Annotated in this window: 51 protein-coding genes and 1 pseudogene (1 of these 52 running past the window's edge); 32 read left to right on the forward strand and 20 right to left on the reverse strand. The window is 70.5% G+C overall.

Going from position 1 to position 57,236, the window contains the following annotated elements:
* The 5 genes and pseudogenes from VJT49_RS33145 to VJT49_RS33165 form a co-directional block, all read left to right on the forward strand.
* Positions 1 to 254: pseudogene (locus tag VJT49_RS33145) on the forward strand (type I glyceraldehyde-3-phosphate dehydrogenase); the annotation flags it as partial.
* A gap of 10 nt (positions 255 to 264) precedes the next feature.
* Positions 265 to 1,464, forward strand: a complete 1,200-nt coding sequence (locus VJT49_RS33150) for a phosphoglycerate kinase (protein ID WP_324168933.1) — start codon at positions 265 to 267, stop codon at positions 1,462 to 1,464.
* On the forward strand, positions 1,464 to 2,252 hold the full coding sequence (gene tpiA, locus VJT49_RS33155) for a triose-phosphate isomerase (RefSeq protein WP_324168934.1): 789 nt from the start codon (positions 1,464 to 1,466) through the stop codon (positions 2,250 to 2,252). The genes VJT49_RS33150 and tpiA overlap by 1 nt, the downstream gene beginning before the upstream one ends.
* A gap of 131 nt (positions 2,253 to 2,383) precedes the next feature.
* Positions 2,384 to 2,614 (forward strand): preprotein translocase subunit SecG, encoded by a 231-nt coding sequence (gene secG, locus VJT49_RS33160; RefSeq protein WP_033292761.1) that lies wholly within the window; start codon positions 2,384 to 2,386, stop codon positions 2,612 to 2,614.
* Between the two features lie 105 nt (positions 2,615 to 2,719).
* Positions 2,720 to 3,061 carry an RNA polymerase-binding protein RbpA gene (locus tag VJT49_RS33165; protein ID WP_324168935.1) on the forward strand — a complete coding sequence of 114 codons (342 nt, stop codon included), beginning with the start codon at positions 2,720 to 2,722 and terminating at the stop codon, positions 3,059 to 3,061.
* An 84-nt stretch (positions 3,062 to 3,145) separates the two neighbouring features.
* Here VJT49_RS33165 and VJT49_RS33170 read toward each other — a convergent pair whose 3' ends face one another.
* The 7 genes from VJT49_RS33170 to tkt all read right to left on the reverse strand — a co-directional run bounded on the left by VJT49_RS33170 (position 3,146) and on the right by tkt (position 13,039).
* Positions 3,146 to 4,345 (reverse strand): sensor histidine kinase, encoded by a 1,200-nt coding sequence (locus VJT49_RS33170; RefSeq protein ID WP_324168936.1) that lies wholly within the window; start codon positions 4,343 to 4,345, stop codon positions 3,146 to 3,148.
* Positions 4,346 to 4,577: 232 nt separating this feature from the next.
* On the reverse strand, positions 4,578 to 5,360 hold the full coding sequence (gene pgl / locus VJT49_RS33175) for a 6-phosphogluconolactonase (protein ID WP_324168937.1): 783 nt from the start codon (positions 5,358 to 5,360) through the stop codon (positions 4,578 to 4,580).
* 40 nt (positions 5,361 to 5,400) lie between these two features.
* Entirely contained in the window at positions 5,401 to 6,399 is a 999-nt protein-coding gene (gene opcA, locus VJT49_RS33180) for a glucose-6-phosphate dehydrogenase assembly protein OpcA (protein ID WP_324168938.1), read from the reverse strand.
* A 43-nt stretch (positions 6,400 to 6,442) separates the two neighbouring features.
* Complete coding sequence (gene zwf, locus VJT49_RS33185; RefSeq protein ID WP_324168939.1) at positions 6,443 to 7,972, reverse strand: glucose-6-phosphate dehydrogenase; 1,530 nt, start codon at positions 7,970 to 7,972, stop codon at positions 6,443 to 6,445.
* A 163-nt stretch (positions 7,973 to 8,135) separates the two neighbouring features.
* Positions 8,136 to 9,809, reverse strand: a complete 1,674-nt coding sequence (locus VJT49_RS33190; protein ID WP_324168940.1) for a glucose-6-phosphate isomerase — start codon at positions 9,807 to 9,809, stop codon at positions 8,136 to 8,138.
* Positions 9,810 to 9,813: 4 nt separating this feature from the next.
* Positions 9,814 to 10,923 carry a transaldolase gene (tal, locus tag VJT49_RS33195; protein ID WP_324168941.1) on the reverse strand — a complete coding sequence of 370 codons (1,110 nt, stop codon included), beginning with the start codon at positions 10,921 to 10,923 and terminating at the stop codon, positions 9,814 to 9,816.
* Positions 10,924 to 10,939: 16 nt separating this feature from the next.
* Positions 10,940 to 13,039: a transketolase gene (tkt, locus tag VJT49_RS33200; protein WP_324168942.1), complete on the reverse strand. Its 2,100-nt coding sequence runs from the start codon at positions 13,037 to 13,039 to the stop codon at positions 10,940 to 10,942.
* A gap of 282 nt (positions 13,040 to 13,321) precedes the next feature.
* Between tkt and VJT49_RS33205 the strand changes: the two genes are divergently transcribed.
* The 5 genes from VJT49_RS33205 to VJT49_RS33225 all read left to right on the forward strand — a co-directional run bounded on the left by VJT49_RS33205 (position 13,322) and on the right by VJT49_RS33225 (position 19,442).
* Positions 13,322 to 14,284 carry a heme o synthase gene (locus VJT49_RS33205; RefSeq protein WP_324168943.1) on the forward strand — a complete coding sequence of 321 codons (963 nt, stop codon included), beginning with the start codon at positions 13,322 to 13,324 and terminating at the stop codon, positions 14,282 to 14,284.
* 54 nt (positions 14,285 to 14,338) lie between these two features.
* A complete protein-coding gene (locus VJT49_RS33210; protein WP_324168944.1) occupies positions 14,339 to 16,687 on the forward strand; it encodes a HelD family protein in 2,349 nt (782 codons plus the stop codon).
* Positions 16,688 to 16,824: 137 nt separating this feature from the next.
* Positions 16,825 to 17,394 carry an FKBP-type peptidyl-prolyl cis-trans isomerase gene (locus VJT49_RS33215; RefSeq protein WP_324168945.1) on the forward strand — a complete coding sequence of 190 codons (570 nt, stop codon included), beginning with the start codon at positions 16,825 to 16,827 and terminating at the stop codon, positions 17,392 to 17,394.
* 3 nt (positions 17,395 to 17,397) lie between these two features.
* A complete protein-coding gene (locus VJT49_RS33220; RefSeq protein WP_324168946.1) occupies positions 17,398 to 18,153 on the forward strand; it encodes an SDR family oxidoreductase in 756 nt (251 codons plus the stop codon).
* 20 nt (positions 18,154 to 18,173) lie between these two features.
* A complete protein-coding gene (locus VJT49_RS33225; protein ID WP_324168947.1) occupies positions 18,174 to 19,442 on the forward strand; it encodes a wax ester/triacylglycerol synthase domain-containing protein in 1,269 nt (422 codons plus the stop codon).
* On the opposite strand, the gene VJT49_RS33230 is transcribed toward VJT49_RS33225, so the two are convergent.
* The gene (locus VJT49_RS33230; protein ID WP_324168948.1) at positions 19,439 to 20,602 is read right to left on the reverse strand and encodes a helix-turn-helix domain-containing protein; all 1,164 of its coding nucleotides are present in this window, start codon (positions 20,600 to 20,602) and stop codon (positions 19,439 to 19,441) included. The genes VJT49_RS33225 and VJT49_RS33230 overlap by 4 nt on opposite strands.
* Positions 20,603 to 20,857: 255 nt before the next feature.
* Between VJT49_RS33230 and hpnC the strand changes: the two genes are divergently transcribed.
* The 7 genes from hpnC to hpnH are packed head-to-tail and all read left to right on the forward strand — an operon-like array spanning position 20,858 to position 29,257.
* The gene (hpnC, locus tag VJT49_RS33235) at positions 20,858 to 21,685 is read left to right on the forward strand and encodes a squalene synthase HpnC (protein ID WP_324168949.1); all 828 of its coding nucleotides are present in this window, start codon (positions 20,858 to 20,860) and stop codon (positions 21,683 to 21,685) included.
* Complete coding sequence (gene hpnD, locus VJT49_RS33240; RefSeq protein WP_324168997.1) at positions 21,682 to 22,539, forward strand: presqualene diphosphate synthase HpnD; 858 nt, start codon at positions 21,682 to 21,684, stop codon at positions 22,537 to 22,539. Before hpnC ends, hpnD begins: the two co-directional genes overlap by 4 nt.
* Complete coding sequence (gene hpnE / locus VJT49_RS33245; RefSeq protein ID WP_324168950.1) at positions 22,536 to 23,879, forward strand: hydroxysqualene dehydroxylase HpnE; 1,344 nt, start codon at positions 22,536 to 22,538, stop codon at positions 23,877 to 23,879. The genes hpnD and hpnE overlap by 4 nt, the downstream gene beginning before the upstream one ends.
* Positions 23,876 to 24,886 carry a polyprenyl synthetase family protein gene (locus VJT49_RS33250; protein ID WP_324168951.1) on the forward strand — a complete coding sequence of 337 codons (1,011 nt, stop codon included), beginning with the start codon at positions 23,876 to 23,878 and terminating at the stop codon, positions 24,884 to 24,886. The genes hpnE and VJT49_RS33250 overlap by 4 nt, the downstream gene beginning before the upstream one ends.
* Positions 24,886 to 26,784, forward strand: coding sequence for a squalene--hopene cyclase (gene shc / locus VJT49_RS33255; protein ID WP_324168952.1), 1,899 nt, complete (start codon positions 24,886 to 24,888; stop codon positions 26,782 to 26,784). The genes VJT49_RS33250 and shc overlap by 1 nt, the downstream gene beginning before the upstream one ends.
* Positions 26,781 to 28,250: a 4-hydroxy-3-methylbut-2-enyl diphosphate reductase gene (ispH, locus tag VJT49_RS33260; protein ID WP_324168953.1), complete on the forward strand. Its 1,470-nt coding sequence runs from the start codon at positions 26,781 to 26,783 to the stop codon at positions 28,248 to 28,250. Before shc ends, ispH begins: the two co-directional genes overlap by 4 nt.
* Before the next feature lie 2 nt (positions 28,251 to 28,252).
* Positions 28,253 to 29,257: an adenosyl-hopene transferase HpnH gene (gene hpnH / locus VJT49_RS33265; protein ID WP_324168954.1), complete on the forward strand. Its 1,005-nt coding sequence runs from the start codon at positions 28,253 to 28,255 to the stop codon at positions 29,255 to 29,257.
* A 44-nt stretch (positions 29,258 to 29,301) separates the two neighbouring features.
* Here the strand turns inward: hpnH and VJT49_RS33270 are convergent, their stop codons facing one another.
* Positions 29,302 to 30,273: a quinone oxidoreductase gene (locus VJT49_RS33270; RefSeq protein ID WP_324168955.1), complete on the reverse strand. Its 972-nt coding sequence runs from the start codon at positions 30,271 to 30,273 to the stop codon at positions 29,302 to 29,304.
* A gap of 29 nt (positions 30,274 to 30,302) precedes the next feature.
* Positions 30,303 to 30,581: a MerR family DNA-binding transcriptional regulator gene (locus VJT49_RS33275; RefSeq protein WP_324168956.1), complete on the reverse strand. Its 279-nt coding sequence runs from the start codon at positions 30,579 to 30,581 to the stop codon at positions 30,303 to 30,305.
* A 41-nt stretch (positions 30,582 to 30,622) separates the two neighbouring features.
* On the opposite strand from VJT49_RS33275, the gene VJT49_RS33280 reads away from it, so the two are divergent.
* Positions 30,623 to 30,934, forward strand: a complete 312-nt coding sequence (locus VJT49_RS33280) for a hypothetical protein (RefSeq protein WP_324168957.1) — start codon at positions 30,623 to 30,625, stop codon at positions 30,932 to 30,934.
* A gap of 116 nt (positions 30,935 to 31,050) precedes the next feature.
* Here the strand turns inward: VJT49_RS33280 and VJT49_RS33285 are convergent, their stop codons facing one another.
* From VJT49_RS33285 to mptB, 5 genes are all read right to left on the reverse strand, one after another.
* Positions 31,051 to 31,983: an acyl-CoA desaturase gene (locus VJT49_RS33285; protein ID WP_324168958.1), complete on the reverse strand. Its 933-nt coding sequence runs from the start codon at positions 31,981 to 31,983 to the stop codon at positions 31,051 to 31,053.
* A 106-nt stretch (positions 31,984 to 32,089) separates the two neighbouring features.
* Complete coding sequence (locus VJT49_RS33290; protein ID WP_324168959.1) at positions 32,090 to 33,064, reverse strand: COX15/CtaA family protein; 975 nt, start codon at positions 33,062 to 33,064, stop codon at positions 32,090 to 32,092.
* A 30-nt stretch (positions 33,065 to 33,094) separates the two neighbouring features.
* A complete protein-coding gene (locus VJT49_RS33295; protein ID WP_324168998.1) occupies positions 33,095 to 33,820 on the reverse strand; it encodes an ABC transporter permease in 726 nt (241 codons plus the stop codon).
* A gap of 56 nt (positions 33,821 to 33,876) precedes the next feature.
* Positions 33,877 to 34,803, reverse strand: a complete 927-nt coding sequence (locus tag VJT49_RS33300) for an ABC transporter ATP-binding protein (RefSeq protein ID WP_324168960.1) — start codon at positions 34,801 to 34,803, stop codon at positions 33,877 to 33,879.
* Positions 34,804 to 34,814: 11 nt separating this feature from the next.
* The gene (mptB, locus tag VJT49_RS33305) at positions 34,815 to 36,410 is read right to left on the reverse strand and encodes a polyprenol phosphomannose-dependent alpha 1,6 mannosyltransferase MptB (RefSeq protein ID WP_414636139.1); all 1,596 of its coding nucleotides are present in this window, start codon (positions 36,408 to 36,410) and stop codon (positions 34,815 to 34,817) included.
* Positions 36,411 to 36,547: 137 nt separating this feature from the next.
* On the opposite strand from mptB, the gene VJT49_RS33310 reads away from it, so the two are divergent.
* From VJT49_RS33310 to VJT49_RS33360, 11 genes are all read left to right on the forward strand, one after another.
* The gene (locus VJT49_RS33310; RefSeq protein WP_324168961.1) at positions 36,548 to 37,279 is read left to right on the forward strand and encodes a helix-turn-helix transcriptional regulator; all 732 of its coding nucleotides are present in this window, start codon (positions 36,548 to 36,550) and stop codon (positions 37,277 to 37,279) included.
* Complete coding sequence (sufB, locus tag VJT49_RS33315; protein ID WP_324168962.1) at positions 37,276 to 38,760, forward strand: Fe-S cluster assembly protein SufB; 1,485 nt, start codon at positions 37,276 to 37,278, stop codon at positions 38,758 to 38,760. The genes VJT49_RS33310 and sufB overlap by 4 nt, the downstream gene beginning before the upstream one ends.
* Position 38,761: 1 nt before the next feature.
* Positions 38,762 to 39,925: a Fe-S cluster assembly protein SufD gene (gene sufD, locus VJT49_RS33320; RefSeq protein ID WP_324168963.1), complete on the forward strand. Its 1,164-nt coding sequence runs from the start codon at positions 38,762 to 38,764 to the stop codon at positions 39,923 to 39,925.
* Positions 39,926 to 39,951: 26 nt separating this feature from the next.
* Complete coding sequence (gene sufC / locus VJT49_RS33325; protein WP_324168964.1) at positions 39,952 to 40,731, forward strand: Fe-S cluster assembly ATPase SufC; 780 nt, start codon at positions 39,952 to 39,954, stop codon at positions 40,729 to 40,731.
* A gap of 160 nt (positions 40,732 to 40,891) precedes the next feature.
* On the forward strand, positions 40,892 to 42,136 hold the full coding sequence (locus tag VJT49_RS33330; protein ID WP_324168965.1) for a cysteine desulfurase: 1,245 nt from the start codon (positions 40,892 to 40,894) through the stop codon (positions 42,134 to 42,136).
* Positions 42,136 to 42,585: a Fe-S cluster assembly sulfur transfer protein SufU gene (sufU, locus tag VJT49_RS33335; RefSeq protein ID WP_324168966.1), complete on the forward strand. Its 450-nt coding sequence runs from the start codon at positions 42,136 to 42,138 to the stop codon at positions 42,583 to 42,585. The genes VJT49_RS33330 and sufU overlap by 1 nt, the downstream gene beginning before the upstream one ends.
* Positions 42,582 to 42,971 carry a metal-sulfur cluster assembly factor gene (locus VJT49_RS33340; protein WP_324168967.1) on the forward strand — a complete coding sequence of 130 codons (390 nt, stop codon included), beginning with the start codon at positions 42,582 to 42,584 and terminating at the stop codon, positions 42,969 to 42,971. The genes sufU and VJT49_RS33340 overlap by 4 nt, the downstream gene beginning before the upstream one ends.
* Positions 42,972 to 43,465: 494 nt before the next feature.
* Positions 43,466 to 45,022 carry a dGTP triphosphohydrolase gene (locus VJT49_RS33345; RefSeq protein ID WP_324168968.1) on the forward strand — a complete coding sequence of 519 codons (1,557 nt, stop codon included), beginning with the start codon at positions 43,466 to 43,468 and terminating at the stop codon, positions 45,020 to 45,022.
* The gene (locus VJT49_RS33350; protein WP_324168969.1) at positions 45,019 to 45,735 is read left to right on the forward strand and encodes an acVLRF1 family peptidyl-tRNA hydrolase; all 717 of its coding nucleotides are present in this window, start codon (positions 45,019 to 45,021) and stop codon (positions 45,733 to 45,735) included. The genes VJT49_RS33345 and VJT49_RS33350 overlap by 4 nt, the downstream gene beginning before the upstream one ends.
* A gap of 120 nt (positions 45,736 to 45,855) precedes the next feature.
* A complete protein-coding gene (locus VJT49_RS33355) occupies positions 45,856 to 47,484 on the forward strand; it encodes an ABC-F family ATP-binding cassette domain-containing protein (protein WP_324168970.1) in 1,629 nt (542 codons plus the stop codon).
* A gap of 263 nt (positions 47,485 to 47,747) precedes the next feature.
* The gene (locus VJT49_RS33360) at positions 47,748 to 47,957 is read left to right on the forward strand and encodes a helix-turn-helix domain-containing protein (protein ID WP_005437638.1); all 210 of its coding nucleotides are present in this window, start codon (positions 47,748 to 47,750) and stop codon (positions 47,955 to 47,957) included.
* Here VJT49_RS33360 and VJT49_RS33365 read toward each other — a convergent pair.
* Positions 47,935 to 49,197, reverse strand: a complete 1,263-nt coding sequence (locus tag VJT49_RS33365) for a glycosyltransferase 87 family protein (protein ID WP_324168971.1) — start codon at positions 49,195 to 49,197, stop codon at positions 47,935 to 47,937. The two genes, VJT49_RS33360 and VJT49_RS33365, sit on opposite strands and share 23 nt — an antisense overlap.
* Positions 49,198 to 49,389: 192 nt before the next feature.
* On the opposite strand from VJT49_RS33365, the gene VJT49_RS33370 reads away from it, so the two are divergent.
* The 3 genes from VJT49_RS33370 to VJT49_RS33380 all read left to right on the forward strand — a co-directional run bounded on the left by VJT49_RS33370 (position 49,390) and on the right by VJT49_RS33380 (position 53,268).
* Positions 49,390 to 51,255 (forward strand): ABC transporter ATP-binding protein, encoded by a 1,866-nt coding sequence (locus tag VJT49_RS33370; RefSeq protein WP_324168972.1) that lies wholly within the window; start codon positions 49,390 to 49,392, stop codon positions 51,253 to 51,255.
* 49 nt (positions 51,256 to 51,304) lie between these two features.
* A complete protein-coding gene (locus VJT49_RS33375) occupies positions 51,305 to 51,982 on the forward strand; it encodes an alpha/beta hydrolase (protein WP_324168973.1) in 678 nt (225 codons plus the stop codon).
* 89 nt (positions 51,983 to 52,071) lie between these two features.
* Positions 52,072 to 53,268, forward strand: coding sequence for an LCP family protein (locus VJT49_RS33380; RefSeq protein ID WP_324168974.1), 1,197 nt, complete (start codon positions 52,072 to 52,074; stop codon positions 53,266 to 53,268).
* On the opposite strand, the gene VJT49_RS35560 is transcribed toward VJT49_RS33380, so the two are convergent.
* The 4 genes from VJT49_RS35560 to VJT49_RS33400 form a co-directional block, all read right to left on the reverse strand.
* Positions 53,265 to 53,816, reverse strand: a complete 552-nt coding sequence (locus tag VJT49_RS35560; RefSeq protein WP_414636140.1) for a hypothetical protein — start codon at positions 53,814 to 53,816, stop codon at positions 53,265 to 53,267. The two genes, VJT49_RS33380 and VJT49_RS35560, sit on opposite strands and share 4 nt — an antisense overlap.
* Before the next feature lie 481 nt (positions 53,817 to 54,297).
* Positions 54,298 to 54,750: a peroxiredoxin gene (locus VJT49_RS33390; RefSeq protein WP_324168975.1), complete on the reverse strand. Its 453-nt coding sequence runs from the start codon at positions 54,748 to 54,750 to the stop codon at positions 54,298 to 54,300.
* 10 nt (positions 54,751 to 54,760) lie between these two features.
* Positions 54,761 to 56,605 (reverse strand): diguanylate cyclase domain-containing protein, encoded by a 1,845-nt coding sequence (locus tag VJT49_RS33395; RefSeq protein WP_324168976.1) that lies wholly within the window; start codon positions 56,603 to 56,605, stop codon positions 54,761 to 54,763.
* Between the two features lie 124 nt (positions 56,606 to 56,729).
* On the reverse strand, positions 56,730 to 57,236 hold the 3' end of the coding sequence (locus tag VJT49_RS33400; protein ID WP_324169000.1) for a cytochrome P450. Its footprint extends 975 nt past the window's final position; only the last 507 of its 1,482 coding nucleotides appear in the window; its start codon lies beyond the right edge, outside the window — the gene reads right to left on this strand; the stop codon is at positions 56,730 to 56,732.

The raw sequence follows: 57,236 nt of genomic DNA on the forward strand, positions 1-57,236 counted from the left end.
CGACCGCCGAAGAGGTGAACGAGACCTATCGCTCGGTCGCCGACAAGGACAACTACGAGGGCATCCTCCGGTTCACCGACGAGCCGCTCGTGTCGACGGACATCGTCCATTCGTCGTACTCGTGCATCTTCGACGCCGGCCTGACGAAGGTCATCGGCAACCAGGTCAAGGTCGTCGGCTGGTACGACAACGAGTGGGGCTACTCCAACCGCCTCGCCGACCTGGTCAAGCTCGTCGGCTCGAAGCTCTCCTGAGACTGCGCCCATGGCTCTCAAGACGCTGGAAGATCTGCTGGACGAGGGCGTTTCCGGCAGGTGCGTCCTGGTGCGCGCCGACCTGAACGTCCCCCTCGACGACTCGACGATCACCGATGACGGCCGGGTGCGGGCCGCCCTGCCCACCATCAGGCGGCTGGCCCAGGCCGGCGCCAAGGTGATCGTGGCGACGCACCTCGGCCGCCCCAAGGGCGCTCCCGACCCCCGGTACTCGCTGCGCCCGGTCGCCGGCCGGCTCGGCGAACTGCTCGGTGCCGAGGTCAAGCTCGCCGGGGACGTGGTGGGCCCGGAAGCGAAGTCCCTGGCCGGCTCGCTCGCGGACGGGTCGGTGGGCCTGCTGGAGAACGTGCGGTTCGACCCGCGCGAGACCAGCAAGTCCGACACCGAACGCGCGGAGCTGGCCGCCGAGCTCGCGGCCCTGGCCGAGGCGTTCGTGTCCGACGGTTTCGGCGTGGTGCACCGCAAGCAGGCGTCGGTCTACGACGTGGCGCGGATACTGCCCGCCTATGCCGGCGACCTCGTGCTCAAGGAGCTCGACGTGCTGCGCAAGCTCACCGGCGACCCCGTACGGCCGTACGTGGTCGTGCTCGGCGGGTCGAAGGTGTCGGACAAGCTGGCGGTGATCGAGGCGCTGCTGCCCAAGGTGGACAAGCTGCTCATCGGCGGCGGCATGGCGTTCACCTTCCTCGCCGCGCAGGGCCACGACGTCGGCGGTTCCCTGCTGGAGACCGACTTCGTCGAGACCGCGCGCAAGCTGCTCGACGAGCACGGTGAGCAGATCGTGCTCCCGGTGGACGTGGTGATCGCCGAGGCACTCGCCGCGGACGTCGAGGTGCGCACGGTCCCGGCCGACGCCATCCCGGCGGGGTGGAAGGGGCTGGACATCGGTCCGCGCACGGTCGAGTTGTTCGCGAAGGTGATCGCGCAGGCGAAGACGGCGTTCTGGAACGGGCCGGCCGGCGTGTTCGAGCTGGCTCCGTTCGCGGCGGGCACCCGCGGCGTGGCCCAGGCCATCGTGGACAGCGACGCGTTCAGCGTGGTCGGCGGTGGTGATTCGGCGGCCGCGGTCCGCCTGCTCGGCCTGCCCGAGGACGGGTTCTCGCACATCTCCACCGGTGGCGGCGCGTCGCTGGAGTTCCTGGAGGGCAAGGACCTTCCGGGCGTAGCGGTGTTGGGCGGAGAGAACTGATGGCGCGTAAGACGCTGATCGCCGGCAACTGGAAGATGAACCTCAACCACCTCGAGGCCATCGCGCTCGTCCAGAAGATCGCGTTCTCCCTGCCGGAGAAGTACTACGCCAAGGTGGACGTCACGGTCCTCCCGCCGTTCACCGACATCCGCAGCATCCAGACCCTGGTCGACGGGGACAAGCTGCTGCTGACCCACGGGGCCCAGGACCTGTCCCCGCATGACTCCGGCGCCTACACCGGGGACGTGTCGGGGCCGATGCTGGCCAAGCTCGGCTGCACGTTCGTCACGGTGGGGCACTCCGAGCGCCGCGAGTACCACCAGGAGGACGACGAGCTGGTCAACAAGAAGGTCCGGGCGGCGATCAAACACGGGATCAGCCCGATCCTGTGCGTCGGCGAACGCCTGGAGGTGCGCGAAGGGGGCAGGCACGTCGAGCACAGCTGCGAGCAGCTGATCGCCGGGCTCAAGGGCCTCAAGGCCGACCAGGTCAAGGAGAAGGTGGTCGTCGCCTACGAGCCGGTCTGGGCGATCGGCACCGGCCGCGTCGCCACCGCTTCGGACGCCGAAGAGGTCTGCAAGGCGCTGCGGGAGACGCTGGCCGGGAAGTACGGCGGCGAAGTCGCCGACGCGGTCCGCGTGCTCTACGGCGGCTCGGTCAAGTCGGGCAACATCGCCGAACTGGTGGCCTGCGACAACATCGACGGTGCCCTGGTCGGTGGCGCGAGCCTGCAGGCCGACGAGTTCACCAAGCTGTGCGCCCTGGCCGCCGGGGGACCGCTGCCCTGAGCCACGCGGGCGGCGAGTAGTCTGTCAACCTCAGACCGTCACACTGTACGGGCTCCCCTTTGCGGGTGACGTAGGATCGGGCTACCGCCGTAAGAGCCTGCTTCGTCCGATACGGAACAACAGAGGAAGAAATGAAGCTGTTCCTGCAGATCCTGTTGATCGCGTCCAGTGTGCTGCTGGTGGTCGCGGTATTGCTGCACCGTGGGCGTGGTGGCGGGTTGTCCTCGCTGTTCGGAGGCGGGATGCAGTCGAGCCTGGCGGGGTCGAGCGTGGCCGAGAAGAACCTCGACCGCATCACCCTGTTGCTCGGTGCGATCTGGTTGATCAGCATCGTGGGTCTTGGTCTGCTGCTGAAGGTGTGATGGAACCTCTGGGCGCGGCAAGGCGTTCGCGTTCTCGGAGGGCCCTTGAGTGAGCACGGGCGTGCCTATTGGGGGGTGCGCCGCCAGACAACACTGTGAGGATTCATGGTTGGCGGTAATGCGATTCGCGGTACCAGGGTCGGTGCCGGTCCTTCCGGTGAGTCCGAGCGCGGCGAGTCCGCGCCGCGCCGCCGAGTGTCCTACTGGTGTGCGAACGGGCACGAGTCGCGTCCTTCGTTCGCCCTGGACGCCGAGATTCCGGAGGAGTGGGACTGCCCCCGCTGCGGGCTGCCCGGCGGTCAGGACGAGGAGAACCCGCCCGCCGCGCCCCGCACCGAGCCGTACAAGACCCACCTGGCATATGTGAAGGAGCGGCGCAGTGACGCGGACGGCGAGGCCATTCTCGCCGAGGCGCTCGAACGGCTCCGCCAGCGCCGCCAGATCTGAAACCACCACAGATCTGCCATCCCCAAAACGAACGCGAACGGCAGGGCACTGACCCACCCGAGTGCCCTGCCTGTCCGTGTGCGCTCAGCTCTTGAGCGGATATCTGGCCCGGACCCGGAACCCGCCGTCCTCGGTCGGCGAGGTCTCGAAGCTGCCACCGAGCAACCGGGCCCGTTCGGCCAGCCCGGTGAGCCCGTGCCCACCCGAGGGCAGTGGGGTGACCGGCCTCCGGGGCTTGTCGTTGCGTACCTCCACGTTCAGTGTGTCATCTTCGCCCAGGATCAGCACCGTCGCGGCCGCGCCCGGCGCGTGCTTGCGGACGTTGGTCAGGCACTCCTGCACCGTGCGGTAGGCGGCCGCGGAGACCTTGGTGGGCAGCTGTTCGGGGACCCTCTCCACGGTCAGCCCCACCTCCACCTCGCTTCCCTTGAGCAGCTGGTCGAGTTCACCGATCCCGGGCTGCGGGCCGTCGTCCTCGGCACCCGAGCGCAGCACGCCGACCAGTGATCGGAGCTCTTCGAGGGTGCGGGTGGACAGCTGCCGGATCACCCGGGCGGTGCGCTGGGCCTCTCCGGAGTCCGGTGTCGCCGCCAGCACCCCGGCCTGCATGGCGATCAGCGTGATGTCGTGCGAAACGACGTCGTGCATCTCCCTGGCCAGCCGGGCGCGTTCCTCGGCGCGGACCGCGTCGTCACGAAGCTTGCGCTCGCGGTCCCGGCTGGCCGCGAGTTCGCCGAGTTTCTGCGAAAGTTCGGCCCGCGCTCCGATCAGCAGCCCGATGGCGATCGGCATGCCGGCGACCAGCACCCCGTAGATCGCGTCGATGGCGTGTTCGCGCCAGCTCAGCGCGGCGAAGTCGGACAGTGGCCACTGGATGAACCGGCAGGCCCAGACCAGTGCCGCGCCTACCCATACCTGCCAGTGCGTCTGTTTGCGGGTGGCCAGCATGCCGAGCGCGATCATCGCGGCCAACTGCGACCAGCCGGTCAGGAATCCCGGCACGGTGGCCAGCACGACGATGAACGGCAGCCACCGCCGGAAAACCAGCGCCAGGCAGGCGAGTCCGGAGAAGATCAGCGAGTAGGTCTGCGCCTTCTCCGGGATGACCAGCCACACATCCAGTGCCGCGAGCAGGACCGCCATCGCGTCGATGGCCAGCGGCATCCACGTTTCCCGTTTGAGCAACGCTGCCCAGCGAGGGGGAATTTGTTCCCGTCTCCGGTCGGCGGCCCCCGCGCCGGGGCCGCCGACCGTGATTCCGATGGAGAGTCCCTCTGTGCTCATGCTCGGACCTCACTCGTCCTTGTCGACTCAGACGATGAGACTGCGGAAAAGATCCGATGGGACGCGTAGTGACCGACAAATGTGCGGATGCTAACGCGAACGTGTACAGCGCCGGTAAATCACACTTACCGTGACGAAAAAGGCGTCGTTCCCGGCGTTCGCCTTGCTCCGGATGGGGGTTTGATACTGGGGCATTCGGCGCGCCGAACACACCGAAAGCCCCAGCCGGAATTCACGCGATCGGGGGGAGGTAGACGTGCGAGAGTTTGGCGGCCGCGAGACGGTCGATGAGCCAGAGGGTCCGGCGCCGGCCTCGCGCGCCGGCGACCGGTACCTGCACCTCACCGGCTCCGGCCAGCGCCAACGCGACGGCGTCGGCTTTGGCCTCCCCGGTCGTCATCAGCCACACGTCGTGCGCCCGGCGGATGGCGGGCAGGGTCAGCGAGACCCGGGTGGGCGGCGGCTTCGGGCAGTTGCGCACCGCAACCACCGGCCGCTCGGTCTCGTAGACCGCCGGGGATTCCGGGAACACCGAAGCGGTGTGACCCTCGCCACCCAGCCCGAGCAGCATGATGTCGAAGCCGGGCACGTCCCCGTGGTCCTCGGGCTGAGCGTTCTCGGCGAGTACCCGCGCGTAGGCCTCGGCGGCCGCATCGGGGTCGTCGCCGAACTCACCGTCGGAGGCCGCCATGGCGTGCACGCGGTTCGGATCGACCGGGACATGGTCGAGCAGGGCCTCGCGAGCCTGCTTCTCGTTGCGCTCGCCGTCGCCCGCGGGCACGAACCGTTCGTCACCCCAGTACAGATCCAGCCGCGACCAGTCCACCGCGTCACGCGCGGGGGACCGGCGCAGCTGTTCGAGCACGGCGATCCCGGTGCTGCCGCCGGTGAGCACCAGCGACGCGGACCCCTTCGCCGCCTGCACGTCGACCAGCCTGGTGACCAGGCGCGCGGCCGCGGCGGCCGCGAGGAGCCCGGGATTGGCGTAGACCACGACCTCGGAATTGCCGGTCATGCCTTCTCCGCGGTTTCGCGCGCGACCGCGATCGTTTCGCTCATTTGGCGTTGGTCTTCACAGTCGTCTTGCCGCTGCCGGACTTCTTCGCGGGCTTGGCACCCTCCGCGGGCTTGGCGGCCCCGTTGGCGAGCTTGTCCAGGCCGTGCAGCGCGGCCTCGTAGACCTCGTCCGGGTCGAGCCGCCGCAGCTCCTCGATCAGGCAGTCCTTGGTGCTGCGGCGGTGCAGCGCGATCCGCCGGGCGGGCTGGCCGGGTTGCGTCAGCGTGCCGACCTTGCCGTCCGGCCGGAACAGCTCCACCGGGCCGGACGCACGCTCCAGCGACACCGACTGGATGCCCTGCGCGGTCGCTGACTTCACCCGCTTCACCGGCACCCGCAGGTACTCGGTCAGCCAGCCGGCGAGCAGTTCGGTGGACGGCGAGTCGGCCTCGCCGGTCACCGTCGCGCCGGTGATCTTCTCGTACGGCGGCAGATCCAGCGCGGCCACCAGCTGGGCCCGCCAGTTGGTCAGCCTCGTCCAGGCCAGGTCGGTGTCCCCGGCCTCGTAGGCCTTGCGGCGGGTGATCAGCGCGCGCACCGGGTTCCGTTCCGCGGCGGAGTCGGTGATGCGGCGCTGTGCCAGCTCACCGAGCGGATCCTGGGCCGGCGCCTTCGGGCCCGCGCTGGGCCACCAGGTCACGATCGGCGCGTCCGACAGCAGCAGCGGCACGACGGCGCTCTGGCCCTGGCTGGCCAGCGGCCCGTACAGCCGCAGGACGATCACTTCGCTGGCGCCGGCGTCTCCGCCGACCCGGATCTGGCCGTCGATCCGGGCCGCGGCCGTCCGCGAACCGCGCGCGACGACGATCACCCGGCACGGGTGCTCCCGGCTGGCTTCGTTGGCCGCGTCGATGTGCTCCTCGAGGTGCTCGCCGTCGTCGTCGACGATCACCAGGGTGAGCACCCGGCCGAGTGCCACGGCGCCACCGCGTTCCCGGATCTCGACCAGCTTGCGGTTGACCTGCGAAGTCGTGGTGGAGGGCAGGTCGATGATCATGGACGCCCCAGTCCTTTCCGCGTGGTCCTGCTTCGGTGCACGCTCATGGCCTTCTCCAGTTCCGGCCGGACCGGGCGAGCATCGCGTCCGCCGAAGGCGGCCCCCAGCTGCCGGGCGCGTACGGTTCGGGCGTGCCGTGCTTGGCCCAGTGTTCCAGGACCGGGTCGAGGATTTCCCAGGACAGCTCGACCTCGTCGTTCACCGGGAACAGTGAAGGCTCGCCCAGCAGCACATCCAGGATGAGCCGCTCGTACGCCTCGGGGGAGGACTCGGTGAAGGCATGCCCGTACCCGAAGTCCATCGTGACGTCCCGGACCTCCATCGTGGTCCCCGGCACCTTCGAGCCGAACCGCAGCGTCACGCCCTCGTCCGGCTGTACCCGGATGACCAGCGCGTTCTGCCCCAGTTCCTCGGTGGAGGTGCGGTCGAAGGGCAGGTGCGGGGCCCGCTTGAACACGATCGCGATCTCGGTGACCCGCCTGCCCAGCCGCTTGCCGGTGCGCAGGTAGAACGGCACGCCCGCCCACCGGCGGTTCTCCACCGCCAGGGTGACCGCGGCGTAGGTCTCCGTGGTCGAGTCCTTGGCGAACCCGGCCTCCTGCAGCAGCCCGGGTACCTTCTTGCCGCCCTGCCAGCCGCCCGCGTACTGCCCGCGCGCCGTGGTCTCGTCGAGGGGCTGCAGCGGCTTGGTCGCCGACAGCACCTTGATCTTCTCGGCGCGCAGCGCCCGCGGCTCGAAGGAGACCGGCTCCTCCATCGCGGTGAAGGCGAGCAGTTGCAGCAGATGGTTCTGGATCACGTCGCGGGCCGCGCCGATGCCGTCGTAGTAGCCGGCGCGGCCACCGAGGCCGATGTCCTCGGCCATGGTGATCTGCACGTGGTCGACGTAGTTGGCGTTCCAGATCGGCTCGAACAGCTGGTTGGCGAACCGCAGCGCCAGGATGTTCTGCACCGTCTCCTTGCCGAGGTAGTGGTCGATGCGGAACACCGACTCCTCGGGGAAGACGTCGTTGACGATCGCGTTGAGCTCCCGGGCGCTGGCCAGGTCGTGCCCGAAAGGCTTCTCGATGACCACCCGGCGCCAGCTGTTTTCGTCACCGTTGGCCAGGCCGGAGCGGGCGAGTTGCTTGGTCACCACCGGGAACGCGCTCGGCGGGATCGACAGGTAGAACGCCGTGTTGCCGCCGGTGCCGCGTTCGGTGTTGAGCTCGCGCACCGTGTCGGCGAGCCGGTCGAACGCGTTGTCGTCGTCGAAGGAGCCCTGCACGAAGCGGATCCCCTCCGCGAGCCGGTGCCACACCGACTCTCGGAACGGGGTGCGCGCGTGCTCGGCCACCGCGTCGTGCACCAGCTGCCCGAAGTCCTCGTGCTCCCAGTCCCGTCGGGCGAAGCCGATCAGCGAGAAACCGGCGGGGAGCAGGCCGCGGTTGGCCAGGTCGTAGATCGCCGGCATCAGCTTCTTGCGGGACAGGTCACCGGTGACCCCGAAGATCACCAGGCTGGACGGCCCGGCGATCCTCGGCAGCCGCTTGTCCCGCGGATCGCGCAGCGGGTTGCTCCACCGGTCGCTCACTGTTCCTCCTCCGCGAGTTTGCGCGCGACCGCGATCGTGCCGGCAGGGCGCACGTGCGGTTCCTGACGAACGCCGGGAGGCAGGGCGCCCCGCCGCCCTGACAGCGGAGCGGGACGCGCCCGGTGGCCGGCGTGGTTGCCGCGGCCGATTGACGCGGAGCGACTCATCGTGTGCCGACCTCCTGTACCGCGCGAACCACATCGGCCAGGCCAGCGGCCCGGTCGGTCAGGTGCAGCCGCAGCACCGGCCTCCCGTGCTGGGTGAGCACCTGGGCGTCGCCGAGCGCCTGCGCGTGCTGCAGCCGGCCCAGCGTGTAGGGGCGGCCCGGCACCTCGAGGTCCGTTTCGGCGTCACCGGTGAGCTGGAGGAAGATGCCGTTCTGGTGACCGCCCTTGTGGTACTGGCCGGTCGAGTGCAGGAACCGCGGGCCCCAGCCGAAGGTGGTCTGCAGCCCGGTGCGCTTGGCCAGTTCGGACCGCAGCACCGCGGCGGAGGCGTCGTCGAGCCGGTCCAGGTACGCCTGTATGGCGAGGTAGCCGTGCTCCGGCGCGGTGCCGAGGAATTCGCGGAGCGCGTCGACGAGCGTGCCGCCCACCCGTCGCCCACCGCCGCCCTCAACGGAGGCGCCCCGCGCCACTGTATCGGCATCAACTCCCGCCGGAACGAAGATCTGCACCGGACCGTCCACAGCGGACGGTGCCTCGCCGCCCGACAGCTTGGCCGGGTCGTTCAGCAGGTCGCGCGCGGCCTGCTTGGCGGCCTCCACGTCCGGCTGGTCGAACGGGTTGATCTCCAGCAGCCGTCCGGCGATCGCCGTGGCGAACTCCCACAGCAGGAACTGCGCGCCCAGCGGACCCGCCGTCGCGATCTTGGCCGGGCCCGCGGCGGGGCCGATGGCGACCGGGGTGGCGTCCGGGCCGGCGTCGGCGAAGCCGGGCGCCTCGGGGCTGGCGACCGCCACCGGCAGCAGGCCGGTGCCCTGCTTGCCGGTCGACTCGGCGATCAGCTGCTCTGCCCAGTCGGCGAACCCCTTGATACCTGAACCGCTGTCCGCCAGTACGACCTTTTCGGCGCCGTCGTCGTGGGCGGCGCCCCACGCGGCCGCGAGTTGCAGAGCCGGGTTGCTCGCGTCATCGGCGGCCAGCAGCGGCGCGACGGCCGCGGCCTGGTCGAGCAGCCGGGCCACGTCGGCACCCGCCAGCCCGGCGGGAACCAGCCCGAACGCGGTGAGCGCCGAGTAGCGCCCGCCGACGTGCGGGTCGGCCAGGAACACCTTGCGGTAGCCCTCGGTCCCGGCGAGTTCGGACAGCGGCGAGCCCGGGTCGGTGACCACGACGATCCGGCTCGACGCGTCTATCCCGGCATCGGCGAAGGCCTTGGCGAAGATCCTGCGGTGACTGTCGGTCTCGACGGTGCCGCCGGACTTCGACGACACGACCACGACCGTGCGCTGCAGGTCGCCCGCGAGCGCGTCGGCGACCTGGCCGGGGTCGGTGGTGTCGAGGACGGTCAGCGGGACGCCGGTGGTGCCCGCGATCACCTCGGGGGCCAGCGACGATCCGCCCATCCCGGCGAGCACGACACGGTCCACCCCCCCGCCCCGCAACTCTTCCCGAAGTGCCTCGATCTCGCCGATCAGGGGGCGCGAGGTCTTGTGCAGCGTGGTCCAGGACAGCCGGATCGAGGCCTCGGGCTCGGCCCCGGCACCCCACAGCGTCGGGTCCTGCGCGGCGAGCTTGCTCGCCACCTGGTCGGCGGCGAGCTTGTCCACCAACGGCGCGGCTTTGGCCGCGAGCTCCCCGTCGACGATCTGGACAGTGGTGTCTTCCCCCGGCATCGGCTCAGTCCTTCGCCTTCTCGAGCTGGCCCGAAACCGTGTCCAGCAGCTCCTGCCAGGACTTTTCGAACTTCTCCACGCCCTCGTCCTCCAGGGTGCGGAAGACGTCCGGGATGTCGATGCCCACGGCCGAGAGCTGGTCGAACACCTCCTGTGCCTGGCGGCCGGTGCCGGTGACCTTGTCGCCACCGACCTGGCTGTGGTCGGCGACCGCGAACAGGGTCTTCTCCGGCATGGTGTTCACGCTGCCGGCGACCACCAGTTCGTCCACGTAGCGAGTGTCCGAGTAGGACGGGTCCTTCACGCCGGTGGACGCCCACAGCGGCCGCTGCGGGCTCGCGCCCTGCGCCTTCAGCGCCTGCCAGCGCTCGGTGGCGAACAGTTCCTCGTAGGCGGCGTAAGCCAGCCGCGCGTTGGCGATGGCGGCCTCACCGCGCAGCGCCTTCGCCTCGCCGCCGCCGATCTGGTCGAGGCGCTTGTCGACCTCGGTGTCCACACGCGACACGAAGAACGACGCCACCGACTGGATGGCACGCAGATCGTGGCCGTTGGCCTTGGCCTGCTCGAGCCCCGCGAAGAAGGCGTCGATCACCTTGCGGTACCGCTCCACGGAGAAAATGAGCGTGACGTTGACGCTGATGCCTTCGGCCAGGGTCCGGGTGATCGCGGGCAGGCCCTCCTCGGTGGCCGGGATCTTCACGAAGATGTTGGGCCGGTCCACGGTCTTCCACAGGTCCTGCGCCTCGGCCACCGTCTTCTCGGCGTCCTTGGCCAGGCGCGGGTCCACCTCGATGGACACCCGGCCGTCGACGCCCCCGCTGGCGCGGTACACGTCGCGGAACAGGTCTGCGGCGTTGCGCACGTCGGTCGTGGTCAGTTCGCGGACGGTGGCGGACAGGTCGGCGCCGCGGGCGGCGAGCTCGCGGACCTGCGCGTCGTAGGACTCACCCCTGGACAGGGCGTTGGCGAAGATGGTCGGGTTGGTGGTGACCCCGACGACGTGCCGGTCGCGGATCAGCTCGGCCAGGTTGCCGGTGTCGAGCCGTTCCCGGGACAGGTCGTCGAGCCAGATGGACACCCCGGCCCCGGCCAGTTGCGCGAGTCGGTCGGTCATGGCTGGTCATCCCCTTTCAGTTGGTGGAATTGGCGAGCGAGCGGCGGGCGGCGTCGGCGACGGCCTCGTCGGTGAACCCGAACTCGCGGAACAGGGTCTGGTAGTCGGCCGAAGCACCGAAGTGCTCGATCGACACGATCTCACCGGCGTCGCCGACGAAGCGGTACCAAGGCTGGGCTATCCCGGCCTCGACCGCCACCCGGGCCTTGACGGTGGAGGGCAGCACCGACTCCCGGTAGTCCTCGTCCTGCGCGTCGAACCACTCCACACACGGCATCGACACGACCCGGGTTCGAATACCCTCCGCTTCCAGGGCCTTCCGCGCGGCGACGGCGATCTGCACCTCGGAGCCGGTGCCGATCAGCACCACCTGCGGGTCGCCGTTGGAGGTGTCCTCGAGCACATAGCCACCCCTGGCCACGCCCTCCGCGGAGGTGCCTTCGAGGATCGGCACGTTCTGCCTGGTCAGCGCGATACCGGACGGGTGGTGGATGTCCTCCAGCACGGCCTTCCAGGCGGCCGCGGTCTCGTTCGCGTCCGCGGGCCGGACCACGTTCAGGCCCGGAATGGCGCGCAGCGACGCCAGTTGCTCGATCGGCTGGTGCGTCGGGCCGTCCTCGCCGAGGCCGATCGAGTCGTGCGTCCACACGTAGATGACCGGCGCCTTCATGATCGAGGCCAGCCGCACCGGCGGGCGCATGTAGTCGCTGAAGATGAGGAAGGTGGCGCCGTACGGGCGGGTGCCGCCGTGCAGCGCGATGCCGTTGAGGATCGAGCCCATCGCGTGCTCGCGGACACCGAAGTGCAGCGTGCGACCGTACGGGTTGGCGTTCCACATCTTGGTGGAGGCCTTCTCGGGGCCGAAGGAGTCGGCGCCCTTCATCGTGGTGTTGTTGCTCTCCGCCAGGTCCGCCGACCCGCCCCACAACTCGGGCAGCACGTCCGCGAGCGCGGACAGCACCTCACCGGAGGCCTTGCGGGTGGCGATGCCCTTGCCGCCCGGTTCCCAGCTGGGCAGGTTGTCCGCCCAGCCCTCGGGCAGGCCGCGGGTGGCCAGCCGGTCGGCGAGGGCCTTGCGCTCCGGGTTGGCCGCGGCCCACGCCTCGAAGCGCTCCTGCCACTCGGCCCGCCACTGCTTGCCGCGGTCGATCGCCTTGCGCGTGGCGGCCAGCACCTCGTCGGAGATCTGGAAGCTCTTCTCCGGGTCGAAGCCGAGGATTTCCTTCACCGCGGCGACCTCTTCGGCGCCCAGCGCGGCGCCGTGCGCCTTGCCGGTGTTCATCTTGTTCGGCGCGGGATAGCCGATGATCGTGCGCAGCAGGATGAACGAGGGCCGTGGGTCCGCCTTGGCCGCCTTGATGGCCTCTTCGATCGCGACGACGTCCTCGCCGCCCTCGACGACCTGGACGTGCCAGCCGTAGGCCTCGTACCGCTTGGCGGTGTCCTCGCTCAAGGCGATCGTGGTGTCGTCCTCGATGGAGATCTTGTTGTCGTCGTAGAAGACGATCAGGTTGCCCAGCTCCTGGCGCCCGGCGATGGAGGACGCCTCGGAGGTCACGCCCTCCTCGATGTCGCCGTCGGAGGCGATCACGTAGATGTGGTGGTCGAAGATGCTCTCGCCGGGAGCGGGCGCGGGGTCGAGCAGGCCGCGCTCACGGCGGGCGGCCATGGCCATCCCGACCGCGTTGGCCAGGCCCTGGCCCAGCGGGCCGGTGGTGGTCTCCACTCCGCGCGTGTGCTGGTACTCGGGGTGGCCGGGGGTCCTGGAGCCCCACTTGCGCAGTTGCCTCAGGTCCTCGAGTTCGAGCCCGTAGCCGGCGAGGAACAACTGGATGTAGAGAGTCAGGCTGCTGTGGCCGGCGGAGAGGATGAACCGGTCACGGGCGGGCCACTCGGGGTCGGCGGGGTCGTGCCGCATGACCCGCTGGAAGAGCGTGTACGCCAGCGGCGCCAGGCTCATCGCGGTGCCGGGGTGACCACTGCCGCAGTTCTCGACGGCGTCCGCGGCGAGCACCCGGATGGTGTCCACCGCCCGGGTGTCGAGGCCGGTCCAGTCGGCGGGCACGTTCCGCCGGAGCAGAGGGTTGTTCTCGCTGATGGTGGCGGTTTCGGACACTGAACTCGAACTCCCGGTGCTAGTCGTAGTGACGGTTGCTGTTTCTCGCGCAGGCCCCACTCATCTCAATCGATCCCGAAGAGGCGGTATTCCTGCTCGGGGCGCGCGGGCCCAACCACAACCGGCGCCCCCGGCGGCCAGCCTAGTAGGTCGGCTACCCGATGAGGGTGTGACCGACACCCTCCAACCCCCAGGACAAGCGCCGGAATCGGGCGCGATTACGATCTGTGGCGGTGCCGGCTTTCCGGCGGGCGCCTGCCGAACCCGAACCCAGGGAGCGAAATGTCGTTGGTGAACGCTGCGCACCGACGCAGTGACCACACCAGCGCTGCGCGGCCCAGCGGACCCCGGCGGGTCCGCCAGCTCGTCGGCGCCTATGTCGCGCTGACCAAACCGCAGGTCATCGAACTGCTGCTGGTCACGACCATCCCGGCGATGTTCCTCGCCGGGCGGAGCATCCCGTCGCCGCTGCTGATGCTGGCCACGCTGGTCGGCGGGGCGATGGCGGCGGGCAGCGCGAACGCGCTCAACTGCGTGATCGACGCGGACATCGACAAGGTGATGAAACGCACGCGGCGCCGCCCGCTGGTGCGCGACTCGGTGCCGCGGCGGAACGCGCTGGTGTTCGGGCTCGTCCTCGGCGTGGGTTCGTTCGTGATGCTGTACTTCACGGTCAACCTGCTCGCCGCGGCGCTCGCGGTCGCCACGATCCTGTTCTACATCTTCGTCTACACGCTGGTGCTCAAGCGGCGCACGGCGCAGAACGTCGTGTGGGGCGGCGCGGCCGGCTGCATGCCGGTGGTGATCGGCTGGGCCGCGGTGACCGGCACGGTGCAGTGGCCCGCGTTCGTGATGTTCGGGGTGATCTTCTTCTGGACGCCGCCGCACACCTGGGCGCTGGCCATGAAGTACCGCGAGGACTACGAGCGCGCGGGCGTGCCGATGCTGCCCGTGGTGGCCACCCCCGAGCACGTCGCCCGGCAGATCGTCGTCTACTCGTGGGTCATGGTCGGCTGGACGCTGCTGCTCCTGCCCGCGACGAGCTGGCTGTACGCGGCCTTCGCGGTGCTGGCCGGCACCTGGTTCCTGTTCTACGCCCACCGGCTCTACGCCCAGGTCCGAAGCGGGGTGCCGGCCAAGCCGATGGCCCTGTTCCACCGGTCCAACACCTACCTCATGATCGTGTTCTGCGCGCTCGCCGTCGACTCGGCGATCGGCCTGCCCGCGATCGGCCTGCCCTTCTGAGTCCCGGCGCGGGAATTCACGCGCCGGTAAAGTCGTTGGTTCACCGGCCGATCGATGTGCGCGAGCGAAAGTGGGTTGCCGTTGTCCCTGTCGCCGGACCGCGAACCAGAGAACGCGACCGAACTGAAGGCGGAGCAGGACTACGTGTCCATGCTCTACCGCAGACTCGACGCCGAACGTGAGACGGCGCAGCGGAGGCTCACCGACGCGCTGGGCCAGGCGGGTGGTACGCCACAGGCCCGCACCGAGCGGGACGTCTCGTCCACGATGTACTCCGAGCGCCTCGCCCAGCTCACTTCCGTCGAGCAGGGGTTGTGCTTCGGCCGCCTCGACTTCCATGAGGGCGATGTCGCCTACATCGGCAGGCTGGGGCTGTTCGACGAGGAGCGCGACTACGAACCGCTGCTGCTGGACTGGCGCGCGCCGGCCGCCCGGCCGTTCTACCTGGCCACCGCGGCGTCCCCGGAGGGCGTCCGGAGACGCCGCCACATCCGGACGCTGAGCCGCCGCGTGGTCGGGCTCGACGACGAAATCCTCGACCTGCACGCCGCCGACCAGGGTCACGACCTCGGGCTCGCCGGGGAAGCCACCCTGCTGGCCGCCCTGGAACGCCGCCGCACGGGTGAGATGAGCGACATCGTCGCCACCATCCAGGCCGAGCAGGACCGGATCATCCGCGACGGCCTCAACGGGGTGCTCGTCGTGCAGGGCGGGCCGGGCACCGGGAAGACCGCCGTCGCCCTGCATCGCGCCGCCTACCTGCTCTACACCTACCGCCGGCAGCTGGCCACCCGCGGTGTGCTGGTGGTCGGCCCGAACAGCACGTTCCTGCGTTACATCGGCCAGGTGCTGCCGTCCCTCGGCGAGACCGGCGTGCTGCTGTCCACCATCGGGCAGTTGTACCCCGGGGTACGCGCCACCGGGCAGGATTCCCGTGAAGCGGCCGAAATCAAGGGCCGGGCGGCAATGGCCGGCGTGCTCGCCGAGGCCGTGCGGGACCGGGAGCAGGTGCCCGAGGACGTGCTGCAGGTGGAGTTCGACGGCGGCGTGCTCGCCCTCGACCGGGTCACCTGCGAGCGCGCCAGGGCGAAGGCCCGCGCCACGCTCCGCCCGCACAACGTGGCTCGCCGCGTGTTCGTCGAAGAGCTCCTGGAGGTGCTGGCCGAGCAGGCCGCCGGGCGGTTCGAAGTGGACCTCTTCGAGGGCGTCGACGAGATCGCGCTGGAAGAGGGGGAGACCGCGGACGCGCCGGTGCTCGACGCGGGCGACCGGGAGGAGATCCGCGCCGAGCTGGCCACGTCCGGGACGGTGCTCGCCGCGCTGGATTCGTTGTGGCCCAAGATGACCCCGCAACGGCTGCTGCGCGACCTGTTCGCGTCGCCGGACCGCCTGGTGGCCGCGGCCGGCTGTCTGCTCACCGCCGCCGAACGCGAGCGCCTGGCGCGTCCGCCCCGGTCCCCGTGGACCCCGGCCGACGTGCCACTGCTCGACGAACTGGCCGAGCTGCTCGGCCAGGACGACACCGAACAGCGGGCCGCGCGCGAGCGCCGGGAGCGTGAGGAACGCGCCTACGCCGAAGGCGTGCTGCACATCCTGGAGCAGGACGAGGAGATCATCGACGAGGAGATCCTGCGGGTCGCCGACATCCTCGACGCCGAGCTGTTCGCCGAACGCCAGCAGCGCCGCGGCGAGCTGACCGCCGCCGAGCGGGCCGCCCGCGATCGCAGGTGGACGTTCGGGCACGTGATCGTCGACGAGGCGCAGGAACTGTCCCCCATGGACTGGCGGTTGCTGATGCGGCGCTGCCCGAGCCGGTCGATGACGCTGGTCGGCGACGTCGCGCAGACCGGTGCCCCGGCCGGTGCCTCCGCGTGGCAGGAGGTGCTCGGCCCGCATGTCGGCGAACGCTGGCGGCTGCGCGAGCTGACGATCAACTACCGGACGCCGACGGAGATCATGCTCCTCGCCGCGGCCGCGCTGGCCGAAGTGGACGCGCGGCTGCGAGTGCCGGAGTCGGTGCGGGAAACCGGGGTCGTGCCCTGGCAGTGCCGGATACCAGGCGCCCGGATACGCTCCATTGTGGACGATGAGCTGGCCGCCGCGGACGGGGGCACGGTCGCCGTGCTGTGCCCGGAGAACCGGCTTTCCGAGTTGCGTGGCGAACTGCCCGGCGGCGACCGGGTGTCGCTGCTGTCCGTCGGCGAGGCCAAGGGGCTGGAGTTCGACGGCGTGATCGTCGTGGCGCCGGAGGAGATCGTGGCGGGCTCCTCGCGCGGCTGGAACGACCTGTACGTGGCGCTCACCCGCGCGACGCGACGGCTCGGAATCGTCTACACCGCAACGGAGTTGGCAGTTTTGGCCGACACGTTGGCGAATTCACGGGGCGGCACTGGGGACCATTGAGCGCCAGCGCGGCGGCAGCGGCGTAAACAAGGCGTTCGCTTTGTCGCGCCCTGGCGATGTCATCGCGTGGGCGCGCGAGATCGCCGAAAGAACGGGGGCTGGGTAGGTACCGGTTTTCGCCCGGTTAAGGTGACGCCATGCGTAACGCTGGCAAGATCATGACCGTGGCGGCCGCCGCGCTGTGCCTCGCTGCCTGCGCCAGCAGCCAGGTGGCGTCGCCCTATCCGGCCGGTGACGGGCCCACCTACCCGGCGCCGAACCCGGTCGCCGCCCCGTCCTCGACCGCGGCGCCGAGCACCTCGGCCGGCCACGCGTGCACGGCGGACGACGTCAAGGTCAGCGGCGACGTCGGTGCCAAGCCGACGGTCACGATCCCGGACACCTGCACCGCGCCGACCACCCTGCTCACCAAGGACCTCAAGGCCGGCACCGGGGCGGCGGCCACGACGGGCAGCACCCTCGGTGTCACCTACGACCTGGTGACCTGGTCGGACAAGAAGGACTTCGGCTTCCAGTCCTTCTCGTTCGCGCTCGGCGAGAACCAGGCCATCGCGGGCTGGGACCAGGGCCTGGCGGGCATCCGGCAGGGCGGGCGCAGGCTGGTGATCGTGCCGCCGAACCTGGCCACCGGCTCGATCGGCAACCAGTCGGTCAAGCCGGACGAGACGCTCGTCTTCGTGATCGACGCCGTCCAGGTCACCGGCTGAGTCGTGGACCTGCGCGGGGCAACCGTCGTCGTGACCGGCGCGTCGTCCGGTATCGGCGCGGCCACCGCGCGGATGCTGCACGACGCCGGTGCCCTTCTGGTGCTGCATGGCCGGGACACCGGGCGCCTCGCCGCGCTCGCCGAGCACACCGGCGGGCTTGCGCTCCCGGCCGACTTCGCCGACGTCGCCGCCGTGCGCGAGGCCGCCGACGAGGTCGCCCGGCGGTTCGGCAAGGTGGACGTGCTGGTCAACAACGCGGGCATCGGCTGGGCGGGCCCGTTCCCCGAGATGACCGGCGAGGACGTACGGCGGCTGATCGCGGTCAACCTCACCGCGCCGATCGAACTGACCCGCGCGCTGCTGCCCGTGATGGCCTCGCCGGGTCGGATCGTCTTCGTCACCTCGATCGCCGGTCGCACGGGGGTGGCGGGTGAGGCGGTGTATTCGGCGGTCAAGGCGGGCGTGGACGCGTTCGCGGAGAGTCTCCGGTTCGAGCTGGCGGGCAGCCCGGTCACGGTCGGCGTGGTGGTTCCCGGCGTGGTCGACACCGAGTTCTTCGCCCGCCGTGGCCGCCCCTACCAGCGCCGCTCTCCGCGTCCCCTGCCCGCGGACCAGGTCGCCGCGGCCGTGCTGCGCACGGTCCGCGACGGGCGTGCGGAAACCTACGTCCCGGGATGGCTGCGGCTGCCCGTCGCGGTGCGCGGGGTCGTGCCCGGGCTCTACCGGCGGCTGGCTGCCCGCTTCGGTGGTTCCGGTTAGTGCCCGGCGGGGGCATGATCATGAGTGTGGGTCAGCAGCAGGCGGGCCGGTTGCCCGCGTCGGACGCGTTCTTCCTGCACGTCGAGTCGGAGGCGGCACCGCACCACGTGGGCGGGCTGGTCATGCTGGACACCTCGCGCGCCGCGCGGCCGCCGAGCCGGGAACAGGCCATCGCGGCGATCAGCGCCAAGCTCGGCAAGCTGCCGCGGTTCGGGCTGCGCCTGGCCGGATCGCCGGGCCGCCCGCGGTGGATCCCGCACCCCGAACTGGACTGGTCCTGGCATGTGCCGGCCTTCGACCTGACCCGGCCGGACGGCAGGCCCGGTGGCATGTCCGCGCTGCACGCCCTGGTCGCCGATCTTGCCGCGCGACCGCTTCCCCGTGACCGGCCGCTGTGGCGGTTCTGCGTGGTCACCGGCGTGGAAGAGGGGGTCGCCGCGATCGTGTCCCTGGCACACCACGCGGTGGCCGACGGGATCGGCATGATCAACCTCATGCTCGGGCTGTTCGACTCGCCCGACCTGACGGCCGGGATGGAGGACGTGCCCCGGCCCGGCCCGCTGCGGAAGCTGCTGGGCGGCGCGGTGGGGCTCGCGCAACTGGCCACCGACCGGCGGCCGAAAGCGGCGCTGCCGGTCAGCGAGACCGCGCGGCGGCGCTTCGGCACGCTGCGGCTGGATTTGGACTCGGTCCGGGAGTTGGCCCGCAAGCGGGGAGCGAGGGTCACCGACGTGGTGCTGTGCGGAACCGCCGGTGCGCTGCACCGTGTCAGTGACGCTCCGCTGCCGCCGAAACTGCTGGTGAACGTCCCGCTGATGGCGGCCGACATCCGGCCGGGCCGGGACGGCAACGTGACGGCCGGGGTGATGGTCGAAGTGCCTTCGGGCCCGATGCCCGAGCCCGAACGGCTGGCCGCGATCACGAAGGCCAGCGCCCGCCTGCGCACCGGCACCCGGGTGATCGCGTCCCGGTTCGTCATGACGACCGTCGCCGAGATGATGCCGCCCGCCTTCCACGGCTGGTTCGCGCGCGCCGTCTACGGAGGCAAGTTCTTCAACGGCACGGTGTCCAACATGCCCGGCGCCGGCTGGCAGGTGGTCGCGCTGGGCGAGTACCCGCTGATCACCGCCTACCCGATCATCCCGATCGCGCCCGGCACGCCGTTCGTGGTGGGCGTGCTGGGCTGGCACGGCTCGTTTTCGATGAGCGTGGCCACCGACCCCGCCTGCGTGGACGACGCCGAGGAGTTCGCCGGCGAGTTCCGCAAGGTCCTGGACGAACTGGCTTAGCTGGAGGGTTCGGGGAAACCCCAGGCGAGCGCCAGCGTGAGGCGGCGGCGGTTGTCCGGGTCGTCGAGCGTGTCGCCGAAGAGCTCGCGGAGCTGGCTCAGCCGGTACCGCACCGTCTGCGGATGGATGTGCAGCTCCTCGGCGACGGCCCGCCGGTCCCCGAGATGGCGCAGCCACGAGGCCAGCGTCTCGCACAGCCGCTGCCGGGTGACCGGGCCGAGGTCGGCGAGCGGCGCGAGGCACTGCGTCCGGAAGGTGTTTAGGAGCCGCGGGTCGCGGTGCACGATGATCGAGTCGAGATGCTCGTCGACGAACACCGGGTCGTCGGCCAGCACCCCGGACCGGCGTAGCTCCAGGGCCACCTCGGCGACCCGCATGCTGGCGGGCAGGTCCTCCAGGGGCACCGCGTGGCCGACCACTGCGTCCGCCCCGTGCAGCGCGGTGGCCAGCCGCTGCCGCCGTTGCGGGCCGTCGGGGTCCGGAATGATCGCGCACGTCATCCGCTCCCGCCGCACGTGGAGGCAGGAGTGGTTCAGCCGCGCCAGCAGCGCGCCCCCGACCGGGTGGTCCGGCTCGACCAGGATCACCGCGGCCTCGCGCGGCACGGGCCAGTCCACCCGGGCCGCGGCGGCCCTGATGGCCGCGGAGTCCGAGCGGTCGGACAGCAGCATGCTGCCCAGTTCGTCGCGCAGCCGCTCCCGGGCGACCGCGGCTTCGGACTGCTCGAGCACGTATCCGCGGGCCGACGCCGAGGACAGCTGGTCGACGAAGATGAACACCGCTTCGGCGAGCGAGGCGAACACGTCCGAGGGGACGCCGACATCCAGGGCCACCGCGGCGACGTGGTGCCAGGCCACCCGCGCCCCGATCTGGTAGGCCGACAGCAGGCTGGTCAACTCGCGGCCCTGCTGCCACTGGGCACGGCCGATCTCCTCGAACAGGGGCTGCTCCCCGAGCTGGTCCGCCGGGTGCAGGGAGGCGCCGGAAAGCTCGGTGATGTCCCATCTGGCCATACCGACCAGCCGGTGCACGAACATGGTCGCCGAGGCCACCACCTCCTCGCGCTCGGTGACCAGGAATTCGGCGTAGTCCGGCCAGTGTTCGGCCAGGAGCCGGGTGACGTCGTCAAAGATCCGTGGCAACCGGTCCGCGGTCGCCATCGCGAGTTCTGACAGTTTTGTTTCGGTGTTCACATGGTTGTCGGACGCGTCGTCACCATCCGCAGACGCGTCACCGTTTTCCGCAGCTCTCAGACGTGTTTCCGGCTTGTTGCCCACAGCGCCCGGCTACCTCCACTCGCTCGTTACGGCACTTCCCTCTCGTCCCTAATACTGTTCGCTCGTGACAACCGGGGCATCTCAAAATTTGTTTCCCGTGTGAAGCACCGGTCCGCCCTCTGGATGGATTATGGGCCGATGGGAGCGGTACCGACAGGGCAGGCCCGCGCGCTCGCGGAGAAGAAACGTGCCGAGAACTTTCCGGTAGCCCTGCGGATACTGCCGAAGGCGCTGCGCCGCGATCTCGGCGCACTCTACGACGTGGTGCGTGTCATCGACGATCTCGGCGACGAATCCGAGGGCGACCGCACCGCCGCGCTGCTGCGATTCCGTGACGATTTGGCGCGGGCCTGGGACGGGCGGCCCGCCGAACCCGTGCTGCACCGGCTCGTGCCCACGATCCGCGCCCGCGGGCTCGAGCTCGACCCGTTCGATCGCCTGATCCAGGCGAACCTCCAGGACCAGAAGGTCACGCGCTACGCGACCCAGGCGGAGCTCGAGGACTATTGCGTGCTGTCCGCCAACCCGGTCGGCCGGATCGTGCTGCGGATCTTCGGGGTGCGCTCGGCGGAGGCGGACCGCCTTTCGGATCGGGTCTGCACCGCGCTGCAACTGCTCGAGCACTGCCAGGACGTCGCCGAGGACCACCGGGCCGGGCGGATCTACCTGCCCCAGTCGGATCTGGCCGCGCATCGGGTCGACGAGCGTGACCTGGCCGGGGTCCGCCCGGTCGTGGCGCTGCAGGCGAAGCGGGCGGGGGATCTGCTGGCCGACGGCGCCGTGCTGGTGAAGCACCTGCGCGGCTGGGCGCGGCTGGCCATCGCGGGATACGTCGCGGGCGGGCTGGCGACCGCGGACGCGCTCCGCAGGGCGAACTGGGAGGTGCTGGCGGGCCCGCCCCGCCCGCGCCGCCGTGACGTGCTGATTCACCTGGTCAAACTGTTGGGAGGCCGCCGGTGGGCATGACGGATGTCGAGCACGCGTACGCGGCGTGCGAATCGATCACCAAGACCGAAGCACGCAACTTCTACTACGGCATCCGCCTACTCACCCGGCCACGCAGGGCCGCGTTGTGCGCGGTCTACGCGCTGGCCCGGCGCATCGACGACATCGGCGACGGGGACCTGCCGGCCGAAGAGAAGGCCGATCAGCTCGACGAGGTCCGCAAGTCGCTGGCCGCGCTGGCCACCGCGACCGACCCGGTGCTGGTCGCGGTGGCCGACGCGGCACGCCGGTTCCCGGTCCCGCTGGAAGCCTTCGAGGAACTGCTCGACGGCGTGTGGATGGACATCGAAGGGCGGCACTACGCGACCTTCGACGAGCTGGTCCAGTACTGCCGGTGTGTCGCGGGCTCCATCGGGCGGCTGTGCCTGGGCGTCTTCGGCAGCCGGCCTCATCCGGACGCCGCCCGCTACGCCGACGCGCTGGGCATCGCGCTTCAGCAGACCAACATCCTGCGCGACATCCGGGAAGACCTTCTCAACGGCCGCGTGTACCTGCCGAAGGAGGATCTCGACGCCTTCGGCGCCGAGCTGGTCGTCGACGAGCAGGGTGTCCTGGCCGACCCCGGCGGCCGGCTTTCGGCCCTGATCCGGCACAGCGCCGCGCGGGCCCGCGACTGGTACGCCGACGGCCTGCGGCTCACGCCCCTGCTCGACCGGCGCAGTGGCGCCTGCTGCCTGGCGATGGCGGGCATCTACCGCCAACTGCTGGACCGCATCGCGCAACGGCCGTCGAGGGTGTTCGACCGCCGGCTTTCCTTGTCGGGAAAGGAGAAACTCGTCGTGGCGGCCAAGGCGCTCAAGGGGCGGCCGCTGTGACGGGCCGGGTGGTGGTCGCCGGGGGCGGACTCGCCGGGATCACCGCGGCCCTGCACTGCGCCGACGCCGGGCATCAGGTGACCGTCCTGGAGTCCCGCGGCCATCTCGGTGGGCTGACCCACTCCTTCCGGCGCGGCGAGCTGGAGGTGGACAACGGGCAGCACGTGTTCCTGCGCTGCTGCACGTCCTATCTGGCGCTGCTGCGGCGGCTGGGCGTCACCGGCAAGGTGTTCCTGCAGCCGAAACTGTCTATTCAGGTCCGCTCGCCCCGGTTGCGGGAACCGGTCTGGCTGCGCCGCACACCGCTGCCCGCGCCGGTGCACCTGGCCGGCTCGGTGCTGAAGTACCGGCCGCTCGCGCTCGCCGACCGGTTGCGGTTCGCCGGTGCCGCGCTGGCGCTGCGGAGCGTCGATCCGGCCGCGCCGTCGTCGGACGCGCAGTCCTTCGCGACCTGGCTCTCCGCGCACGGGCAGAGCGTTGAGGCGGTGACCAAGCTGTGGGACCTGGTCGGCATCGCGACGCTCAACGCCCGCGCCACCGGCGCTTCACTCGGGCTGGCCGCCGCCGTGTTCCAGCTGGGCCTGCTCACCGATGCCGCCGCGGCCGACATCGGCTGGTCCAAGGTGGCCCTGCGGCAGCTGCACGGCGACCCGGCGCTGGCCCGGCTCACCGAGGCAGGGGCGGAAGTGGTGTTCGGTGCCAAGGTCAGTGCACTCCGGCGCGACGGCGACGGCTGGCGCGTGACGGCGGGAGAGACCGAGCTGTCCGCGGACGGCGTCGTGCTGGCGGTGCCGCCTTCGGCCACGGCACGCATCCTGCCGCCCGGCAGCGTCGAACTGCCCCCGCGGTGGGCCGAGCAGTTGGGCAGCTCGCCGATCGTCAACGCGCACGTGGTGTTCGACCGGAAGGTGATGGACGAGCCATTCCTGGCAGCGGTGGACTCCGAGGTGCAGTGGGTGTTCGACCGGACCGGCCAGGCAGGCGTGACCGAAGGCCAGTATGTGGCGGTCTCGATGTCCGCCGCCGACGACCTGATCGACCTGCCGGTGCGCGCGATCCGCGAACGTCTCCTGCCCGCGCTGCGCGAGGTGTTGCGAACCCGTGCCGGGGTGCGCGATTTCTTCGTCACGCGCGAACGGCACGCCACGTTCCGCCCGGCGCCGGGGTGTGCCGCACTGCGGCCGGGCCCGGTCACCCAGGCCGACGGGCTCGTGCTCGCCGGGGCGTGGACGGCCACCGGATGGCCCGCGACGATGGAGGGCGCTGTCCGCAGTGGTGAGGCGGCGGCCCGCGCTCTGCTCGACACGATGCCGAGTAAGAGGGAGGGGATCCTCACATGACCGTTGTTCTCGATTCGTTGCAGCAGGGGCGGCAGACCGTTCAGCCCGCGATCCGGGAAGCGCTGGACCGGCTCGACCCCACCAGCCGGTCGATCGCCTACTACCACTTCGGCTGGACCGACCTCGACGGAAACCCGACCTCGGGCGGGGGCAAGGCGATCCGGCCGGCGCTGGCGCTGCTGTCGGCGGAGGCCGCGGGCGCGCCGCCATCGGTGGGGTTGCCCGGTGCGGTCGCGGTCGAACTGGTGCACAACTTCTCGCTCCTGCACGACGACTTGATGGACGGCGACACCGAGCGGCGGCACCGGCCGACGGTGTGGTCGGTGCGCGGGGCGGCCAGCGCCATCCTGACCGGCGACGCGCTGCTTTCCCTTGCCCAGGAAGTACTTCTGGACGGCGACGGCCCGTGCGCCATCGCCGCGGCGCGGCTGCTGGCCGAGGCGACCAACGAGCTGATCCGGGGCCAGGTCCTTGACGTCGCCTTCGAACGGCGCAACGGCGTGGGCCTCGACGAATGCCTCGACATGGCTGCGGGCAAGACCGGCGCCCTGCTGTCCGCCAGCGCGGCGATCGGGGCCGTGCTCGCCGGAGCGCCGCGCGCCACCATCGACGGCCTCGCCGGGTTCGGTGCCGACCTGGGGCTGGCCTTCCAACTGGTGGACGATGTGCTGGGGATCTGGGGCGAGCCCGCGGTCACCGGCAAGCCGGTGTACTCCGACCTGCGCGCCCGCAAGAAGAGCCTGCCGGTGACGTACTCGATCACGCACGGGGGCGCGATCGGCCGGGAGCTCGCCGCCTGGCTGGCGGCCGGTGAGCCGCCGGACGAGGCCGGGATCCGGCACGCGGCCGAGCTGGTGGACCAGGCGGGCGGGCGCCGCTGGGCGCTGGACGAAGCGCACCGCCGGATGGCGGCGGGCAGACGGAAACTCGAGGACGCCGAGGTCGGAGAGCGAGTGCGCGAGGAACTGCTGTCCCTCGCGCGGTTCATCGTCACTAGGGAGGCCTGATGACCCAGATCGCTTCCGAGGCTGTCGCCGTCGAAAAGCTCGCGTTGGAGCGCGCGGTCGCTCATTTGAAGAGCTTGCAGACCGAGGGCGGCTGGTGGAAGGGCGAGCTGGAAACCAACGTCACCATGGATGCCGAGGACCTGCTGCTGCGGGAGTTCCTCGGCATCCGGTCCGAAGTGGACACCGAGGAGGCCGCCCGGTGGATCCGCTCGCGGCAGCGGGAGGACGGGACCTGGGCGACCTTCTACGGCGGCCCCGGCGACCTGTCCACCACGATCGAGGCGTGGGTGGCGTTGCGGCTGGCCGGGGACGAGCCGGACGCGTCGCATATGCGGGCCGCCGCCAGGTTCGTGCTGGACCGGGGCGGGGTGGAGGCCGGCCGGGTGTTCACCCGCATCTGGCTGGCGCTGTTCGGGCTGTGGTCCTGGGACGAGTTGCCCAACATGCCGCCGGAGCTGATCTACCTGCCCTCGTGGTTCCCGCTCAACGTCTACGACTGGGCGTGCTGGGCACGGCAGACCGTGGTGCCACTGACCATCGTGGCCACCCTGCGCCCGGTGCGCCCGCTGCCGTTCGGCATCGAAGAGCTCCGCGCCAACCCCGGGCGGGAACGGAAGTTCGTGCGCCCGTGGACCTGGTCCGGTGCCTTTCACTACCTCGACAAGACGCTGCACACCTACGCCAGGCTGCCGGTCCAGCCGATGCGCAAGCGGGCCATGCGGGAGGCCGCCGAGTGGATTCTCGCCCGGCAGGAGGCCGATGGGTCGTGGGGCGGGATCCAGCCGCCGTGGGTGTACTCCCTGCTGGCGCTGCACCTGCTCGGCTATCCGATGAACCACCCGGCCGTGAAGGCCGGTTTCGAAGGCCTCGAGGGGTTCGTCATCCGCGAGGACACGCCGGAAGGCCGGGTGCGCAGGCTGGAGGCCTGCCAGTCGCCGGTGTGGGACACGGGGCTGGCCGCGATCGCGTTAAGCGACGCCGGGGTGCCCGCGGACGATCCGGCGTTGCTCAAGGCCACGGACTGGCTGCTGGGCGAGGAGATCCGGCAGCCGGGCGACTGGGCGGTGCGGCGGCCCGCCACCCCGCCGGGCGGCTGGGCGTTCGAATTCGCCAACGACGTCTACCCGGACACCGACGACACCGCCGAGGTGGTGCTCGCGCTGCGTCGCGTCTCCCATCCGGACGGACCCCGGGTGAAGGAGGCGATCGAGCGGGCGGTCACCTGGTCGCAGGGCATGCAGTCCGCCGACGGTGGCTGGGGCGCGTTCGACGCCGACAACACCCGCACGCTCACCATGAGCCTGCCGTTCTGCGACTTCGGCGCGGTGATCGACCCACCGTCGGCCGATGTGACCGCGCACGTGGTGGAAATGCTCGCCGCGGTGGGGCTTTCCGGCGGCACGGAATGCCGCCGGGGCGTCGGGTGGCTGCTCGAGGCGCAGGAAGAGGACGGTTCCTGGTACGGCCGATGGGGCGCCAACCATGTCTACGGCACCGGCGCCGTGGTGCCCGCGCTGGTCGCGGCCGGGGTGCCCGCTTCGGCGGAGCCCGTCCGCCGTGCCGTGGCCTGGCTGGCGGCGCACCAGAACCCGGACGGCGGGTGGGGCGAAGACCTGCGTTCCTACCGGGACCCGGCATGGGTCGGCAAGGGCGATTCGACGGCTTCCCAGACGGCATGGGCACTGATGGCGCTGCTCGCGGCGGGGGAGCGTGAGTCGTCCGGTGTGGAGCGTGGGGTGCGGTGGCTGGTGCAGACCCAGCGCGAGGACGGCGGCTGGGACGAGCCGCAGTTCACCGGCACCGGGTTCCCCGGCGACTTCTACATCAACTACCACCTGTACCGGATCGTGTTCCCGGTCTCCGCGCTGGGGCGGTACCTGCGTGCGGAGCAACCATGACCGGGGTTGTCTGTGCGCCGCTCCGCCTGGAGGCCGCCGCGTTGCGGGTCCCGGGCGCGCGGGTGCTGCACACGGGCATGGGGCCGCGGCGGTCGGCCGAGGCCGCGGCGCGGCTGGGCGACACGCCGGCCGTGCTCGCGGGCGTGGCCGGAGCGGTGACCGACCGGGTGCGGCCGGGTGATCTCGTGGTCGCCACCGAGATCGACGGCCCGGACGGCCCGGTTTCCCCGCCTTCGGCGCCACTGCTCGCGGCGGCGCTGCGGCGGCACGGCCTGACCGTCCACACCGGACCGATCGCGTGTTCGGAAACCCTCGTGGAGGGCGCCGAACGGGTGCGCCTCGCCGAGCGCGGGGCACTCGCGGTGGACATGGAGTCGGCGGGGTTCGCCACCGTCCCGGGGCCGCTGGCCGTCGTGAGGTCCGTTGTGGACACGCCGGGGCATCCGTTGTGGCGGCCCGGCACGGTGTGGCGGGGAATCGCCGGGCTACGTTCGCTTCGCGCGGCTGCGCCGGTCCTGGCCGACTGGTGCGCGGCCGCGGCACACGGCGAGATCCTGCTCGCCAGCCCCCGGTCGTTCTGCGCGGGCGTCGACAGGGCGATCGAGATCGTGGAACGCGCGCTGGCCCGCTATGGCGCACCGGTGTACGTGCGGCGCCAGATCGTGCACAACGCCCATGTCGTGCGGCGGCTGGAAACGCTGGGCGCGGTGTTCGTAAAGGAGGTCGAGGAGGTGCCGGCCGGGGCCACCACGGTGCTGGCCGCGCACGGGGTCGCGCCGTCGGTGCGCAAGGCCGCCGCGGACCGGGGGGTGCACCTCATCGACGCGACCTGCCCGCTGGTCACCAAGGTGCACAACGAGGTGCGGCGGTACAGCGCGCGCGGGGACACCGTGTTCCTGATCGGGCACGCCGATCATGAGGAGGTGGAAGGAACGCTCGGCGAGGCGCCCGACCAGGTGGTCGTGGTGGAGGACGCCGCGGCGGCCGCGCAGGTCCGGCCGCCGGATCCGGAAAAGGTGGCCTACGCCATGCAGACCACGCTGGCCGTGGACGAAGCCGAGGAGATCGCGGCCGTGCTCCGCAAGCGGTTTCCCGCGATGTCCGCGCCACGCCGGGACGATATCTGTTACGCGACAACGAATCGGCAGCGTGCTGTGCGGGTCGTCGCCGAGCACGCCGATCTCGTTCTCGTCGTCGGCTCGGGCAACTCGTCCAATTCGAAACGGCTCGTCGAGGTGGCGCGGCGCCAGGGCGCGCCGGCGCACCTGATCGACGATGTGTCCGAAGTGGACCTTCGGTGGCTGGCCGGCGCGAGCCGCGTCGGGATCACCGCGGGCGCCTCGGCGCCGCCGCACCTGGTGGACGAGCTCACCCGGTGCCTTGCCGGGCTCGGCCGCACCGCGCTGCGGGAAAGCCAGGTGGCCGATGAGGACGTTCAGTTCACATTACCTCGGGAGGTGGATTAGTCATGGCCATGCCGTTACGGCAGTCGATCCGGCTGGGCGCGTTCCTGGCCAAGCAGAAAATGTTGCGCCGGGACAAGTTCGCGATCCTGGTCGAGTTGGAGCCCCTGTTCGCGTGCAACCTCAAGTGCGGTGGCTGCGGCAAGATCGAGCAGCCCGCGCACCTGCTCAAGCAGCGCATGCCGGTGCAGCAGGCGGTCGGCGCGGTGGAGGAGAGTGGCGCGCCGATGGTGTCCATCGCCGGCGGTGAGCCCCTGATGCACCCGCAGATCCACGAGATCACCCGGATTCTGCTGGAGCGCAACAAGATCGTGTTCCTGTGCACGAACGCGCTGCTGCTGCCCAAGCACATCCACAAGTTCAAGCCGCACAAGAACTTCGCGTGGATGGTGCACATCGACGGGCTCGAGGAGAAGCACGACGCCTCCGTGCGCAAGGAGGGCGGGTTCGCCGCGGCCGTCGACGCCATCAAGATGGTGAAGGACGCCGGGTTCCGCGTGATGACCAACACCACGTTCTTCAACACGGATGCGCCGCAGGACGTCATCGACGTGCTCAACTACCTCAACAACGAGGTCGGCGTGGACAACATGCAGATCTCGCCGGGATACGCCTACGAGAAGGCACCGGACCAGGAACACTGGCTCGGCGTGCGGCAGACGCGCGAACTGTTCGCCAAGGCGTTCGCCGAGGGCAGGCGGAAGAAGTGGCGGCTGAACCACTCGCCGGTCTTCCTGGACTTCCTGGAGGGCAAGCGGGACCTCGAGTGCACGCCGTGGGGTATTCCGTCGTACTCGCTGCTGGGCTGGCAGCGGCCGTGCTACCTGCTCGACGACGGCTACGCCAAGACCTGGCGGGAACTGATCGAAGAGACCGACTGGGACTCCTTCGGCCGCGGCAAGGACCCGCGCTGCGACAACTGCATGGCGCACTGCGGCTACGAGCCGACCGCCGTGATCGCCACCACGTCCTCCCTGAAGGAAACCCTCCGCGCCGCCGTTTCCGTGTGAGCCCGGGTCCCTCGAGGTCTCGCGGCCTCGAGGGACCCGTCGCTTCACGGGATCAGCAGCAGCTTGCCCGTGGTGCGGCGGCCTTGCAGGTCCTCGTGGGCCTTGCGGGCGTCGGAGAGCGGGTACCGGCCGCCGACGCGGATCTCGAGCGCACCGCTGCGCACGGCTTCGAAGAGCTCGCCGGCACGCCAGTCCAGCTCCTCACGGGTGCGGACGTAGTGCGCGCTGGTCGGCCGGGTGAGATACACCGACCCGGCCGCGTTGAGCCGCTGCGGGTCGATCGGCGGGACCGACCCGCTCGCCGCGCCGAACAGGGCGAGCACGCCCCGGACCCGCAGGCTCGCCAGGCTACCGTCCACAGTGGACTTCCCGACCCCGTCGTAGACCGCGGCGACACCCTCGCCGTCGGTCAGCTTGCGGGTGGCTTCGGCGAAGTCCACCTGGTCGTAGCGGATGACCTCGTCGGCACCCGCTTCGCGGGCGAGGTGCTCCTTCACCTCGGTCGAGACCGTGCCGATCACCCGCGCGCCCCGCGCCTTGGCCAGTTGCACCAGCAACAGCCCGACACCACCCGCGGCGGCGTGCACGAGAATCGTGTCGCCCGCCTTGACCTCATAGGTCGAGCGGACGAGGTAGTGCGCGGTGATTCCCTGCAGCAGCATGGCCGCGGCGGTTTCGTCGGAGATTTCCCCGGGCACGCGCACGGCGACGTGTGCGGGGACGAGCGCCCGCTGCGCGTAACCGCCGAGCTGGCCCTGCCACGCGATCCGGTCGCCCGGCTTGAATTCCGTCACGTCCTCTCCGACCGCGGCGACCGTGCCCGCGCCCTCCATGCCCAAGGTGACCGGCAGGTCGAGGGGATAAAGGCCGCTACGGTGGTAGGTGTCGATGTAGTTGACGCCCGCGGCGGCCACGTCGACCAGCAACTGCCCCGGGCCGGCCTCGCCGATCTCGACCTCGGCTACCTCGAGTACCTCGGGTCCGCCGGTCCGCCGGATCTGCACTGCGGTAGGCATGAGCCCTCCTTGGTTGGTCTGTCGGCTGATTAGTTCCGAAGATAGTCGTACAGCGCTGCCGATCCCCGGAGCCGCGGCAGGCTCCGGCGATGGAGGTCCTGCTCACGCTTGGCGAGTTCGGTGCGGACCCGTTCCGGGCTCCCGGCCGCCACCCGGCGTGCGACGATGATCGCCTCGGCGTGCCGGTCGGTGAAGGCGCGGTACCCGCTCGCGGTGCGCTCGACCGGCGGCAGGAATCCGGCGTCCACGTAGTTGCGGACCTGCTGGGTCGAAATCCCGGCCCGCCGCGCGAGATCGACAGTGCGCACGGGGCCCTTGGATCTCCCGGTTCTCGCCTAAACTCACTGGCGTGACGGACACCAACGACGCACCCGCCCCGTCGGGCGAACAGCTCGCTTCGGCACGGCGGTTCGTAAAGCTGCACGGCAAGCCGTCGAAGGCCGTGGTGGAGAACATCGGCCGGGCCGGGGCGCGCGTGGTTTTGGTCGGCGCGGACGGCGCCATGGGCGATGTGATGGTACCCACGCCGGCGACCGGTCAGGCGCTGGTCGAGGCCATCTCCGAACTCGAAACCGCCGCGTGGGACGCCGAGACCGTCAACGCCACGGTCATCGGCCCCGGACACCGCCGCCGTATGGCGGGTCCCCGCGCCCGCCGCTGATCCCCTCGCGAGTTCCCACCGGGTGCGCGAGTCCCACGTCGGGTGCACGCGAATTCCACATTCGCGGCGCGTGGATGTGGGACTCGGGCGACGCGGACGTGGGACTCGCGGGGTGGCTAGACGGGCGTGACGCGCTTGGCGGCCAGGCGTTCGGGCTTGGGCCAGCGGACGTCATGGGCCCAGCGGAGCTTCTCGAAGATCCAGATCACCCTGGCTGACACGTCGACCTGACCGCGCAGCACCCCGTGGCGGGCGCAGGTCGGGTCGGCGTGGTGGGAGTTGTGCCAGGACTCGCCCATGGACAGGACGGCCAGCGGCCAGAAGTTGGCGGCCTTGTCCCGGCTGGCGAACGGCCGGTCGCCGACCATGTGGCAGATCGAGTTGACCGACCACGTCACGTGGTGCAGGAACGCGACGCGCACCAGTCCGGCCCAGAAGAACGCGGTCACCGCACCCCACCACGACCAGCTCAGCAGCCCGCCCAGCGCGGCGGGCAGCGCCAGGCTCAGCGTGATCCACAGCCAGAAGTAGCGGTTGACCACGCGCAGGTCGCCGTCGGCCAGCAGGTCGGGGGCGAACCGCTCGTAGTTGGTCACCTCGCGCTGGAACATCCAGCCCATGTGCGCGTGCCAGAAGCCACGCGCCAGTGCCAGGGGCGAGGTGCCGAACAGCCACGGCGAGTGCGGGTCGCCGTCGCGGTCGGCGAAGGCGTGGTGCCTGCGGTGGCTGGCCACCCAGAAGATGACCGAGCCCTGCACGGCCATGCTCCCGGCGATGGCCAGCGCGACCCGCAGCGGGCGCCGGGCCTTGAACGCGCCGTGCGTGAAGTAGCGGTGGTAGCCCACGGTCACGCCGAGCGTGGCGAACACGTAGAACGTGACGGCAAGGCCCAGGTCGAGCCAGTCAAGGCCCCACCCCCACGCCGTTGGCACGGCGGCGAGCAGCGCCACGAACGGGATCAGCAGGAACGCCTTGAGCACGATCATCTGTCCCGCCGACCGGCGATGTGAGATCAACGGCTTGGCGGAACGGGTGTCGGTGGTACTCATCGCTTGCAACGACCTCACAGTGGCTTGCGAAAAAGGACATTCCGCCCTCGGACGGGAACGAGCCTACTGTCCGGGTCCCGCCGGTGCGTTAAGCAGGCATGACAGGTCAAGAAGCGGTGGTGGTCAGTTCGGGGACCCGCCGCGCCGCGGGCTCTTCCGCGGCCCCGCGATCCCGGCTCGCGCACCACAGCGCGGCGGTCGCGACGATCACCAGCGCGGAGCCCAGCACGTGCAGCGACACCAGCGCCTCCGGTACCCCCAGCGCGTACTGCACGGAACCGAGCACGCCCTGCGCCACGGCGACCGCCCAGACCAGGCCGTAGCGGCGCCAGAGCCGCGCCGGCGCGCCGCCCCGCAGCAGCGCCAGGCCGAACGCGGTGAGGATCAGCAGGTACGCCACCAGCAGCCCGCCGTGCACTTGGGCCAGCGTTTCGACGGGGGCGTCGAGCCGTTTCGTGTTCGGGTCGCCGCCGTGCGGTCCGGCACCGGTCACCGTGGTGCCGGCGATCAGCACCGCCCACATGGCCACGACGAGCGCGACCAGAAGTTTGTGCGCACCAGGAGAAATCAACCTCCGAGCGGGCTCGTCGCCTTCGCCGAACGCGTGCAGCAGCAGGACCGCCAGCCAGACGAGCGGCGTGGAGGCGAGGAAGTGGATCGCCACCGTCCACCACTCCAGCTTGGCCAGCACCGTGATCCCGCCGAGCACCGCCTGCAGTACGACACCGCCGGGCAGGGTCCACGCCAGCATGACGAGCCGACGGCGCCGCGGCTGGTCGAGCCGGATCCGCCAGGCCGCGAACATGGCCAGGATCGCGACGACGATCACCACGCCGGTGAGCATCCGGTTGCCGAACTCGATCCACTGGTTGACCGCGTGGTACTCGGAGTGCTCGACCGGCACCATGCTGCCCGGCACACACTGGGGCCAGGTGGGGCAGCCGAGCCCGGAGCCGGTCACCCGCACGACCGAACCGGTCACGCCGATCCCGGCCTGGGTCACCACCGCGGCGATGCCGATGCCCCGCTGCGCGATCCGCGAAGGATGGGGCAGGCGGGCGATCAGCGATTGGAGAAACACAGCACCGATATTAGGTAGGGGCGTCGCCGGTCAGGTGAGCCGGGTGGTTCGGGTGGCGACGGCGCCCGCGAGCACGCCCCAGCCGGCCAGGACGGCGACCGGTTCCCCGGCGAGGACGCCGTTCACCAGCGCTTCGCGCAGGCCCTCGGCCAGCGCGCCGGACGGCAGGAGTTCGATGATCGCCGCGGCGCCGGAGGGCAGGGTGGCCGGGGCGAGCAGGATCCCGCCGGCCAGCAGCAGCACGAACCAGACGATGTTGGCCAGCGCCAGCACGGCCTCGGCGCGAAGCGACCCGCCGAGGAGCACGCCGAGTGCGCCGAAGCTGAGCGTCCCCAGCACGAGCAGCAGCACCGCCTCGGCCAGCCCGGCCGCCGACGGCGACCAGCCGAGCACCGCGGCGATCACACCGAGCACGATGACCTGCAGCAGCACCACGACCAGTGCGGCCACCATCCGCCCGGCGACGAGCAGCCAGCGGGGGAGCGCGGTCGCGGAAAGCCGTTTGAGGACCCCGTACCGCCGGTCGAAACCGAGCGAGATCGCCTGGCCGGTGAACGCCGAGGACATCACCGCGAGCGCGAAGATTCGCGGGGTGATCCAGTCCACTTTGGACACCGGGCCGAGGTCGGGGGTGGGCAGGATGTCCAGCAGGCTGAGGCCGACCAGCAGGGCCAGCGGGATGAGCAGGGTGAGCAGGATCTGCTCGCCGTGCCGCAGGGTCAGGCTCGTCTCGAGCTTCGCGTGGGTGAGCAGCATGCGTCCGCGCCTGCCCGCGCCGGGCGCGGGGGCGAAGGTCCCAGGGGCGAACGTCGTCACGACCGCAGCTCCCGTCCGGTCAGTTCGAGGAAGACCTCTTCGAGGTCGCGCTTGCCGACATGCAGTTCCTCGGCCAGTACGCCCTGTTGCGCGCACCAGGCGGTGACCGTGGAGACCACCTGCGGGTTGACCTGCCCGGCAACCCGGTAGCTGCCCGGCGCGGATTCGTGCACCCGGTAGCCCTCGGGCAGGGCGGCCGACAGGAGTTCGGTGTCGAGCCCGGCGCGCGCCTTGAACCGCAACTGGGCGGACTCGCTGTCTTCCGCGGTCAGTGCGCCGGGCGTGCCTTCGGCGATGACGCGGCCGCCGTCGACGATCACCACGTCGTCGGCCAGTGCCTCCGCTTCTTCCATGAGATGCGTGGTGAGCAGGACGCTGACCCCGTCGGCACGCAGGGCGCGCAGCAGGTCCCACACCAGCCGCCGGGCCTGCGGGTCCATTCCCGCCGTCGGCTCGTCGAGGAAGACCAGTTCCGGGCGGCCGACCAGGGCGCAGGCCAGCGACAGCCGCTGCTGCTGCCCGCCGGAAAGCCGCTTGAACGGAGTGCGCCGTGACGAGGTGAGGCCCAGCACGTCCAGCAGCCAGGCCGGGTCCAGCGGGTTCGCGGCACACGCGGCGACCAGCCCGAGCATCTCCCCGGCGTGCACGCCCGGGTAGGCCCCGCCGCCCTGGGGCATCACGCCGACGCGGGGGCGCAGGGCGGCGCCTTCGCGGACCGGGTCGAGGCCGAGGACCCGCACGGATCCGGCGTCCGGGCGCAGGAAGCCTTCGCAGATTTCCACGGTGGTGGTCTTGCCCGCCCCGTTGGGCCCGAGGAGGGCGAGGAGCCGGCCGCGGTCCATCTTCAGATCGAGCCCATCGACGGCGGTCTTCGACCCGTATCGCTTCACCAGCCCGGTGATCTCGACGGCAGGTGTGCTCACGACCGTCAAGACTACGTCCCCCGGCGGAGCAGCAACGGCGCGGTCCGGCGTACCGCGAGCAGTGCGATCGCGATCACGACGATCCCGGCCAGGTAGGCCTGCAGCGGGACGAACGAGCGGCCGTCGAAGGTGCTTCCCGGTGGCGGGGCCAGGAACGCGAGCACGGCGCTGACGAGCATCGCGGCGACCCGGAACCGCGAGGTGCCCGCCGAAGCGGCCAGCGGGATCACCGCCCAGAGCAGCCACCACGGCTGCATCGCCACGTGCAGCATCATGAACGCGCCGAGCGACACGCCCAGCCCGATCATCGGCCGGTACCGCCAGCGGAAGCTGTCCCACAGGAACTTCACGGTGATCAGGCCGGCCACGACCGTCCCGGCGAACTGCAGGATGGTCACCAGCGCGTCGGTGTGGTTTCCCAGGCCGAGTGCGATGCCCAGCACCCCGCCGAGGTTGGCGAGCTCGGCGGTGGGGGAGATCCAGCTCCGGACCAGGCCGGGGGTGCCGAGCGCGCCCACCCAGCCGAAGCCGAGGCCGGTGCCGTAACACAGCGCCACCAGTACCACGGCGAACACGGCCCCCAGGAGCGCGGCGGCGCGCACCAGGTCGGCGATCCGCCCGTGCCAGCGCCGGGCGATCATCACGCCGAAGAACCCGAGCGCGATCATCGCGTTGATCTTCACGGTCGCGGCCAGGGTGATCACGGCCGCGCCCAGCACGATGAACAGGATCTCGCCCCGGGCCAGCGGGGGCGGGGTGTCCCCGGCCACCCTCACCGGCAGCCGCCGGATGCCCAGCTCCAGCCCGGCGAGCATGAGCCCGATGCCGAGCGCCTCGTTGTGCGCCCCGGCGACCAGATGGAACAGCACGAGGGGATTGGCCGCGCCCAGCCACAGCGCGGTCGCGGGCTCGACCCCGAACCGGCGGGCGAGCCGGGGCAGCGCCCAGATGATCAGCACCACGCCACCCAGTTCGACCGCCCGCTGCAGCAGCACTCCCGCAACGACATCGTCGCCGACGATGCCGGAGATCCAGCTGCCCACCTTCAGGAACAGCGGCCCGTACGGGGCCGGGGTCTCCCGCCACATGTTCGACACGCCGCTGGTCAGCGGGTCGCCCACGCCGAGCGCCTGCGCGGGGCCCAGCGAGTAGGGATCCATCCCGCGGTGCACGATCTCGCTCTGGGCGAGATAGCTGTAGACGTCGCGGGAGAACAGCGGGGGAACGAACATCAGCGGCGTCAGCCACATGACCAGGGTCCGGGTCACCTGGGCGCGCGATGCCAGGCGGGCGCGGCGGGGCCGGGCGAAGCGGCCGAGCATCAGCCAGCCGATGACCAGCATGCCCATCCCGGTGAACGCCGTGGCCAGCGAGACCGTGGGAATGCGCGCGAACAGCCGCAGCACGGGGATGTCCTGCACCGGGTTGTGCACCGGCGCCGCCCCTGCGCCCAGCGAACCCAGTGCGAGGAACAGCGCGCCGACCGTGCCGAACCGGCGCACGACGTCCAGCGCGCGAAGTTCCTTCGTGTCCAGCGGATCCACCTGTGGCGTGCGGACCGGGGACGCGACGGCACGCGTTGGAGTGTCGTGCTCGCCAAGACTCACGCTCAGAGAGTATCCGTGTCGCGGACAGGCTCCGTTGAGGGCGGTGGTGGGTGACGGGCGGGCGTATCCGCGTGATGCCGGTCACTCGAAGATCCCCCGTCTTTGCCACGGCCGGGGAAATACGACACACTTATGTTGTGAAAAACAGCGAGGCACCCCGCGTACCGGGGACCGCTGTGCCCGTGCAGGCCACCGCGGAGGGTAGGACCAGGCACGAGGTGGCCAGGCTGCTGCTCGAGGAGGGCCCGATGACCGCGGTGGTCGTCGCGGACCGGCTCGGCATCAGCCCGACCGCCGTGCGCCGGCACCTCGACGCCATGGTGGCCGACGGCGAGGCCGGCACGCGGGACGCGCCCCGGCGCGGACCGCGCGGGCGCGGGCGCCCGGCGAAGCTCTTCCTGCTCACCGAGCAGGGACGGGCCCGCTTCGGGCACGCCTATGACGACTTGGCCGTGTCGGCCATCCGCTTCCTCGCCGAGCACGCGGGGGAGGAAGCGGTACGGGCCTTCGCCGAGCGGCGGGTGGCCAAGCTCGTCGAACCGCACCGGGCGCAGGTCACCGCGCCGGCCGCGGCGGCGCGGCGGGCGGAGGCACTCGCCGCCGCGCTGACCAAGGAAGGCTACGCTGCGTCGACCCGCCAGGTCGGCACCGGCGAGCAGCTGTGCCAGCACCACTGCCCGGTCGCCCACGTGGCAGCTGAGTTCCCGCAGCTGTGCGAGGCGGAGACCGAGGCATTCGCCAGACTGCTCGGCACACACGTGCAGCGGCTGGCGACCATCGCACGTGGTGACGCCGCGTGCACCACCCACGTCCCCGCGGACAGCCCGCGGGGGCACGCACCAACTCCGAAGGATGGAGGAGGCGAATGACTGCCGCTGCCGAGCAGCGCACTCCCGCCACTGCGCCACAGACGTCAGAGCCACAGACGTCAGAGCCCCAGACGTTGAGCCAGGAACAGACGATCGAGTCCCTGGGCAACTACGCGTTCGGTTGGGCCGACTCCGATGCCGCGGGCGCCAGTGCCCGGCGCGGGCTCGACGAGGATGTCGTGGCCGGCATCTCCGCCAAGAAGTCCGAGCCGGAGTGGATGCGCGACGCGCGCCTGAAGGCGCTGAAGCTCTTCCAGCGCAAGCCGATGCCCAACTGGGGCGCGGACCTGTCCGGCATCGACTTCGACAACATCAAGTACTTCGTCCGCTCCACGGAGAAGCAGGCGGCCAGCTGGGACGAACTGCCCGAGGACATCAAGAACACCTACGACAAGCTGGGCATCCCGGAGGCGGAGAAGCAGCGCCTGATCGCCGGGGTCGCCGCGCAGTACGAGTCCGAGGTCGTCTACCACAAGATCCGCGAGGACCTCGAGTCCCAGGGCGTGATCTTCCTGGACACCGACACCGGCCTGCGTGAGCACCCCGAGCTGTTCAAGGAGTACTTCGGCTCGGTGATCCCGGCCGGCGACAACAAGTTCTCCGCGCTGAACACCGCGGTCTGGTCGGGCGGCTCGTTCATCTACGTGCCGAAGGGCGTGCGCGTCGACATCCCGCTGCAGGCCTACTTCCGGATCAACACCGAGAACATGGGCCAGTTCGAGCGGACCCTGATCATCGTCGACGAGGACGCCTACGTGCACTACGTCGAGGGCTGCACCGCGCCGATCTACAAGTCGGACTCGCTGCACTCGGCCGTGGTGGAGATCATCGTGAAAAAGGGCGGCCGCTGCCGCTACACCACGATCCAGAACTGGTCGAACAACGTCTACAACCTGGTGACCAAGCGCGCCAAGGCCGAAGAGGGCGCGACCATGGAGTGGATCGACGGCAACATCGGCTCCAAGGTCACCATGAAGTACCCGTCGGTCTTCCTGATGGGCGAGCACGCCAAGGGCGAGGTGCTGTCGGTCGCGTTCGCCGGGGAGGGCCAGCACCAGGACGCCGGCGCGAAGATGGAGCACCTGGCGCCGCACACCTCCTCGACGATCGTGTCGAAGTCGGTGGCGCGGGGCGGCGGCCGCACCTCCTACCGCGGTCTGGTGCGGGTCGCCAAGCGGGCGCACCACTCGCGTTCGACGGTGAAGTGCGACGCGTTGCTGGTGGACAACATCTCGCGGTCGGACACCTACCCGTACGTGGACATCCGCAACGACGACGTGTCCATGGGCCACGAGGCGACCGTGTCCAAGGTGAGCGAGGACCAGCTGTTCTACCTGATGTCGCGCGGCCTCACCGAGGACGAGGCGATGGCCATGGTGGTGCGCGGGTTCGTCGAGCCGATCGCGCGCGAGCTGCCCATGGAGTACGCGCTGGAACTGAACCGGCTGATCGAGCTGCAGATGGAAGGAGCCGTCGGCTGACATGACGGTGGCTGAAAACACCGCCGCGGCGGCGGAGGCTCGCGTGCCGGCGGTGTCGCGCGCCGAGCGTTTCACCGGCTACGACGTCGAAGCCTTCGAGGTCCCGAGCGGCCGCGAGGAGAACTGGCGGTTCACGCCGATGAAGCGGCTGCGGGGTCTTCACGACGGCACCGCGGTCGCGAGCGGCGAGGTCAAGGTCGATGCCGACGCGGCGCCCGAGGTGCGCGTGGAGACCGTCGACCGCGATGACGACCGCCTCGGGAAGGCGGGCAAGCCGGGCGACCGGATCGCCGCGCAGGCCTACTCGTCGTTCACCTCCGCGACCGTGGTGACGGTGCCGAAGGAGACCAAGGCGTCCAGGCCGACGGTGCTGCGGCTGACCGGACCGGGCGAGGGCAACGTGGCGTTCGGGCACGTCCAGGTGCGCGCCGAGGCCTACGCCGAGGCGGCGATCGTGCTCGACCACGTGGGCTCGGGCACCTACGCCGACAACGTCGAGTTCGTCATCGGCGAGGGCGCCCGGCTGACCGTGGTCAGCGTGCAGGACTGGGCCGACGACGCGGTGCACGTCTCGGAGCAGCACCTGCGCGTCGGCAAGGACGCGACCCTCAAGCACATCGTGGTCACCCTCGGCGGCGATTTGGTACGCGTGTCGCCGACCGCGAGTTTCGCGGACAAGGGCGGGGACGTCGAAATGCTGGGGCTGTACTTCGCCGACGCGGGGCAGCACCAGGAACACCGCCTGTTCGTCGACCACGCGGTCACCAACTGCAAGTCGCGCGTGATGTACAAGGGTGCGCTGCAGGGTGAGGCCGCGCACACCGTCTGGATCGGCGACGTGCTGATCCGCGCCGCGGCCGAAGGCACGGACACCTACGAGCTGAACCGGAACCTGGTGCTGACCGAGGGCGCGCGGGCCGACTCGGTGCCCAACCTGGAGATCGAGACCGGCGAGATCGAAGGCGCCGGGCATGCCAGCGCCACGGGAAGATTCGACGACGAGCAGTTGTTCTACCTGCAGTCGCGCGGGATCGAGGAGGAGACGGCGCGGCGGCTGGTGGTGCGCGGGTTCTTCCACGAGATCCTGATGAAGATCGACATCCCTGAGGTGCGCGAGCGCCTGCAGGCCGCGATCGAGACCGAACTCGAAGCCGTCGGCAGCTGACACACAAAGGACGAGAACGAACAACAATGGCCACTCTGGAAATCAAGGACCTGCGTGCCGGGGTCAAAACGGACGAGGGCGCCGAGTCGTACAAGGAGATCCTCAAGGGCGTCAACCTGACGATCCGCGCCGGTGAGATCCACGCGATCATGGGCCCCAACGGCTCCGGCAAGTCGACGTTGTCCTACGCGATCGCCGGGCACCCGAAGTACGAGGTGACCTCCGGCGAGGTGCTGCTCGACGGCGAGAACGTTCTCGACATGACCGTGGACGAGCGCGCGCGGGCGGGGCTGTTTTTGGCGATGCAGTACCCGGTCGAGGTGCCCGGCGTGTCGATGTCGAACTTCCTGCGCACGGCGGTCACCGCGGTCCGTGGCGAGGCGCCGAAGGTGCGACACTGGGTCAGGGAAGTCAAGGACGAGATGGCCAAGCTGGAGATCTCGCCCGAGTTCGCCGAGCGTAGCGTGAACGAGGGTTTTTCCGGCGGCGAGAAGAAGCGCCACGAGATCCTGCAGCTGGCCCTGCTCAAGCCGAAGATCGCCATCCTGGACGAGACCGACTCGGGCCTGGACGTGGACGCGCTGCGCGTGGTTTCGCAGGGTGTCCACGAGTACACGGCGAACAACGAGGTCGGCGTCATGCTGATCACGCACTACACGCGGATCCTGCGGCACATCAGCCCGGACTTCGTGCACGTGTTCGCCGACGGCCGGATCGTCGAGTCGGGCGGCAAGGAGCTGGCCGACGAACTGGAGGAGAACGGCTACGTCCGCTACTCCGGCAAGGCCGAGCCCGCCTCGGTCTGACCCTTCCTTCCGGACTGACACGTCGAGAGGAGTTGGCGCGGTGACTGAATTCGTCGCCTCACCCGCCGGTAGGGCCGAAACGCGCTCAGTGCCTGTTCCGCCGACATCCGGTGCCGGTCGCGCGGGCACAACGGCCGACACGCCTTTGGATGTCGCTGCCGTGCGCGCCGACTTCCCGATCCTGTCGCGCACGGTGCGCGACGGGAAACCCTTGGTGTACCTGGATTCCGGTGCGACCTCGCAGCGGCCGAAGCAGGTGCTCGACGCCGAGCGGGCCTTCCTGGAGACCTCGAACGCGGCCGTGCACCGCGGCGCCCACCAGCTGGCCGAGGAGGCCACGGACGCCTACGAGCACGCCCGTGCGCGGACCGCGGAGTTCGTCGGCGCCGAACCGGGCGAGCTGGTGTTCACCAAGAACGCCACCGAGGGCATCAACCTGGTCGCCTACGCCATGAGCAACGCGGCCACCGCGGGGCCCGAGGCTTCGCGTTTCGTGGTCGGTCCCGGCGACGAGATCGTGATCACCGCGATGGAGCACCACGCGAACCTCGTGCCGTGGCAGGAGTTGTGCCGGCGCACAGGGGCGACGTTGCGCTGGTTCGACCTCACGCCGGGCGAGTTCCGGCTCGATTTGTCCAACCTGGACGAACTGGTCAACGAGCGGACGAAGCTGGTCGCGTTCGTACATCAGTCGAACGTGCTGGGCACGGTGAACCCGGTCGAGCCGATCGTGCGGCGGGCGCGGGAGGTCGGCGCGCTGACGCTGCTCGACGCGTGCCAGTCGGTGCCGCACTTCGCGGTGGACTTCCACGCGCTCGGCGTGGACTTCGCGGTGTTCTCCGGGCACAAGATGCTGGCCCCGTCCGGCATCGGTGTCCTTTATGGACGGCGCGAGCTGCTCGAGGCGATGCCGCCGTTCCTGACCGGCGGGTCGATGATCGAGCTGGTCACGCTGGAACGCACCACGTTCGCGCCGCCGCCGCAGAAGTTCGAGGCGGGCGTGCCGATGACGTCCCAGGCGGTCGGCCTCGGCGCGGCGGTGGATTACCTGAGCGCGCTGGGCATGGACCGGGTCGCCGCACACGAGCACACGCTCACCGAGGCCGCGCTGGCCGGGCTGGCGAAGGTCGACGGCGTGCGGATCATCGGTCCCGCGGACACCGCCGACCGCGGCGCGACCGTGGCGTTCGTGATCGACGGGGTGCACCCGCACGACGCGGGCCAGGTGCTGGACAGCCTCGGCATCGCGGTGCGGGTCGGGCACCACTGCGCGTGGCCGCTGCACCGGGCGTGCCAGGTGCCCGCGACCGTGCGAGCCACCTTCTACCTCTACAACGAACCGTCCGAAGTGGATGCACTGGTGTACGGTGTCCGTGAGGCGCAGCGGTTCTTCGGGGTGGCGTGATGAATCTGGACTCGATGTACCAGGACATCATCCTGGACCACTACAAGAACCCGCACGGCCGCGGCCTGCGGGAGCCGTTCGACGCCGAGTCGTTCCAGATCAACCCGACCTGCGGCGACGAGATCATCCTGCGGCTCAAGCTCGATGGCGAAAAGGTGTCCGACGTCTCGTACGAGGGGCAGGGCTGCTCGATCAGCCAGGCTTCCGCGTCGGTGCTGACCGACCTCGTCGTCGGCCACACCGTGGACGATGCCGTGGTGACCATGGACGCCTTCGTCGAGCTGATGCAGGGCCGCGGCCAGGTGGAACCGGACGAGGACGTGCTGGAGGACGCCGTCGCGTTCGCGGGCGTGGCGAAGTACCCGGCGCGGGTCAAGTGTGCCCTGCTCGGCTGGATGGCCTTCAAGGACGCGTTGAGCCGTAGCGAGGCGAAACAGGAGACAGTATGACCGAGGACACGCGCGAAGGCCGGACCGCGGCCGACCTGCCGGAGCAAGCCGCGCCGGCGGTGGCCGACGTGGCGAAGGTGGAGGACGTCGAGGAGGCCATGCGGGACGTGGTCGACCCCGAGCTCGGCATCAACGTGGTCGACCTCGGGCTCGTCTACGACATCCGGGTGGAGCCGGACAACACGGCGACCCTGGACATGACCCTGACCTCCGCGGCGTGCCCGCTGACCGACGTCATCGAGGACCAGACCGCGTCGGTGCTCGTGGGGTCGGCCGGCGTCGTCAAGGACTTCCGCATCAACTGGGTGTGGATGCCGCCGTGGGGCCCGGAGAAGATCACCGAGGACGGCCGCGAGCAACTGCGGGCGCTCGGCTTCACGGTTTAACCAACCACCACATTCAGCTGCGGAGCACCGCCGCCGCACTCGGGCCCGTTGGGGTACACGAGCCGCATGCCACACGCGAGTCGGGGTTTCGCGCCGGGCGAGTCGGGCTTTCGTGGCGGGCGAGTCCGGGTTTCGTGGCGGGCGAGTCCGGGTCTGGTGACGTCTCGTATCTCCTTCCGCGCGAGCCGGGTGAGCACGCTGGTGTCAACCAGGTGTGTCAGCGCCATGCCTGCTGTCGATCGTCGAACTCGATGGATCCGAGCGGGTCCAGGGCTGCCTCGATCTCGGTGCTGCGAAATTGTCGAAGAATGCCGGCAACACGGCGGGAGGCAGGTGTCGCGGCACAAGCCGCTCGTAGGGCGGACCAGACCGGCGGCGCCGTACGCGAGCCAGGGGGAGCGGGGCGCGAACGATCTCCTCGCGGTCGTCGGCGGGAATGCCCGCTTTCACCAGGCCGGCTACCGCAGTACCCGGAAGGCTCTACGGTGTAACCCATGGAAAGCGATCTCCGGGCGGCCCGGCGGGACAATGCGGCCGAGGCCGTGTGGCCGGACCTCGTGCGGAACCCGTTTCGCGCCGACCGCGACCGGATCGTGGGGTCCCCGTTCTTCGCGAGGCTGGGCGGCGTGACGCAGGTGGTCAGCGCGGACGGCGCGGGCCTGCTGCACAACCGGCTCACGCACAGCCTCAAGGTCGCACAGGTCGCCAGGGCGATCGCGGAGCGGCTGCTGTCCTCGGTGGACTCCGCGGAGCTGATCGGCAAGCTCGGCGGCCTCGACCCCGACGTCGCCGAAGCCGCGGCGCTGGCACACGACCTCGGGCATCCGCCCTTCGGGCATCTGGGCGAGCAGGTGCTCGACCGGATCGCGCGGCACCGTTTCGGCCTCGCCGACGGGTTCGAGGGCAACGCCCAGACCTTCCGCATCCTGACCACCACCGACGTGCGCGGACCGTCGGCGGTCGGGCTCGATCTCACGGCCGCGGTCCGCGCGGCGGTGCTCAAATACCCGTGGGCGCGCCTGCACCGGCCGGACCCGCACCCGTCGGCCCTGCGCGTGCCGCCCCGCGGCGCGGCCGAACCCGCCGAAGCCCCGGGCACCGGATCGGGCAAGTTCTCCGCCTACACCACCGAACTCGACGATCTCGAGCACGCGCGGGCGCCGTTCGCCGGGCTGGTGGAGCCGTGGCAGCAAACGGTCGAGGCGTCGGTCATGGACACCGCGGACGACATCGCGTACGCCATCCACGATCTCCAGGATTTCCACCGGATCGGTGTCCTGCAGCACGCCCCGGTCGCCGCGGAACTCGGCGAGTGGCTCACGCACGCGGAGAAGCTGGCCGGTCGCGGCACCGCCGAACTGGCCGCCGCAAGCCGGCGGCCCGGGCACGCGCTGGAGCTGCTGCGCCGCCGGATGCACGCCAAGGACTCCTGGATCGTCGATGACGACGCCTTCGCCGACGCGGTCGCGCGGGTGCGCGCCGAACTGGCCGACGGTCTGCTGGCGAGCGCGTTCGACGGCTCGATCGAATCGGAACAGGCCATCGCCGCGTTTTCGGCGCGGTGGACCGCCCGGCTGACCGACGGGGTGGTCGTGCTGCCGTCCCCGACCACCCGGTCCGGGCATGTGACGCTGCGGCCCGCGCAGTGGCACGAGGTGCAGGTGCTCAAGTTCGTGCACAAGCAGTTCGTGCTGCTGCGCCCGGAGCTGGCACTGCACCAGCGCGGGCAGGCCGGCCTGGTGACCACGCTGGTCGACGCGCTGGATTCGTGGCTGGGTGACCGGGACGAGGTCTTCCGGCTGCCGCGCCGGCTGCACGACCTGGTCGAGCTGGCCCACGCGGAGTTCAGCGAGATCGCCAGGCAGGCTCCCCAGCTGCTGGTCGGCGCCACCGGGGAGCCGGTGCATGGCGCGGACGCCGTGCGCGGGCTCGCCCGCGGCCGGGCCGTGATCGACTTCGTGTCCTCGCTGACCGACCGGCAGGCGGTGACCCTGCTCGACGCGCTGTCCGGCAGGTCCTCGCAGCCTTGGTCGGATTCCTTCGTCCTGTGAGCCAGGTTCGCCAGGCGGCCGGGGGCGGGCATGTGGTCGAGGTGCCCCCGGAACGGCTGTCCGGCTGGTTCGATCGCTTCGCCGAGCGGAACGACGGGATCCAGGCGACCACCGCGACGCCGGCCGAGGTCGTGGTGACCGGCCGGAACGGGACGGCCGCGACGGCGACTGTGCCGTTCCCGCCGCTGGACGCAGGGCTCTCCGGAGGCTCGCACTCCCAGGGCACGCTGCCGCCGACGGTGCGGCTGGTGGTGCACGCGCGGCGGCCGCGCCGGATCGGCCTGTTGCTGGTGCGGCTGGGCGCACACAGCGTCGGGATCGCCGACAATGGCAAGGTGATCGCCTCCCGGACCGCCCGGCATCTGGTGCACGGCCGGTCGGCGGCGGGCGGCTGGTCGCAGCACCGGTTCGCGCGCCGCAGGCAGGGCCAGGTGCGCGAGGCCCTGCGTGAAGCGGCCGGCGACGTGCTGGACGTGCTGGTGCCGCGCCTGGCCGAGCTGGACGCGGTCGTGCTCGGGGGAGATCGGCGGGCACTGGGGGAACTTCGCGCTGACCGCCGGCTCGCCGTGGTGTTTTCCCTTGCCACGCCGAGGATTCTGGACCTCGGCGAGCCACGGCGGGTGGTGCTGGCGGAGGCCGCGGAGCGGGCCCGTGCGGTGGAGATCCTCGTGAGACCCGCCACCACAAGAAAATCGCTGGACAGTGATCAGTAGACTGGGTGTCGTGGATATTCAGCTGGAGTAGCCCCGTGTTCCTCCCCGCGCCGATCGTGAGCGCCTGCGAGGATCACAACGTCGAGCTGTCCACGTCCGCCCCCGCCCACGGGAGTTCCCTTGATCACGGCCACCGGCCTTGAGTTGCGCGCGGGTTCGCGCATCCTGCTCGCCGACACCACCCTCCGCGTCCAGCCGGGCGATCGCATCGGCCTGGTGGGGCGCAACGGAGCCGGCAAGACCACTTCGTTGAAGGTGCTCGCCGGCGAGGGCCGGCCCTACGTCGGCGAGGTCCGGCGCGCGGGTGAGCTGGGCTACCTTCCGCAGGATCCACGCGAGGGCGACCTTTCCGTCACCGCGAAGGACCGCGTGCTGTCGGCCCGCGGCCTCGACGCACTGCTGCGCGACATGGAAAAGGCCCAGTCCGAGATGTCGGAGATGGCCGACGATTCCGCGCGGGACAAGGCGATCCGGCGGTACGGACGGCTGGAGGAGCGGTTCGCCTCTCTGGGCGGCTACGCGGCGGAGAGCGAAGCCGCGCGGATCTGTGCGAACCTGGGCCTGGCGGAGCGGGTTCTCGCCCAGCCGTTGCGGACGCTGTCGGGTGGGCAACGGCGGCGCGTCGAGCTGGCGCGGATCCTGTTCGCCGCCTCCGACATGGGTGCCTCGGGCCGGTCGGACACCATCCTGCTGCTGGACGAGCCGACGAACCACCTCGACGCGGACTCGATCAACTGGCTGCGTGGCTTCCTCAAGGCCCACGACGGCGGCCTGGTGGTGATCAGCCACGACGTGGACCTGCTCGCCGAGGTGGTCAACAAGGTCTGGTTCCTCGACGCCACGCGCGCCGAGCTCGACGTCTACAACATGACGTGGCAGCGTTACCTCGACGCCAGGGCGACCGACGAGAAGCGCCGCCGCCGCGAGCGGGCGAACACGGAGAAGAAGGCCGCCGCGCTGCAACAGCAGGCCGCCAAACTCGGCGCCAAGGCGACCAAGGCCGTCGCGGCGAAGAACATGGCGCGCCGGGCCGAGCAGATGCTGGCCGGCCTGGACGAGACCCGCCAGGCGGACAAGGTCGCCAAGATCAAGTTCCCGGCTCCCGCGCCGTGCGGGCGGACTCCGCTGACCGCGACGGGACTGTCCAAATCGTACGGTTCACTGGAGATCTTCACCGGGGTCGATCTCGCGATCGATCGCGGTTCGAAGGTCGTCGTGCTCGGGCTGAACGGCGCGGGCAAGACGACCCTGCTGCGCCTGCTGTGCGGAATGGAGTCTCCCGACACCGGCGAAGTGGTCGCCGGGCACGGGCTCCGCCTCGGTTACTACGCGCAGGAGCACGAGACGCTGGATCACGACGCGAGCGTGTGGGACAATATCCGGCATCTCGCGCCCGACACCGGTGCCCAGGAGTTGCGGAACCTGCTCGGCTCGTTCCTGTTCACCGGCGAGCAGTTGGATCAGTTCGCCGGAACGCTGTCCGGCGGTGAGAAGACCCGGTTGGCGTTGGCGGGCCTGGTCTCCAGTGCGGCCAACGTGTTGCTGCTGGACGAACCGACGAACAACCTCGACCCGGCCAGCCGGGCACAGGTGCTGGACGCGTTGCGCAGCTACCGCGGCGCGGTCGTCCTGGTGACGCACGATCCGGGAGCCGTGGAGGCGCTGGAGCCGGAGCGGGTGATCCTGCTGCCGGACGGCACCGAGGACCATTGGTCGGCCGATTACCTCGAGCTGGTCCAGTTGGCGTGACGCGGGAAACCGTGATGGTGTGGTGGCGCACTGGCCATCTGGTCAATTCGGGCGCGACGTGCCGACAAGACGGTGGTTGACCGTCGTCAAAGGAAGATCTTCGTTAGTTGTTGTAGGCAACCATACCGGAATGGCCCAATATCACGTCCGTGGGGCACTATTTTGCCCCGCCGTCTGGCATTCCGGCTCCAGGTGTTCGATCATTGCCACATGAAGGGCCGGACGGCCTGCCAAGCCCACTGTCTGGAGGAAGGCGGATCGACGTGGCTGACCTGAAGAAGGGCGCGCGGATCACCGGCAACACGCGCGACAAGCTAGCCGCTGACCTGAAGAAGAAATACGAGAAGGGTGCCAGTATTCGCGCCTTGGCCGAGTCCACGGGACGCTCGTACGGTTTCGTGCACCGCGTCCTTTCGGAATCGGGAGTTCAGTTGCGCGGGCGCGGTGGCGCTACCCGCGTGAAGAAGAAGTAGGAGTGAGGGCCTCTGCCCTGCGGAAGCACAACATCGCGCCGAGCAGCACGAGCGGGTACACCAGGTATCCGAACCGCGTGGCCGGCGTGAGGAGCGTGAACGCGCCCAGGCCGACGGCGATGCGCATCATCGCGTCCGAACCCGTTACGGGCGGGCGGCGCAGCAGCCAGATCGCGATGGCGATCGCGGCCGCGCCGAGCAGGACGAAGGCGATGGCCCGCCCGGCCGGCCCGGTGCTGGCGATCAAATAGCCCGGCAGCGGGCTGGCGGCGGGCGAAGTGACCGCACCGAGTCCGGCCGGGAACCGGATGACGTGCTCGACGAAGGCGCGCGGGTTCACCAGCAGCACGGGAACGTTGAGCAGCGCGACCGCGAGCAGCACGGTCGCGGTGAACGAACTCTCCGCGCGCCTGCCGAGCCGGGCGAAAACGAGGACTGCCAGCACCGCCACCGCGGGCAGCACGATCATCTTCGCGCTCACCACGACCGCGAACATGATGCCCGACGCGACCGGGCGATCGCGGGCCGCCAGCGCGCCGGCGACCAGGAGCAGGCCCACGATCGCGAGGTCCGGCCCGGCGACCGCCCAGGTCAGCGCGGTCAGCGGGCAGGCGACGGCCAGTTGCGCCGCGCGGACGGGGATCCGTGGGAAGCCGGCCAGCTTGAGGGTGAACCACACACAGACGCAGGCGGTCAGGGCGAACATCAGCCGTGCGTCGGTGAGCGCGTTGGTCACCGGTGTGCCGCCGAACAGTGCGCGCGGCAGGCCGAACAGCGCCATCACCGGGCCGTAGGGGGTGTAGTCGTTGACCTCCGGCGCCCGGCCCAGTGTCGTGATGTCGACGTAGGGCGTGCCGTGGTGCAGGAGCAGGCTCGCCGAGCGCTCGATCACCCACACCTCGGGCTGGGCGCTCCACGAGAACGGGGTGATGAGCCAGTCCACCCCGGTCAGCCGGCGGACGACGAGCACCGCCAGTGGCACGAGCATGGCGAACACGCCGATCGCGGCCAGTGGCAACCAGCGTGACCCCGCTTTGGGCGCCTTGATCAGCCAGCACGTGCAGGCCAGCGCCAGGCCGTAGCCGACGGCGGCGAACGAGCCCCAGATCCGGAAGCCGTAGAACTCGGAGGTGAAGGCGGCGGCGATCGCGTAGGCCAGGCAGGCGAGGTAGAAAGCGAGGTCGACCGCCAGCGGCGAGAGGGTGCGCGCAGCGAGAACACCCTTTGCCTCCACACCCATGACCGGCAAGATTACCGGGGAGCGTCCTCCGGGGGCAAAGCCCCCGGAGGACGCCCGGGGGCAAGCCTCCGGACCCCTTGCGAAATACTCTCCCTGACCGGGAAGAAATCGGTGGATCATCCTGTTGTCCAGGGCGTATGCGAACTAAACCTTGAGTAATGTACAGGCTTTTGGGGAAGGGTGGGAGGGACCGTGGACAACACGTGGTCGCTGATGGTCTCGGCGATGCGCAGCGCGGACGCGCCCAAGGGGCTCACGCCGGGCACCCTCCGGCGCGTCGCCCGGTTCGCCAGACCGTACTGGGGGAGCCTGGCCGTTTTCCTGGTGCTGACCGTCATCTCGGCGGTGATCGCGGTGACCACGCCGGTGCTCGCCGGTAAGGTCGTCGACAGCATCGTGGGCGGCCGTGACGCGCGTGTGGTGGTCGTCCTGGCGCTGGTCGTCGCGGGGCTGGCCGTCGCCGACGCCGCGTTCGGGCTCGTGGAGCGCTGGCAGTCGGCCCGGATCGGCGAAAGCCTGATCCTGGATTTGCGCCGCGAGGTGTTCGAGCACGTGCAGCGGATGCCGATCGCGTTCTTCACGCGGACCCGCACCGGAGCGCTGGTCAGCCGGCTGAACAACGACGTGATCGGCGCTCAGCGCACGTTCACCGCGACGCTGTCCGGCCTGGTGACCAACGTGATCCAGCTCGCGCTCTCGCTCGTGGTGATGATGACCCTGTCCTGGCAGGTAACGCTGCTGGCATTGGTCCTGCTGCCGGTGTTCGTGCTGCCCGCCCGCCGGCTCGGCCGGCGGATGGCCGACCTGCAACGGGAATCCGCGCAGCTCAACGCGGGCATGACCACGCAGATGACCGAGCGGTTCTCCGCGCCCGGCGCAACCCTGGTCAAGCTGTTCGGCAGGCCGCGGCTGGAGGCCGGCGAGTTCGGCCGCCGGGCGGCGCGGGTGCGGGACATCGGCGTGCGCACGGCGATGCTCACCCGGTGGTTCATGACCAGCCTCACCCTGGTGTCGGCGCTGGCGCAGGCGCTGGTGTACGGCCTGGGCGGATGGCTGGCCATCACCGGTCGGCTCGCGCCGGGCACGGTGGTGGCGCTGGCCCTGCTGCTCACGCGGCTCTACAGCCCGCTGACCGCGCTGGCGAACGTGCGGGTGGACGTGATGACCGCGCTGGTGTCCTTCGAGCGGGTCTTCGAGGTGCTCGACCTCGACCCTATGATCACGGAGAAGCCGGACGCGCGCCAGGTTCCCGAAGGCGGGGTCTCGGTCGAGTTCGACGACGTGCGCTTCGGCTACCCGGCACCTGAGGAGTACTCGCTCGCCTCGCTCGAGGAAGTGTCTACTTTGGATGCCCGCGGTGGGGACGAGGTCCTGCACGAAATCAGCTTCCGTGCCGAGCCGGGGCAGATGGTCGCGTTGGTGGGCTCGTCCGGCGCGGGCAAGTCCACCATCGCGTCACTGCTCCCGCGGCTCTACGACGTCGACTCCGGCGCCGTCCGGCTGTCCGATGTGGACGTTCGGGAGCTGAGTTTCGCCGCGCTCAGGGACACGGTCGGCGTGGTGACCCAGGACGGTCACCTCTTCCACGACACCATTGCCGCCAACCTCGAATACGCGCGGCCCGGTGCCGGCGAGGACGAGATCTGGGACGCGCTGGAGCGGGCGCGGCTGGCCGGCCTGGTGCGCTCGCTGCCGGACGGGCTCGACACACTGGTGGGGGAGCGCGGCTACCGGCTCTCCGGCGGGGAACGCCAGCGGTTGACCATCGCCCGCCTCCTGCTCGCCCAGCCGCGGGTGATCGTGCTCGACGAGGCCACCGCGCATCTGGACTCCGAGTCCGAGGCGGCGGTCGGCGAGGCGCTGTCGCATGCGCTGTCCGGCCGCACCGCGCTGGTCATCGCACACCGGTTGTCCACCGTCCGCGCCGCCGATGAGATCCTCGTCGTGGAGTCCGGCCGGATCGTGGAGCGCGGCACACACGAAACCCTCCTCGCCGCGGGCGGCCGCTACGCCGAGCTCTATCACACCCAGTTCGCCGACGAACCCGCCGCGGCATGAATCCGGGGGTCTGGGGGCCGCCCCCCAGACAGCAAGGTAGGACGATCTCGTGAAGAGATCGCCGAAAATACTGACCTGGCGGGCGAAGGGTCCCGTGCGTGCGGTGGTCCTGGTCCTGCACGGCGGGGCGGAGGCCGGGCTCGGCTGGGTGAGTCCGTGGAACCTGCCGTACCGGCGTATGCGGGCGCTGGCCAGGGGGATCCGGCGGGCGGTGACGCGGCACGGAGTCGAGGTGCGGCTGCTGCGCAACCGGGTCCTCGGCTGGAACGAACCCGCGCTGCACCCGATCGCCGACGCGCGCTGGGCACTGGAACAGATCCGTGACGACTGGCCGGGGGTGCGGATCCTGCTGGTCGGGCATTCCATGGGCGGCCGCGTCGCGCTGCGCGTCGCCGACGACCCGGCGGTGACGGGGGTCTTCGCGCTCGCACCGTGGACACCGAGGGGCGAGGCCGTGGAGCCGGTACGGGGACGTGACGTGATGATCGCGCACGGTTCCCTCGACCTGAGGACCAGCCCGGCCGAGTCCTACGCCTACGCGCGGCGGGCGGAATCCCAGGCGGCTCGCATCGTGCGGTTCCAGGTGCTGGCCGAGGGTCACGCGATGCTCGTCCGATCCCGCACGTGGACCCGGCTGGTCCGCCGCTTCGTTCTGGACGGGGCCGGCGTCGAACCCGCCCGCGCCTGGGCGGCGGGCCCCGGTCGACGGCTCCGCCAGCGCGTCTAGCAACCGTTCCGGGAGTTGGGCGTCCTAGGTGACGAGGTCTACGGTTCACTGGAACCCGCAGACCTCTCGATCGGGGAACGGTGAGCGCGATGAGCTACGGCGGTGACTACGGCGGTTATCCCGGCCGAGGGCGGCCGCAGCCGAGAGGCCCGAGGCAGCACCAGCCGGCGCAGGCGCTCCCGCTGCCCGGCAGGGAAGCCGCCCACCCTGGTGCTGCCCGCCCGGCCGCCTCGCCCCGTACCAGGGCTTTGCCGGTCCAGCCGCGGCCCGAGCCCGGTCCGTACGAGGAGGAGCCGCCACCCTCCGCGCCGCCGCGCCCGCGGCGGCGGCGCCGGTTCGGTGCCGGCAAGATCCTGCTGTCGCTGGTCGTGCTGTTCGTGGTGTTCCTCGCCGGGGTGTGGATCTACCTGGACACCTCGATCAACCGCACGGAGGCGTTCGCGAACCTCTCGAACCGGCCCGCGGCGGCGGCCGGCACGAACTGGCTCATCGTCGGCTCGGACAGCCGGGACGGGCTCACCCCGGAGCAGGAGCAGAAGCTCGCGACCGGCGACGTCGCGGCGGCAGGCGGCGGCAAGCGCACCGACACGATCATGATCGCGCACCTGCCGGACAACAGCACCAAGCCGACCCTGCTCAGCCTGCCGCGTGACTCCCAGGTCACGATTCCCGGCCATGGCAAGAACAAGATCAACGCCGCGTTCTCGATCGGCGGGGCGCCGCTGCTGGTGCAGACCGTGGAGCAGGCCACCGGCCTGCACATCGACCACTACGCCGAGATCGGGTTCGGCGGCTTCGCCAACATCGTGGACGCGATCGGTGGCGTGGACATGTGCATCGACAAGCAGATGCACGACGACTTCACGAACATCACCATCCCGGCGGGATGCCAGACGCTGGACGGCGCGCACGCGCTGGGCTTCGTGCGCATGCGGCACAGCGACGCCACCCCGCGCTCCGATCTGGACCGCGTGGAGAACCAGCGCAAGTTCATGGGCGCGCTGGCGGGCCAGATCGCCAGCCCCGGCGCGCTGCTCAACCCGTTCCACCTGTTCCCGCTGCTGTCGTCCGCACCGGACGCGCTGACCATGGACTCCGGTGACCACCTGCAGAACCTGCTCGCCCTCGGATGGGCACTGCGTGGCATCTCCTCCGGCGGCTTGGTCACCACCACCGTCCCGGTGACCTCGGGGTCGGCGGAGAACTGGGACAAGGCCAAGTCGCAGCAACTGTTCGCCGCCCTGCGGAACGACACGGACATCCCGCAGAGCGCGATCTACAACTAGGGATTGCGGGAGTCCCACCAGGCGAGCACTCGTGCCCCGAACAGAGTCAGCCATTTCGATGGCTGCCCGGCCGGAGCGTCGATTTCGAACCACACCCGCCCGGGGTGCCGGCGGACCTGGAGCCAGGTGCCGTCCGGCTGCCCGGCGGCACGGATCAGCTCGATCGCGTCAGCCATGCGCGGGTCCGGCGCCGCGCCGACGAACAGTGCCGCCTGGCGGAAGTACTCGGCCGCGTTGAGCACGTTGTAGAACCAGCGGAACGGGTAGGCGAAGCGGTCCACCCACGGCGCCACCGGCTCGCCTGTCGAGAGCCGGCGGAAGAGCCCGCGGCGCAGGAGGTACTCCTCGCCGGAGCGCCGGGCACCGCGCGTCGCGTCCGTGCCCCCGGTCGCGATGTCGTAGGCGAGCAGTCCCTTGAGGGAGTTGAGCGTCGAGTGGAACGACGATCGCGTCGAGCCCTCGATCCACTCGCAGTTCCAGCCGCCGTCGGGCAGCCGGTGCGCGATGAACCAGTCGATGATGCCGGTGATGTCGGCGCCGAGCCACAACCCGTTCGCGACCGTCCAGGCGTTGATGCAGCAGTCGACCTCGCCACCCCAGTACGGCAGGTTGTCGTACTCCCAGCGACTGTTCTCGGCGAGGAGCTCGGCCGTGCGGCGTTCGCGGAGGACAGCGGAGTCGAGGCCCCACTCTCGTAGCGAGTTGAGTGTCCACGTCGTCGCCGTCCAGGGCTGCCCGGCATCCTTTGCCGCTTCAGGATCGTGAGAGTCGAAGTCCGAGGGGAAGAACGCGCCGCCCGCCCACTGGCCGTCCGGGTCCTGGAGCGCGAGGAGGCGCGCGCCGAAGCCCTCGGTCGCGATTCTGGCCCGCGTTGCTTGCCAAACCTCGGGTGGTTCCCCACGAGATCGCGCTCGACCTGCCAGCGCAACGCCGGATCAGAGTCGGCCAGCCACGGGATCAGGGCGCTGATCACACCGCGCGACTCTAGCCGGAGATTTCGCGGAGCGGCAAGGTTTTCAGAGCCAGGTGCTAGCTCTGGGACCTGAGAACCGCCAAGGCCTTGTCGGCGTGCACCGCCATGCGGAGCTCGCTGGCGATCACTTCCAGGATGCGGCGGTCGGTGCCGATGACGAAGGTCTGCCTGCGGGTCAGCAGCGGGCCGAATCGGCGCCGCACACCGAACTGGGTGGCGACCGTCCCGTCGGGGTCGGACAGCAGCGGGTAGTCGAAGCCGTTCCGGGCCGAGAACTCCTGCTGCTTGGCCACCGGATCCGGGCTGATGCCCACGCGCCGCGCGCCGACCTCGGCGAACTCCTTGGCCAGGTCGCGGAAGTGACAGCTTTCGGCGGTGCACCCGGCGGTCATCGCGGCCGGGTAGAAGAAGAGCACGACGGGACCCGCCGCGAGGAACTCCGACAGTGAGCGCTGCTCACCCCGGTCGTCGAGCAGGGTGAAATCCGGTGCCAGGTCCCCTTTTTTCATGAGCGACAGCTTAGTTCGTGTGGCGCTCGATGAACTCGTCGATCTCGTCATCGTCGCAGGAGCCGGCGAAGGGGCCACGGGCCGCCTGCACCCCGTGCTTGCACAGCCGTTCGGCGTGCTCGGCGGAGCGGACGTTCGCGGCACCGACGAACAGGTTCAGCTCGCGGGCCCGGGCGAGGAGGTGGCACAGGTGCCGGGCAGCGGGCTCTTCCTCGCCCTCGGCCAGCGCGTCGATCACCCCGCCGTCGAGCGCGATGTAGCCGACCGGGAGGTCGTGGCGCGCGATCAGCTCCAGATCGGCCGAGCCGGTGACGGTGAGCGCCGGCTTCGCACCCAGTTCGGCCAGCAGGATCAGGGAGTCCAGCACCTCGCCGTCACGGTCGACGAACGTGGTGGGCTCGATGCACAGCCGCAGCACGCTCGCCGGCAGTTCGTGCCGGCCGAGCTGCTCGCGGATCAGCTTCACCAGATCGGGGTCGCTGGCCAGCCGGTAGGGCAGCCGGATACAGATGTCGGGCGCCTTGTCACCGAACTTCTGGTGCCAGCGGGCCGCCGAGCCGAGCGCCTCGGAGAGCAGCCACTTCCCCAGGGGCATGGTCATGCCGGTGGTCTCGACCAGCTGGTAGAACCGGCAGGTGTCCAGTTCGCCCAGTTCGGGGTGCCGCCACACCAGCCCGGCGGTCACCGAGGAGAGCCCGCCCGGCTCGCCGAGGTCCACCATCGGGTGGTAGACGAGGTCGAACTGCCCGTGCTCCAGCGCGCCCGCGATCTCGGCGCCGAGCCGGTAGCGGGCCCGGTCGATCGCGTCGCGTTCCGGATCGAACAGCATCCACTGTGCCCGCCCGGCCTCCTTCGCGCGGTGCAGCGCCAGTTCCGCGGCGCGGCGCAGCTCCTCCGGGCCGCCTTCGGACACGCCGCGCACCACGATGCCCGCGCTGGCACTGACCCCGACCCCCTGCTCACCGAAGAAGATCGGCTCGCCGAGATCCTCCATCGCCCGGTCGAGGAGTCCGGTCACCTCGCTGCGAGTGAGCCTGCCGCGGAGCAGGATGCCGAAGCCGTCCCCGGACAGGCGGGCGACCAGGGCCTGGTGCGAGGTGAAAACGGCCCGGAGCTTGCCCGCCACGCCCTTGAGCACCTTGTCGCCGATGCCGGTGCCGAGCCCGTCGTTGATCACCCGGAACCCGTCGAGGTCGAGGTAGATCAGCGCGACCTGGTCGCGGGCGGTCGGGCTGAGTGCGTTCTCCAGCATGGTGTGGAACCGGGAGGCGTTGGACAGCCCGGTCAGGGGGTCGTGCCCGCTCTGGTGCCGCAGCGTCTCCTGGAGCGTGTGGAGATCATTCGCGTCCACCGCCATCAGCACGGGGAACGTGATACGGGGCCGGTCACCCGGCAGGCGGGCGAGGGTGATTTCGGCCCAGACGGCCGCGTCGTCGGAGTGGGTGAGCTGGACCCGCTGGCGGACGTGCTCGGCTTCGGTTTCGGCGAGCTCGGCCAGCCCGTCGGCCAGCTGCTGCCTGTCGCGGTCGCCGAAGCCGAGATCGACGAAGGTACGGCCGTGAAGCTGTTCGGACCGGTACTCGAGGAACCGCGCCATCGCCGGGTTGACCTCGATGATCGTGCCGTCCTGGTCGGCCAGGGCGATCCCGATCGGTGAGGCTGTGTACAGCGCGCTGAACCGCTTGGCCGCCGCTTCCCGTGTGGCTTCGACGGAGGCGACCGCTTCCTGCGCAAGCTCGCCCAGAATTTCCTCCAGCCGCGAGGACGTAAGCGCCACGCCCTCCGTTCCGGCCAGCCTCGCCGCCCAGCGGTGGACGATGGCCGCCAACCCGGCGGGGTCACCAGGCTCGGCCACGTCTCACCTCTTCTCTTCACGAACGGACTTTCCGGTCAGGCCGGCGCCCGTGCGGGTGCCGCCCCCAGCTCGGTCTGACCGGCGGCTGTACCGGCTGAACGAGTGATCAACAGTGTAGAGGTGATCACACTTGGTGAAAACCCCGGCTACCGCGGTAGACCGCGGCCAGCTGAACGGGGAGTCCGTCGACGGGGACCGGAAGTGACACATAGTCCCATCGGATCCGGTACGTACCGGGCACCGACCAGCGCCAGGTCCGCAGCATCTCGTGCAGCAGCGCCTTCACCTCGAACATGCCGAAGTACAGGCCGACGCACTTGTGCGCGCCGCCGCCGAAAGGCATCCACGCGTACCGGTGGGACTTGTCCTCGCGCCGGCCCTCGGCGAAGCGCCCGGGATCGAACCGGCGTGGCGCGGTCCAGTACTCCGGCGCGTAGTGGTTGACGTTGGGGGAGACGCTCACCAGGGTGCCCGCCGGGAGGTAGTGGCCCAGCACCTCGGTGTCGGTCACCGCGCGGCGGGCCAGGGACGGCACCGGGGCGGTCAGCCGCAGCGACTCCTTGATCACCAGGTCGAGGGTTTCCAGGCGGTTGAGCGCGTCGAGGCCGGGCAGGTCGTCGCTGAGCGCCAG

The sequence above is a fragment of the Amycolatopsis sp. genome (assembly GCF_035276945.1).
Taxonomy (GTDB): domain Bacteria; phylum Actinomycetota; class Actinomycetes; order Mycobacteriales; family Pseudonocardiaceae; genus Amycolatopsis_E.

Bases quoted from the DNA above. Each gene is read 5' to 3' on its own strand.
- tpiA (WP_324168934.1), top strand. From the start codon at position 1,464: ATGGCGCGTAAGACGCTGATCGCCGGCAACTGGAAGATGAACCTCAAC.
- tal (WP_324168941.1), bottom strand. From the start codon at position 10,923: ATGACCGACCGACTCGCGCAACTGGCCGGGGCCGGGGTGTCCATCTGG.
- VJT49_RS33390 (WP_324168975.1), bottom strand. From the start codon at position 54,750: ATGAAAAAAGGGGACCTGGCACCGGATTTCACCCTGCTCGACGACCGG.
- VJT49_RS33225 (WP_324168947.1), top strand. From the start codon at position 18,174: ATGAGTGTGGGTCAGCAGCAGGCGGGCCGGTTGCCCGCGTCGGACGCG.
- secG (WP_033292761.1), top strand. From the start codon at position 2,384: ATGAAGCTGTTCCTGCAGATCCTGTTGATCGCGTCCAGTGTGCTGCTG.
- VJT49_RS33230 (WP_324168948.1), bottom strand. From the start codon at position 20,602: ATGGCGACCGCGGACCGGTTGCCACGGATCTTTGACGACGTCACCCGG.
- VJT49_RS33150 (WP_324168933.1), top strand. From the start codon at position 265: ATGGCTCTCAAGACGCTGGAAGATCTGCTGGACGAGGGCGTTTCCGGC.
- VJT49_RS33205 (WP_324168943.1), top strand. From the start codon at position 13,322: ATGTCGTTGGTGAACGCTGCGCACCGACGCAGTGACCACACCAGCGCT.
- VJT49_RS33190 (WP_324168940.1), bottom strand. From the start codon at position 9,809: ATGCCGGGGGAAGACACCACTGTCCAGATCGTCGACGGGGAGCTCGCG.
- VJT49_RS33250 (WP_324168951.1), top strand. From the start codon at position 23,876: ATGACCGTTGTTCTCGATTCGTTGCAGCAGGGGCGGCAGACCGTTCAG.
- sufC (WP_324168964.1), top strand. From the start codon at position 39,952: ATGGCCACTCTGGAAATCAAGGACCTGCGTGCCGGGGTCAAAACGGAC.
- VJT49_RS33210 (WP_324168944.1), top strand. From the start codon at position 14,339: ATGTGCGCGAGCGAAAGTGGGTTGCCGTTGTCCCTGTCGCCGGACCGC.
- sufD (WP_324168963.1), top strand. From the start codon at position 38,762: ATGACGGTGGCTGAAAACACCGCCGCGGCGGCGGAGGCTCGCGTGCCG.
- hpnH (WP_324168954.1), top strand. From the start codon at position 28,253: ATGGCCATGCCGTTACGGCAGTCGATCCGGCTGGGCGCGTTCCTGGCC.
- sufU (WP_324168966.1), top strand. From the start codon at position 42,136: ATGAATCTGGACTCGATGTACCAGGACATCATCCTGGACCACTACAAG.
- VJT49_RS33170 (WP_324168936.1), bottom strand. From the start codon at position 4,345: ATGAGCACAGAGGGACTCTCCATCGGAATCACGGTCGGCGGCCCCGGC.
- pgl (WP_324168937.1), bottom strand. From the start codon at position 5,360: ATGACCGGCAATTCCGAGGTCGTGGTCTACGCCAATCCCGGGCTCCTC.
- sufB (WP_324168962.1), top strand. From the start codon at position 37,276: ATGACTGCCGCTGCCGAGCAGCGCACTCCCGCCACTGCGCCACAGACG.
- hpnD (WP_324168997.1), top strand. From the start codon at position 21,682: ATGACGGATGTCGAGCACGCGTACGCGGCGTGCGAATCGATCACCAAG.
- VJT49_RS33165 (WP_324168935.1), top strand. From the start codon at position 2,720: ATGGTTGGCGGTAATGCGATTCGCGGTACCAGGGTCGGTGCCGGTCCT.
- VJT49_RS33295 (WP_324168998.1), bottom strand. From the start codon at position 33,820: ATGCTGCTCACCCACGCGAAGCTCGAGACGAGCCTGACCCTGCGGCAC.
- VJT49_RS33380 (WP_324168974.1), top strand. From the start codon at position 52,072: ATGAGCTACGGCGGTGACTACGGCGGTTATCCCGGCCGAGGGCGGCCG.
- opcA (WP_324168938.1), bottom strand. From the start codon at position 6,399: ATGATCATCGACCTGCCCTCCACCACGACTTCGCAGGTCAACCGCAAG.
- shc (WP_324168952.1), top strand. From the start codon at position 24,886: ATGACCCAGATCGCTTCCGAGGCTGTCGCCGTCGAAAAGCTCGCGTTG.
- ispH (WP_324168953.1), top strand. From the start codon at position 26,781: ATGACCGGGGTTGTCTGTGCGCCGCTCCGCCTGGAGGCCGCCGCGTTG.
- hpnC (WP_324168949.1), top strand. From the start codon at position 20,858: ATGGGAGCGGTACCGACAGGGCAGGCCCGCGCGCTCGCGGAGAAGAAA.
- VJT49_RS33345 (WP_324168968.1), top strand. From the start codon at position 43,466: ATGGAAAGCGATCTCCGGGCGGCCCGGCGGGACAATGCGGCCGAGGCC.
- VJT49_RS33285 (WP_324168958.1), bottom strand. From the start codon at position 31,983: ATGAGTACCACCGACACCCGTTCCGCCAAGCCGTTGATCTCACATCGC.
- VJT49_RS33340 (WP_324168967.1), top strand. From the start codon at position 42,582: ATGACCGAGGACACGCGCGAAGGCCGGACCGCGGCCGACCTGCCGGAG.
- VJT49_RS33365 (WP_324168971.1), bottom strand. From the start codon at position 49,197: ATGGGTGTGGAGGCAAAGGGTGTTCTCGCTGCGCGCACCCTCTCGCCG.
- VJT49_RS33270 (WP_324168955.1), bottom strand. From the start codon at position 30,273: ATGCCTACCGCAGTGCAGATCCGGCGGACCGGCGGACCCGAGGTACTC.
- VJT49_RS33215 (WP_324168945.1), top strand. From the start codon at position 16,825: ATGCGTAACGCTGGCAAGATCATGACCGTGGCGGCCGCCGCGCTGTGC.